At 61.2% G+C, this 56599-nt stretch carries 56 protein-coding genes (1 of these 56 cut by a window edge); 37 read left to right on the forward strand and 19 right to left on the reverse strand.

All coding sequences use genetic code 11. The features are described from left to right. Positions 1–404: 404 nt before the first annotated feature. From AC5RV1_RS08840 to AC5RV1_RS08850, 3 genes are read left to right on the forward strand one after another with little or no spacing between them, the layout of a single operon-like run. Complete coding sequence (locus tag AC5RV1_RS08840; protein ID WP_493994231.1) at positions 405–671, forward strand: glutaredoxin family protein; 267 nt, start codon at positions 405–407, stop codon at positions 669–671. Between the two features lie 5 nt (positions 672–676). Continuing rightward, positions 677–1606, forward strand: a complete 930-nt coding sequence (locus AC5RV1_RS08845; protein ID WP_493994232.1) for a single-stranded DNA-binding protein — start codon at positions 677–679, stop codon at positions 1604–1606. Continuing rightward, the gene (locus AC5RV1_RS08850; protein ID WP_174181080.1) at positions 1606–1872 is read left to right on the forward strand and encodes a ParB family protein; all 267 of its coding nucleotides are present in this window, start codon (positions 1606–1608) and stop codon (positions 1870–1872) included. The genes AC5RV1_RS08845 and AC5RV1_RS08850 overlap by 1 nt, the downstream gene beginning before the upstream one ends. 99 nt (positions 1873–1971) lie before the next feature. Here AC5RV1_RS08850 and AC5RV1_RS08855 read toward each other — a convergent pair whose 3' ends face one another. Continuing rightward, a complete protein-coding gene (locus tag AC5RV1_RS08855) occupies positions 1972–2772 on the reverse strand; it encodes a peptidase M56 family protein (protein ID WP_493994233.1) in 801 nt (266 codons plus the stop codon). Further along, positions 2769–3383: an RNA polymerase sigma factor gene (locus tag AC5RV1_RS08860; RefSeq protein WP_493994234.1), complete on the reverse strand. Its 615-nt coding sequence runs from the start codon at positions 3381–3383 to the stop codon at positions 2769–2771. Before AC5RV1_RS08860 ends, AC5RV1_RS08855 begins: the two co-directional genes overlap by 4 nt. Positions 3384–3621: 238 nt before the next feature. On the opposite strand from AC5RV1_RS08860, the gene AC5RV1_RS08865 reads away from it, so the two are divergent. From AC5RV1_RS08865 to AC5RV1_RS08880, 4 genes are all read left to right on the forward strand, one after another. After that, positions 3622–4281: a hypothetical protein gene (locus tag AC5RV1_RS08865; RefSeq protein ID WP_493994235.1), complete on the forward strand. Its 660-nt coding sequence runs from the start codon at positions 3622–3624 to the stop codon at positions 4279–4281. 2 nt (positions 4282–4283) lie between these two features. Then, entirely contained in the window at positions 4284–5321 is a 1038-nt protein-coding gene (locus tag AC5RV1_RS08870) for a hypothetical protein (protein ID WP_493994236.1), read from the forward strand. 62 nt (positions 5322–5383) lie between these two features. After that, positions 5384–5980 carry an ATP-binding cassette domain-containing protein gene (locus tag AC5RV1_RS08875; protein ID WP_493994237.1) on the forward strand — a complete coding sequence of 199 codons (597 nt, stop codon included), beginning with the start codon at positions 5384–5386 and terminating at the stop codon, positions 5978–5980. Further along, the gene (locus AC5RV1_RS08880; protein ID WP_493994238.1) at positions 5977–7050 is read left to right on the forward strand and encodes a hypothetical protein; all 1074 of its coding nucleotides are present in this window, start codon (positions 5977–5979) and stop codon (positions 7048–7050) included. The genes AC5RV1_RS08875 and AC5RV1_RS08880 overlap by 4 nt, the downstream gene beginning before the upstream one ends. 20 nt (positions 7051–7070) lie before the next feature. Here AC5RV1_RS08880 and AC5RV1_RS08885 read toward each other — a convergent pair whose 3' ends face one another. From AC5RV1_RS08885 to AC5RV1_RS08900, 4 genes are all read right to left on the reverse strand, one after another. Continuing rightward, entirely contained in the window at positions 7071–7214 is a 144-nt protein-coding gene (locus AC5RV1_RS08885; protein ID WP_493994239.1) for a hypothetical protein, read from the reverse strand. Between the two features lie 1010 nt (positions 7215–8224). Next, positions 8225–9610, reverse strand: coding sequence for a site-specific integrase (locus AC5RV1_RS08890; protein WP_493994240.1), 1386 nt, complete (start codon positions 9608–9610; stop codon positions 8225–8227). A 407-nt stretch (positions 9611–10017) separates the two neighbouring features. Next, positions 10018–10338 carry a helix-turn-helix domain-containing protein gene (locus AC5RV1_RS08895; protein WP_174181064.1) on the reverse strand — a complete coding sequence of 107 codons (321 nt, stop codon included), beginning with the start codon at positions 10336–10338 and terminating at the stop codon, positions 10018–10020. Between the two features lie 4 nt (positions 10339–10342). Beyond that, positions 10343–11425 (reverse strand): tyrosine-type recombinase/integrase, encoded by a 1083-nt coding sequence (locus tag AC5RV1_RS08900; protein WP_493994241.1) that lies wholly within the window; start codon positions 11423–11425, stop codon positions 10343–10345. Between the two features lie 434 nt (positions 11426–11859). On the opposite strand from AC5RV1_RS08900, the gene AC5RV1_RS08905 reads away from it, so the two are divergent. The 4 genes from AC5RV1_RS08905 to AC5RV1_RS08920 all read left to right on the forward strand — a co-directional run bounded on the left by AC5RV1_RS08905 (position 11860) and on the right by AC5RV1_RS08920 (position 13104). After that, entirely contained in the window at positions 11860–12051 is a 192-nt protein-coding gene (locus tag AC5RV1_RS08905) for a hypothetical protein (RefSeq protein WP_350005471.1), read from the forward strand. A gap of 223 nt (positions 12052–12274) precedes the next feature. Beyond that, entirely contained in the window at positions 12275–12529 is a 255-nt protein-coding gene (locus AC5RV1_RS08910; RefSeq protein ID WP_493994242.1) for a hypothetical protein, read from the forward strand. A 15-nt stretch (positions 12530–12544) separates the two neighbouring features. Next, the gene (locus AC5RV1_RS08915; RefSeq protein WP_493994243.1) at positions 12545–12814 is read left to right on the forward strand and encodes a ParB family protein; all 270 of its coding nucleotides are present in this window, start codon (positions 12545–12547) and stop codon (positions 12812–12814) included. A gap of 2 nt (positions 12815–12816) precedes the next feature. Continuing rightward, complete coding sequence (locus tag AC5RV1_RS08920; protein ID WP_493994244.1) at positions 12817–13104, forward strand: helix-turn-helix domain-containing protein; 288 nt, start codon at positions 12817–12819, stop codon at positions 13102–13104. A 524-nt stretch (positions 13105–13628) separates the two neighbouring features. On the opposite strand, the gene AC5RV1_RS08925 is transcribed toward AC5RV1_RS08920, so the two are convergent. After that, a complete protein-coding gene (locus AC5RV1_RS08925; RefSeq protein ID WP_493994245.1) occupies positions 13629–13937 on the reverse strand; it encodes a hypothetical protein in 309 nt (102 codons plus the stop codon). A gap of 268 nt (positions 13938–14205) precedes the next feature. Here AC5RV1_RS08925 and mobC point away from each other — a divergent pair, with 268 nt between their 5' ends. Genes mobC through AC5RV1_RS08940 form a run of 3 tightly spaced genes read left to right on the forward strand, consistent with a single transcriptional unit; the run spans position 14206 to position 17503 of the window. Beyond that, positions 14206–14598 carry a plasmid mobilization relaxosome protein MobC gene (mobC, locus tag AC5RV1_RS08930; protein ID WP_493994246.1) on the forward strand — a complete coding sequence of 131 codons (393 nt, stop codon included), beginning with the start codon at positions 14206–14208 and terminating at the stop codon, positions 14596–14598. A 4-nt stretch (positions 14599–14602) separates the two neighbouring features. Beyond that, positions 14603–16240 (forward strand): relaxase/mobilization nuclease domain-containing protein, encoded by a 1638-nt coding sequence (locus AC5RV1_RS08935; protein WP_493994247.1) that lies wholly within the window; start codon positions 14603–14605, stop codon positions 16238–16240. Between the two features lie 30 nt (positions 16241–16270). Beyond that, positions 16271–17503, forward strand: a complete 1233-nt coding sequence (locus AC5RV1_RS08940) for a hypothetical protein (protein ID WP_493994248.1) — start codon at positions 16271–16273, stop codon at positions 17501–17503. A 54-nt stretch (positions 17504–17557) separates the two neighbouring features. On the opposite strand, the gene AC5RV1_RS08945 is transcribed toward AC5RV1_RS08940, so the two are convergent. Further along, positions 17558–18190, reverse strand: coding sequence for a helicase associated domain-containing protein (locus tag AC5RV1_RS08945; protein WP_493994313.1), 633 nt, complete (start codon positions 18188–18190; stop codon positions 17558–17560). 337 nt (positions 18191–18527) lie between these two features. Between AC5RV1_RS08945 and AC5RV1_RS08950 the strand changes: the two genes are divergently transcribed. Further along, the gene (locus AC5RV1_RS08950) at positions 18528–19322 is read left to right on the forward strand and encodes a PDDEXK nuclease domain-containing protein (RefSeq protein WP_493994249.1); all 795 of its coding nucleotides are present in this window, start codon (positions 18528–18530) and stop codon (positions 19320–19322) included. Position 19323: 1 nt separating this feature from the next. Here the strand turns inward: AC5RV1_RS08950 and AC5RV1_RS08955 are convergent, their stop codons facing one another. Together AC5RV1_RS08955 and AC5RV1_RS08960 are read right to left on the reverse strand one after the other, a co-directional pair. Next, positions 19324–21618 (reverse strand): tyrosine-type recombinase/integrase, encoded by a 2295-nt coding sequence (locus tag AC5RV1_RS08955; RefSeq protein ID WP_493994250.1) that lies wholly within the window; start codon positions 21616–21618, stop codon positions 19324–19326. After that, entirely contained in the window at positions 21615–22769 is a 1155-nt protein-coding gene (locus AC5RV1_RS08960) for a tyrosine-type recombinase/integrase (protein WP_493994251.1), read from the reverse strand. Before AC5RV1_RS08960 ends, AC5RV1_RS08955 begins: the two co-directional genes overlap by 4 nt. Positions 22770–23027: 258 nt before the next feature. On the opposite strand from AC5RV1_RS08960, the gene AC5RV1_RS08965 reads away from it, so the two are divergent. After that, positions 23028–24077, forward strand: a complete 1050-nt coding sequence (locus tag AC5RV1_RS08965) for a PDDEXK nuclease domain-containing protein (protein ID WP_493994252.1) — start codon at positions 23028–23030, stop codon at positions 24075–24077. Positions 24078–24093: 16 nt separating this feature from the next. Here the strand turns inward: AC5RV1_RS08965 and AC5RV1_RS08970 are convergent, their stop codons facing one another. Continuing rightward, on the reverse strand, positions 24094–25227 hold the full coding sequence (locus AC5RV1_RS08970) for a tyrosine-type recombinase/integrase (RefSeq protein ID WP_493994253.1): 1134 nt from the start codon (positions 25225–25227) through the stop codon (positions 24094–24096). Between the two features lie 285 nt (positions 25228–25512). Between AC5RV1_RS08970 and AC5RV1_RS08975 the strand changes: the two genes are divergently transcribed. Both AC5RV1_RS08975 and AC5RV1_RS08980 read left to right on the forward strand, forming a co-directional pair. After that, positions 25513–25848, forward strand: coding sequence for a PDDEXK nuclease domain-containing protein (locus tag AC5RV1_RS08975; RefSeq protein ID WP_493994254.1), 336 nt, complete (start codon positions 25513–25515; stop codon positions 25846–25848). Between the two features lie 4 nt (positions 25849–25852). After that, positions 25853–26671: a hypothetical protein gene (locus tag AC5RV1_RS08980; protein WP_493994255.1), complete on the forward strand. Its 819-nt coding sequence runs from the start codon at positions 25853–25855 to the stop codon at positions 26669–26671. 623 nt (positions 26672–27294) lie between these two features. Here AC5RV1_RS08980 and AC5RV1_RS08985 read toward each other — a convergent pair. From AC5RV1_RS08985 to AC5RV1_RS09010, 6 genes are all read right to left on the reverse strand, one after another. Further along, on the reverse strand, positions 27295–28818 hold the full coding sequence (locus AC5RV1_RS08985) for a SulP family inorganic anion transporter (RefSeq protein WP_493994256.1): 1524 nt from the start codon (positions 28816–28818) through the stop codon (positions 27295–27297). Positions 28819–29018: 200 nt separating this feature from the next. Next, the gene (locus AC5RV1_RS08990) at positions 29019–29444 is read right to left on the reverse strand and encodes a universal stress protein (RefSeq protein WP_493994257.1); all 426 of its coding nucleotides are present in this window, start codon (positions 29442–29444) and stop codon (positions 29019–29021) included. Positions 29445–29622: 178 nt separating this feature from the next. Next, a complete protein-coding gene (locus tag AC5RV1_RS08995; protein ID WP_493994258.1) occupies positions 29623–30426 on the reverse strand; it encodes a sugar phosphate isomerase/epimerase family protein in 804 nt (267 codons plus the stop codon). Positions 30427–30489: 63 nt separating this feature from the next. After that, positions 30490–31416, reverse strand: a complete 927-nt coding sequence (locus AC5RV1_RS09000) for a carbohydrate ABC transporter permease (protein WP_493994259.1) — start codon at positions 31414–31416, stop codon at positions 30490–30492. Next, complete coding sequence (locus AC5RV1_RS09005) at positions 31406–32401, reverse strand: carbohydrate ABC transporter permease (RefSeq protein WP_493994260.1); 996 nt, start codon at positions 32399–32401, stop codon at positions 31406–31408. The genes AC5RV1_RS09000 and AC5RV1_RS09005 overlap by 11 nt, the downstream gene beginning before the upstream one ends. Continuing rightward, a complete protein-coding gene (locus AC5RV1_RS09010; RefSeq protein ID WP_493994261.1) occupies positions 32398–33711 on the reverse strand; it encodes an ABC transporter substrate-binding protein in 1314 nt (437 codons plus the stop codon). The genes AC5RV1_RS09005 and AC5RV1_RS09010 overlap by 4 nt, the downstream gene beginning before the upstream one ends. Before the next feature lie 179 nt (positions 33712–33890). Here AC5RV1_RS09010 and AC5RV1_RS09015 point away from each other — a divergent pair, with 179 nt between their 5' ends. From AC5RV1_RS09015 to AC5RV1_RS09025, 3 genes are all read left to right on the forward strand, one after another. After that, on the forward strand, positions 33891–34817 hold the full coding sequence (locus AC5RV1_RS09015; protein WP_493994262.1) for a LysR substrate-binding domain-containing protein: 927 nt from the start codon (positions 33891–33893) through the stop codon (positions 34815–34817). A gap of 564 nt (positions 34818–35381) precedes the next feature. Next, positions 35382–36590, forward strand: a complete 1209-nt coding sequence (locus AC5RV1_RS09020) for an aspartate transaminase (protein ID WP_493994263.1) — start codon at positions 35382–35384, stop codon at positions 36588–36590. A 23-nt stretch (positions 36591–36613) separates the two neighbouring features. Then, positions 36614–37294, forward strand: a complete 681-nt coding sequence (locus AC5RV1_RS09025; protein WP_493994264.1) for a 4-carboxy-4-hydroxy-2-oxoadipate aldolase/oxaloacetate decarboxylase — start codon at positions 36614–36616, stop codon at positions 37292–37294. Positions 37295–37908: 614 nt separating this feature from the next. Here AC5RV1_RS09025 and nac read toward each other — a convergent pair. Continuing rightward, positions 37909–38826, reverse strand: a complete 918-nt coding sequence (nac, locus tag AC5RV1_RS09030; RefSeq protein ID WP_493994265.1) for a nitrogen assimilation transcriptional regulator NAC — start codon at positions 38824–38826, stop codon at positions 37909–37911. Between the two features lie 319 nt (positions 38827–39145). Here nac and AC5RV1_RS09035 point away from each other — a divergent pair, with 319 nt between their 5' ends. The 16 genes from AC5RV1_RS09035 to AC5RV1_RS09110 all read left to right on the forward strand — a co-directional run bounded on the left by AC5RV1_RS09035 (position 39146) and on the right by AC5RV1_RS09110 (position 55276). Next, complete coding sequence (locus AC5RV1_RS09035; RefSeq protein ID WP_493994266.1) at positions 39146–40225, forward strand: ABC transporter substrate-binding protein; 1080 nt, start codon at positions 39146–39148, stop codon at positions 40223–40225. A gap of 46 nt (positions 40226–40271) precedes the next feature. After that, positions 40272–41396 (forward strand): ABC transporter ATP-binding protein, encoded by a 1125-nt coding sequence (locus AC5RV1_RS09040; RefSeq protein WP_493994267.1) that lies wholly within the window; start codon positions 40272–40274, stop codon positions 41394–41396. Further along, positions 41393–42313 carry an ABC transporter permease gene (locus AC5RV1_RS09045; RefSeq protein ID WP_493994268.1) on the forward strand — a complete coding sequence of 307 codons (921 nt, stop codon included), beginning with the start codon at positions 41393–41395 and terminating at the stop codon, positions 42311–42313. The genes AC5RV1_RS09040 and AC5RV1_RS09045 overlap by 4 nt, the downstream gene beginning before the upstream one ends. A 2-nt stretch (positions 42314–42315) precedes the next feature. Further along, positions 42316–43131, forward strand: a complete 816-nt coding sequence (locus tag AC5RV1_RS09050) for an ABC transporter permease (protein WP_493994269.1) — start codon at positions 42316–42318, stop codon at positions 43129–43131. A gap of 225 nt (positions 43132–43356) precedes the next feature. Then, positions 43357–44145, forward strand: coding sequence for a LamB/YcsF family protein (locus AC5RV1_RS09055; protein ID WP_493994270.1), 789 nt, complete (start codon positions 43357–43359; stop codon positions 44143–44145). Position 44146: 1 nt separating this feature from the next. Beyond that, entirely contained in the window at positions 44147–44869 is a 723-nt protein-coding gene (locus AC5RV1_RS09060) for a 5-oxoprolinase subunit B family protein (protein ID WP_493994271.1), read from the forward strand. Further along, positions 44866–45879 (forward strand): 5-oxoprolinase subunit C family protein, encoded by a 1014-nt coding sequence (locus tag AC5RV1_RS09065; protein ID WP_493994272.1) that lies wholly within the window; start codon positions 44866–44868, stop codon positions 45877–45879. Before AC5RV1_RS09060 ends, AC5RV1_RS09065 begins: the two co-directional genes overlap by 4 nt. Positions 45880–45923: 44 nt before the next feature. After that, positions 45924–47264 (forward strand): MFS transporter, encoded by a 1341-nt coding sequence (locus AC5RV1_RS09070; protein ID WP_493994273.1) that lies wholly within the window; start codon positions 45924–45926, stop codon positions 47262–47264. 81 nt (positions 47265–47345) lie between these two features. Continuing rightward, complete coding sequence (locus AC5RV1_RS09075; protein ID WP_493994274.1) at positions 47346–48107, forward strand: SDR family oxidoreductase; 762 nt, start codon at positions 47346–47348, stop codon at positions 48105–48107. Positions 48108–48155: 48 nt separating this feature from the next. Next, complete coding sequence (locus AC5RV1_RS09080) at positions 48156–49097, forward strand: 2-hydroxyacid dehydrogenase (protein ID WP_493994275.1); 942 nt, start codon at positions 48156–48158, stop codon at positions 49095–49097. Further along, positions 49094–49864, forward strand: coding sequence for an SDR family oxidoreductase (locus tag AC5RV1_RS09085; protein ID WP_493994276.1), 771 nt, complete (start codon positions 49094–49096; stop codon positions 49862–49864). The genes AC5RV1_RS09080 and AC5RV1_RS09085 overlap by 4 nt, the downstream gene beginning before the upstream one ends. Further along, positions 49864–50931, forward strand: coding sequence for an L-idonate 5-dehydrogenase (locus AC5RV1_RS09090; RefSeq protein WP_493994277.1), 1068 nt, complete (start codon positions 49864–49866; stop codon positions 50929–50931). The genes AC5RV1_RS09085 and AC5RV1_RS09090 overlap by 1 nt, the downstream gene beginning before the upstream one ends. 313 nt (positions 50932–51244) lie before the next feature. Then, positions 51245–51766, forward strand: a complete 522-nt coding sequence (locus AC5RV1_RS09095) for a gluconokinase (protein ID WP_493994278.1) — start codon at positions 51245–51247, stop codon at positions 51764–51766. A gap of 826 nt (positions 51767–52592) precedes the next feature. Further along, entirely contained in the window at positions 52593–52979 is a 387-nt protein-coding gene (locus AC5RV1_RS09100; RefSeq protein WP_493994279.1) for a hypothetical protein, read from the forward strand. Positions 52980–53444: 465 nt separating this feature from the next. Continuing rightward, positions 53445–54248 (forward strand): sugar phosphate isomerase/epimerase family protein, encoded by an 804-nt coding sequence (locus AC5RV1_RS09105; RefSeq protein ID WP_493994280.1) that lies wholly within the window; start codon positions 53445–53447, stop codon positions 54246–54248. Positions 54249–54895: 647 nt separating this feature from the next. After that, entirely contained in the window at positions 54896–55276 is a 381-nt protein-coding gene (locus AC5RV1_RS09110) for a hypothetical protein (protein ID WP_493994281.1), read from the forward strand. 465 nt (positions 55277–55741) lie between these two features. Here AC5RV1_RS09110 and AC5RV1_RS09115 read toward each other — a convergent pair whose 3' ends face one another. Continuing rightward, on the reverse strand, positions 55742–56599 hold the 3' end of the coding sequence (locus AC5RV1_RS09115) for an amylo-alpha-1,6-glucosidase (protein ID WP_493994282.1). Its footprint extends 1323 nt past the window's final position; 858 of the gene's 2181 nt are visible here — the last part of the coding sequence; the start codon falls outside the window, past its right edge; its stop codon occupies positions 55742–55744.

Genomic DNA, 56599 nt, shown 5'->3' on the forward strand with positions numbered 1-56599 from the left:
GGCAAAACGACACCAGGGCCACGTTCGTCCGAAGTCACAGCACCAGCCTGACAGCCAGTCTCGGACCGGCTGTCAATAACACTCCCAGACGACACCTATTCAGCACTCCCACTCCAGCCGGGTGCGCACATCACCCCACCTCCTGGGGACTTTCTCAGGCACAGGGGGGCTGGACATTGGGGAACCTGCGGGGATGACCACAGTCGCCGGCGGCGCCACCCCACCCTTCGTCTCCGTGGTTCAGGCCCGCACGAAATTGCATACTTCCCGAAACAAAAAGGCTCCTAAAAACTCCTGGAATAAGGGGTAAGAGCCCTATTCATTCAGTTGAATGATTGCTAAAATTGAAGTAGCAAGTCAGCCAGACGAACGAAACTCATTTGATACGAAACCAGGTGCTGAAAATGACTGCAACACCGACCGCTTACACGGTCTACACCAAACCCGAGTGCCCCAACTGCGAGAAGACGAAGGACTACTTCGACTCCAAGGGCATCACCTACACGGCCGTGGACATCACCGAAGTGCCGGCAGCGCTGGAGTACATCACCGCCGAACTCGGCTATTCCCAGGCGCCCGTCGTTGTGAACAACGCTGACGACGAGGACCACTGGTCGGGCCTGCGCCGCGACAAGCTTGTCCAGGCGGCCATGAGTCACAAGGCAGCGTGAGGACCGTGACCACCCCGCGCCCGGTCGTCGGGTACAAACTCAGCCCACGGATCCCGTTGGAGGTGGACCTGTTCCGGCAGGTCAACCCCAGCGGCAGGATTCCCACCGACGTTGTGGACCCCTACGTTGTGAAATCCGCCATTGTGGAACCCTACGTTGAGGACTTGTATGACGGCTTCGCCTTCCCAGACCAGGGATGGGATGACCGGTACCTTGAGGCGATCCACTGCGCCCCGCTCGGGGACGGCGGGCTCTGGGACGCGCACACTGCGAACCAGTACCAACCCAACGACCTCACCCACGAGGAACCGGGTGGGACCGAACCTCAGAACGAACCCACAACACACACCGAGAACATCACCAGCACACGAGGAAAAGGAACCATCATGGCCGGCGAAACCACGATTACTGTGATTGGAAACCTGACATCAGATCCAGAGCTGCGCTTCACTCCGAGTGGGTCGGCGGTCGCGAACTTCACCATCGCTTCAACGCCCAGGACCTTCGACCGTCAGTCCAGCGAGTGGAAGGACGGGGAGACATTGTTCCTCCGGGCCAGCGTCTGGCGGGAAGCGGCAGAGAACGTGGCCGAGTCCCTGACCAAGGGCATGCGCGTCATCGTCACCGGCCGGCTGAAGTCCCGCTCCTACGAAACCAAGGAAGGCGAGAAGCGCACCGTGATCGAACTCGAAGTCGATGAGATCGGCCCCTCGCTGCGGTACGCGAACGTCCCCCGTGGGTTCACTAAAAGTGAAGCGTCTTCCGGCGCGAACCCAAGTCCAAAAAGTGCGGTAAATGATGGTGCCCCGGTGGACGGGTTCACTATCAGCGACCGGGAGTTCGCCGACGACGACCCGTGGTTCGGCACGGAGGCGAACCCGGCCGGCAGGATCAACGTTCCCGGCCCGCCGGTGAGCCGGCATGGTGGTGAGTAGTGGGGGCTAAGAAGGTCGCAGCCTTCACGCCGTACTTCACGGAAGATGAGGCTGGCCAGGTCCGCGCGGCGTTCCTGGCCGGCGGCGCCCCGGAGGGGTACGCCTCCGTGTCGGACCTCATTGTGGCAGCAACCATGCGCGAAGTCAGGCGCCTGCAGCGCAAGCACAACGCCGGCAAGAAATGGCCTGGCCTCCCCGCTGGAGCGCTGCGTCGCGGCCGCCGGACCCGCGAAGAAATCCGCCAGCAGAACGCGGAGCGCACGTAGGGTAGGCCTCTTCCCAGGCTGCCTCTTATGCCGAACGCCTACTGGGACAGTCACGATCGTGAGCAAGCGTTGGCTCGTTTCGTTTGCCTGGGCGTCCTGTCATGGTCTTGGAGAAGGGGACGGATAGGAGGGTATGCCGCCTCCAGAGCCTGCCGCCAGGAAGACGCCGACCTTGGTTTCGCCGTCACTAAGGAACACGGGGATCTCGCGTGGAGGGCGTGGGGTGTTGAAGTTCTTGACGGCGTCTTCCGGGCTCGTGGGCCTCGGGCCTCCGTTAAGGTCGCGGGCGTAGGCGTATCCGGATTGCCCGTTGGTGGCCATGACCGCGATCAGGTCTGGGGTTCCGTTTTCTGGGCTTTCGACGCCGTAGGTTTCACCCTTGGCGTTGACACCCAGCGGTGTCCGCTCCTGTTTCACATATTCTGCGGTGAGCCGCCAGCGGGCCTCGGGGTCAGTTTTGATCGTGACACTGTCCTGGCCGGGGGCAAGGCTGATGGTGTAGCCGCTCCAACCCAGTCTGTCGCTTGCCGCATCCTCCTCCGAGCAGTTACTGGTTGCGCCGTCCGGAAACTCGAACCAGCCAGGGGTCAGGCACCAGAATTCCATTTGAATCCCCGTGGTCCCTTCAGGGGGATTACCCAGCTCAACCGTTGCTGTGCCCGTGTAGGTGGTGGTCACGGGTGAAGCCAAGGGAGTTACTTCCTGTCCACCGGGAATCTGAAACAACCCGGCTGCGGCCGCCCCGATACCGCCGAGCAGGCATGCGCCCGCTAGGGCACCGCCTCCAAGCCAGAAACGGGTGTGCTGCCGTGTCTGTGCCGGGGACGTTTGGTGGACTTGGGCGACTAGTTCTGCCCTGAGTGCGTTGCTGAACCGGTCATCGACATGGAGCTGGTTCATGACCGTTCTCCTTCCAAAACTGCAGTTGGGTTGCTGCGGGCAGGAGTGCCTGCGCCGGTGCTGCCAGTGAGGGCAGCTTTCATCCGTTGCTTCGCCCGGTGTATCCGCGTTTTAGCCGCGCCGGGAGTCATGTTTAAAACGGCTGCTGCGGCAGCGAGTGGATAGTCCTCGAAAACGACCAGACTCACCAGGTGCAGGTCCTCGGCGTTGAGCGTTCCGAGAGCTTGGGCGAAGTCCTTGTCCAGGCTCTCTTGGTGGCCGGCGAAAAGGTCAGCCTCTAGGGGCGAGGACTCTTCGGTGCGCGGTAGTGAGTCCAGCAGTTTCCGGTAGCGGACGGCAGCTCGCCCGTTGTTCCGGGCCATGTTCGTTGTCGTAACGAGTAGCCAGGGAAGTATTGACCCTTCTACTACCCGAACTTTGGCGCGCCGCCGCCAGAGTTCAAGGAAGGCTGCAGCCATGACGTCTTCGGCGTCGTGATGGTTACCCGCGAGCCGGTAAGCGTGACGGAACACCCGGTCACGATGCCTGTCGTACAGCACGCCAAATGCCTCGCCGTCACCGCTCAGGCTGCGGGACCAAAGGCTGTCCTCGTCACTTTCAAGGTTCCCCATGCCCTGTATTGTCCGGGACAGCAGAAAAGGTTACACAGAACCAAAGAAATCTTCGGAAAATCTTTTGGCGAACCCTAAACGCTCACGTTCAGGGTTCCTGGTTTGTAACGGACATCCATGCGCTTTTCTATGAGGGACATCGGTGGCGCTACGGTTGTGGGATGGGGGAATTAGCAACGCGGGGACAAAGACAAATACTGGTGCTGGACGCACTGTTCGGTATGGCTGAGGTTGGACGGTGAAATTGTCCACGAACTTCCGGTCTCTTGTATCCGCGTTTGTTATTGCCTCTGTGCTCCCAATGATCGCCGCTTGCTCGGGCAGCGATCAGGGGGACTCGGAGCGTCGAGTTATTGCCGAGAATTTCAGTGAGCTTGTCAGCACTGCGCTTGGTGACCCCAATCTTCAAGAATTCGACAGAGAGGTCCTTGAACGGGCTGAGCGTACGGGACGTATCGAGCAGGCTGACTACGACGAGGCCTACAGTCGTTTCGCTCAGTGCATGGAAACGTCGGGAGAGCCCGTAGCCCTGACCAAACTCAGTAATGGTCTGTACCGGGTGGAGAACGCTCCTCTTTCGGATGGCGAGACGATTGAATCTGCAATGTCGACCGTGACTGCGTGTTCGGAAGGGACAATTAGCCGGTTGGGTGAGCTGTACGGCATTCAGCAGGGAAACCCTGAGTTGCTCGCTAATCCTTATGAGATCGCGTACAAGTGCCTTGAGTCCAAAGGCCTTGTTGATTCTGACCTTCCTCTTGAGGAGTTTCAAAAGACGTTCCGCTCCCCAGGGGATGGGGAAAGTACCCTCGAGGAGCGAATGCCCTTTGACCCTTATGGCGATGAGGCGCAGGCCTGTTTCGCCGGGGCCAATATGAGCATCGGCAAGGCGCCCTGAGGATGGCCAAGACCTCCTGGTTGCCGTACACGCTCGTCGGGGCTTCCAGCGCGGCGGCAGCTGCACTGGCGGTGCTCGGGGCGACGGCGCTTGTTCCGCCCGCCACGCTGAGCCAAGCCGCTGAAGCGAGATCCGCGGCGGTCACCCTCACGCAATTCCGGGACGAGCGCATGGCCGCTGCAGAGATCGAGGCCGCGCAGCCCGTCGCGGCGACCCTGGGCATCTCCGGTACGGTCACCTCCTCGGAGTGTGTCCCGGGCGCCGAGATGGCATCGGGCAAAATCGTGGCTTCCGTTAGTGGCCGACCGGTTTTGGGGTTGCATTCTGATGTGCCGTTCTATCGGGACATCGGACCCGGGACAGAAGGACCGGACGTCAACGCGCTCCGCGCACAGCTCTCGGCAATGAAATACGAGGTGGCCGGGGAAGGTGCTTACGCCGCAGACCTCAGGGCTGCCATCCTCAAGCTGCAGAGCGACTTGGCGCTCGAGAACCGCGACGGCGTCCTCCATCAGGAAGACATACTCTGGCTTCCCGACAACAGCGTTCGTGTTCAATCATGCGATGCGCTCCTGGGGTCCCAGTACACTTCCGGAGCACCATTCATCACCACTGCCGGCAAGCTCCAAAGCTTGCGTGTGGTGTTCCCCGCCAACCAGGCGCCGGCCCCTGGCGAGCGGCAGGTCCTGTTTGGGAGCGTGTCCGCACCGATGACAGCGGATGGTCTCGTCACCGAAGCGAAGTTCCTGACGGAGGTCTCCCGCAGCCCGGACTTTGCAGCCGCCCAATCAAGCAGCAGTCCTAAACCGGTGAGCCTCAAGACGGCGCTGACCTCGCCCCTTGAAGTGGCCAAGGTCCCTGTCTCCGGGGTCTTCGGAGCTCGCGGGAATGCCGCCTGCGTCAAGTCTCCGGACGGTACTACACATCGCATCACCACGGCGGGGTCGAGCGCTGGATCCGTTCTGGCCACATTCGAGAACGAGGTACCCAAAGCGATCCTTCTCGGCACCGCTATCGGGTCCAACGAATGCCAAAACTAGAGACAGCCTCAGCCCCCGATTCAGTCCAGCCTGGATCCGCACGATCGCTTTGTCTAAGGGGCGTGGGGCACAGCTTCGTTGATGGTCATTTTCTGTTCCGCGGCCTGGACGCAGAGTTCAGAGCCGGTGCGGTATGGGGTCTCCGCGGGCCCTCGGGCTCCGGAAAATCCACCCTGTTGTCCATCCTCTCCGGCTGGGAATCCCCCACAGAAGGGTCCGTGGAACGGGCCGGTATCTCCACGGTCCGCTGGGTGTTTCAGAACCCCCTCGGCGTGGCCCAGCGAACCGCTCTTGATCACGTCGCATTGCCCTACCTGGCAACAGGGCTCTCCCGAGACCACAGCGAGGAACTGGCCCTTGAACGACTTGCCGACTTCGGGCTGGAGAACAGTGCCGACAAGCGCTTCTCGCTGCTGTCGGGCGGGGAAGCCCAGCGTCTGATGCTTGCCCGGGCAGTGGCCGGAAACCCGGATCTCATCCTGGTCGATGAGCCAACCGCCCAGCTCGACAGATCCACAGCGGCCACCGTCAATGCCGTGCTCAGCGGACTGGCCCGAAGCGGCGCCGTCGTCATCGTTGCCAGCCATGACCAGAACACACTGGAGGCCTGCACTGAAGTCCTTGACCTAACGAAGTACGGGCAAGGAAGTACGACGTGATGCGCACGCACGAGGTCCTTCGCGAGGCCTGGCGCAACATACACAGCGGGGCAGCAAAGGCGGGCTGGCTGTCGGCCGCGCTGATACTGCTGGTCACACTATTGTCGGTGGCGGAAATCTCCACGATCGCAGCACTTGACCAGCGGGCCCGGACCTATCACGACGCCGGCGGCTCAGTACGGGTCCTAAAAGTTGAAGCCGGCATTGATCCGCAACGATGCGATGCGCTTCCGACGACGACAGGGATCCTCGCGTCCGGGGCAGTGCGAACGGTTGCCCCAATCGGCATCACAAGCCTGGCGGGCATCGCAACCCCCACGTTCGAGACGACACTAGGCTTCCAGACCATCCTCGGACTAGAGCCAACCCTGGACTCCGGCGTCCTGATCTCCGAACCCCTCGCTAAACGCTGGCAAGTCCATGCCGGGGACACGCTGGAAACTGACAAAGGGCCCATGCCCGTTGCGGCCATATTCCGCTACCCAGAGGACGATGGACGCGACACCCGCCTCGCCAACGCCGTTCTGATCCCCACACTCGGACAAGGGACGTTTGACGAATGCTGGGCCGACGTCTGGCCCTCCACAGCTGCTTTCGACCCTCTCATCCGCGCCTCCCAAGCCACCAGCACAGGAGAGGCAGCCGCATCCATCGCCACGCTCAACCCCACCCTCGGCCAGGTATTCACCGGAGCTGACGAATACCAGGACCGCATCACACGGTTCACCCCCGCCGCTGCAGCCGCCATAGGACTTGCCATCGGATTCGTCGGAGGGGCACGTAGACGTCTCGAATACGCGTCCTCGCTCCACGCCGGAGTATCCGCCCGCCACCTCACCCTCATCACCCTCATAGAGGCAACTGTGTGGGCGGGAATCTCGGCCCTCGTCGCCACGGCAGGGGCAGCCTTCATCGCACGGTTTGGCACCCCCTGGGTCGCTGAGGCCCTGTACGGTCACCTGCTTGTCACGGGTGGAGCAGGGGCCATCGGCGCAATCACCGGAAGTCTGCTCGTAGCAGCCTCCAGCCGCGAGGCCCGGCTGTTTAAGTACTTCAAAGAACGCAGTTAAGCGTTGCCGTCCGTAACGCTTTACGGATCCTGCCTGACGAGTTCGAGGACATGGGCATAATTTTGTTCGAGTGTGGGATTCGGAGTAGCCAGGCGCTGCAGGGCGATGTGGACGACGTCGATGGCCACATTTCTGGTTACACGAACCAGAGGGTAGCCCTCCACAACCACTTCCTAGTGGGCGCCGGGAACAGTGTGGGTGAGGAGATCTCCGTAGAACATTCCGATAGGCCGGGCAAGCTCAGCCGCCAAGCCATCATTAATGGCTTGATCAAGAGTGGCTAGGCTTTCTGCCTTTCGAGGCAGTGTTTGGCCTCGCTCTTGGAAGTAGCTGCGGAGTTCGTCATATCCGCCAACGTTAGTTGGAGGGGGTGCTACGGCTTCCGAGGTGACTGGCTTATATTCCGCATAACTTCTCGGCATTCCTGCAGGCAGTTTCTGCAGGGGTTCGCCTGAATCATCCGGAGCGCTCATCTGGTTATCGTAGTGCTGCAAATTTGCAATTGGGGCCCAGCTTCCCTGAGTAGATTCCGCCCGCGCCCCGGCCTTCTGAAAGGCATGCTTCGCCGCCACGCGTCCTGTGGGGGGTGAATCCGCACTTCGTCCCGTAAGCCGGTCCTTCACCGGGGCGCCTAAGGCGGAATTGACCAACCCACCAGGATGTTCTCGTGGATCGGAGGGGCTGCACCAAGGAAGCAAATTTTCAGTGGCTCCTGTGCGATGCAATGTTCTCGACCGTTTTAAGGTCAAGAACATCTGTAGCCAGCGTTGCCCTGAAGGACCATGAGTCCGACACCTGACGTGCGGCAGAATCAAAGAGTTCTTGGGCTTTCAAAGACCGGCCCGATTTCGCTAACTTGTTGGCTCGCTGAAGCAAACTTATTACCGACTGGAGCGATAAGTCAGATGCGCCTGTAGGGCGCTCCTCCTTTGCGAGTTGCAATTCCTCGGTCAAAGAGGCCAGGAGGTTTTCGATCTGCACAGTCATTGCTCCACTCAAGTTAGATCCCAGTCATCAAATCAGCGTAACCGGGGACAACTGCCCCTGCCCGTAAGTCGGTCCTTCAAAGGAGAGACCCTCACCACCTGCGCTGTTGATTTCCCCTGATTGTCGAAGGATCCCGTAGGACCCGTCCGGTGCATCGTCCGCTGGGGTAACCCATGCGCGGCACGATTCAACTTGTCGAGAGGATCAGGACGTGGCCCCCTGTTGACGCTTTGTGCTGGTGATGGTGGCCCGAAGGTGTGGCGTTAACCGTTTGGAGGCCTGGGTGGGCCAGGACGGTGGAGTAGCGGTTCGCTCCGGCGATGCTCAGGCCGAACATGTCGCAGATACGGCGGAGGTCGCCGCCGCTGGCGTGCAGTTCGTACAGGATCCGGTCCTCGCGGGCTTGTTGGACGGTCATCCCCATGGAGGTGGTGATCCATTGGACGCCGACAGGGGCGCTGTCCAGGGCGGTGCGCCTGCTGATGAAGACGTGCGGGTTCCTCGTCGATGGCCAGTTCTGTTCCCGGTAGGCCAGCCAGACGGAAAGCCGGTCCCGGACCGGTTGGGCCAGCGGGATGGTGCGCTGGTCCAGATGGAGGCGCCCGTCGTGGATATCGGTCAGTTGCAGCTTGCGCAGTTGTCCGGATCTCAGTCCGTGAAAGGCCACGATCGCTGTGAGTGCTGCCCCTGCCGGGTTTGTGGAGTTGATCGCGTCGCGCAGCTGGGCGGAGGCCAGAGGCATCGGGTGGCGGGTTTCATGGGTGCCGGTTCGTATCGGGCCGATTGGGTTGAAAAATATGACGCGGTGGCCCTTGAGGACACGGAACAGACAACGTAGTCCTTGCCCCATAGCAGCCCGCGGGTTACCGGACGGGGGAAGGACGTCCTTGACATGTTCCGGCGTGATTTCCCGAAGGGAGGTTTGTCCGGAAGCGGCCCAGGAGTGCAGGGCGGGCAGTGACCAGCGCAGGTAGAGGCGGGTTGTTGTTTCCGAGCGGGGTTTGCTGCGGGGTGGGGTGCTGCTGCCGTTGAGCATGATGGTGTACCAGCTGTCGAGTTCGTTCCTCATCTGCTCCGGCAGCTCAGCTGTCGCGGTCTTGAACCATTTGTCGACGGCGGGTTCCCGGTCGTCTTCGAGCAGGCCTGCGGCCGCGCAGACTTCCAGGAGCCGAAGAGTTGTGATTCCTATGCCCTGCAGACCGAGGATGTCCGTCGCGCGCAGTGGTGCCCCGGGAGTGTCCTGCAGGCCGAGCGCGATGGCCAGTCCGCGGCGTGTCCTTTTGGTGTGTGTCAGGCTCCACCCGTGTTTGCGGGCGTGCTCGGTCAGGAGTTGATCCAGGAAGGCAGCCATTCTCGGTTCGGCCGGCGGGGGGAAGCCGTGGGCGAGGCCGTTGGCAAGGTCGCGGGCCGCCGGGAACAGGGTGAGCTGGCGATGGGTGACGGGCGTGAACGCTGGCGCGTGGACCGCGTTGGGCGGTTCTTCGCGCTTCCGGCGCGTGCCGCGGTGTTGGCCCACGCTGGCATGTCGGAGGTTGGCCAGGAACAGTTGCTGCCCGAACCGGTTTGCCTTCAACAGATCAATGCCGCCTTTCCTGCCTCCGCTGGTGATGAACTGGCTCCAGCAGAGCCGACACGCCTGGTCGTCATTGATGGCGGTGTCCGCGGAGCAGGCTGTGCATTTCCCTCGTGGGTGCTTCTTCCGCCAGTGCCGGCACGCTTCGCAGAGCCATTGATGGGTACTTGTCACGCCCCAGGCGTGGCAGTCCCTGCAAGCACCCGCCTGTTGAGGTGCACTGCGGTGGCATCGGTCGCACAGGCCGGCGGAGTAGTAGCTGTCAGTGCGTCCGCAGCGCCGGCATGGCGGCGGGGTGTAGGGTCCTCCTGGCATACAGCCGTAGCAGAACTTTGTGCGCCGCGGGGCGCTCCACGCGACCGGCCGCTGACCGCAGATCGTGCATGTGGGAGGTGGATGGGATCCGCTCATGCCGGGGGCTTGGACCGGTTTCGCCCGAGCCGGGGAACCACGGATGGCACCGAACCGGCTGCTGCGGCGTGCGCTTTTGGTGGGCGTGCAGCGGCGACCTTCTCCGGTTCACGGATCAGCAGTTCAGTTGGCGAGCAGTTGAGCACGGAGCAGATGATGTCGAGGTCTTCAAGGCGGATCGTGGTAGGGGTACCGGTCCAGAGACCTGACATTTTGCCCGCACTGATTTCAAGGCCGGCATCGGCAAGCTGGCGGCGCAGCTCGGTCGACTTCCAGATTCCGCGCTCCGCGGCGACCATCCGTAGATTCCAACGCATCCTGTCACTCTCCTGTCAGCCGGGCGGCCACTCGTTCATTTGCGACGGCCCATGCATGGTTAATGTGGTTCTCATGGACATGGATATACCGGGTTGTGGTCGACAGCCATTCGTGTCCCAGCAGTTCCTGCACTGCCTTCAGGTCAAGGCCGCGAGCATAGAGGGAAGACGCGCAGTAGTGGCGCAGCCCGTGCGGACTCAGCCGCCCCTTCCAAGAAGGTAGCCAGCGTTCCACGGCCCCGGCCAGCCCGGCACGGAGAGCATCGTCACCGGCCCGGGCACAGCCACCCGTGTGACGGTCGCGCCGCTCGCTCGGAAGCAGCGGAGCATCAGGGTCCAGGTAGTCGTCGCCAAATTGGTGACGAACATCCGTGAACCACCAGTCCAGCAGCCCATCGACGGAATTGATCGCGGGAACAAGCCGGGGTTTCGGGCCGCGGCCGCGGCTGCCCTTCCCGAAACGGACGTGGAGCTTGCCGTGGTCTCCGAGGTCCGGGCGCCAGTCCTTGACGTCGAGCATCACAGTCTCGTTGATCCGCAGTCCGGCCCGGCGCCAGAGGGAGGCGGCCAGATAGTCACGGGCAGCGGGCAGGTACTTTCGTGCGGTGGGCAACGCATCACGCCACTGCGCGAAGAGAGCCTCAACTTCAGGGTCGCTGGGCGGGACCCGGGCGGACGGTGAGGAGGAACTCGAGGGACGGTTGAACTCGTCGATCGGCTGCGTGAGCACATAACCGGTCAGGGCATGGACATCGCCCTGATATCTCGCGATCAGGAAATCGAAGAACCGGGCAAGAGTTCCTGCCTTGCTTTCCCGCGTGCCCCGCGCCTGTCGCCGCTGGTGCCGCAGATACGCCAGGAACCGGTCGGCATCGGACGGCGAGGCCGTCCAGACAGGCTGCCCTAGAAATCGGGCGAACTCGAAGATCACCGAACGCTCTGTCCGGACGAACTGGTCAGTGAGACCCGCACCAACCTGGGCCAGCGCAAACTGATCCACAAGTTCCTGCTCGAAGTCCTCCTCGTCCTGTGAAGATTGAAGTGCCCGGCTGAACCCGATGGAGCGGACAGCGGCAAGCACCATCATGCACCCCTAGGTTCGGCAATACATCGCACCGATCATGAATATCACAGAAGCTTCAGGAATCATGAAAATATTTCAAACATCACACAGCGAGGCAAAATGAGTGGTTTCGGCGATTATCCGCGCGGATCAGGGGATCCCGCACTCCGACATAAACTCACGGGATTCGGGACAGCCAAGGTCAACCGCAGCCAGCGCAGCAACCAGGGCGGACAGGCTGGCGGTGGTTTCGGTGGTTCGGGGAACGGCAGTCAGGGGGGTCAGTCCCAGCCGCAGGATGACCCGTGGGGCCTGCCGACTGCTAACGCTAATGCCGGCGGTGGCTGGGGCAACGGCCCCGACTCGGAACCCCCGTTCTAACCGCTCCACCTGTCGGGGTCAGCAGATACGCTGACCCCGACAGGCTTCACTCTTACCCTTCAATGACAGGATCCCGAATGGCCGAGAACTTGCCCACCTTTGAAGAAATGCGGGCCCGCGCTTTCGCGCTCCTGGGGGACGCCGAGGACGAGCTTCGTTCAGACTGGCAGCCCGGGACTGGACCTACCGCGGAACAAGGCCGAGCTGCCACTGAAGCCAAGCAAGCCATCGCCCAGGCTAAAGCCGCCCTCGACCGTGCCGGCCGCTGACAAACTACGAGCAAAGGACACAGCTATGACTCATGCAGATGACCTACGCGCCTGGGCAAAGGGCATGTACGCAATCGAGGCAGCCACAGAGTTGCTGATACGCGGCTTTGGTGGGAAGTTTGCTGGCCCCGGTAACCCGTGGGTGCACACCAGCTCTGAGCCGCAAGGACCCGGTCAAGCTAGCGCATGGATCGACTTCGCAGTTATCCCGGAGGAGACGGGCGTGCTCTCCGGTGGGGAGCGTCGGTTCCTGTCGTTGGCTGCCTCGCTGGCGGAGGACGTTCCCGTCGCGCTTGGAGACGTGGTCTCGGGGCTCGACAGGGAGAACCTTAACCTTGTCCTGGCCGCTATCGCCCATGCCGGCGGCAGCCACCAGCACTCCGATGTCCGCTCTAATCAGAACGGGTCCATGTCACTGGGGAAGGGTTACCTGGACAGCCTGCACCCTTGGCCGCCGGTGCTGCGTGCAGTCCAGTAAGGCCAGGGTGTGGTGATGGCGAAGCCAAAGAAGATTGCGGCTTTCACGCCCTACTACACCGAGGAGCAGGCCGAGCAGGTCCGTGCCGCTTTCGTGAATGCTGGCCAGCCCGAAGAGGGTGACGCGAGCGTGTCGGACTTCATTGTCCGGGCCAGCATGCGTGAGGCGAAGCGCCTGCAGCGTAAGTACAACGGCGGCAAGCCGTGGCCGCCGGTGAAGGCCGGGGAGTTGCGCCGCGGGCAAAGAACTATGGATGAGATGCAGCGCCGGAACGAGGACGCGTAGCGATGGGAAAGTGGACCGAAGAAATGAACCAGGCGAAAGTCCCGGCGTCGGTGCCGTTCCCGAGGATGCTCACGCTGGATGAGGTTCAGGAGGTCCTGAACCTCGGCAAACCACTGGTCTATGCGCTGGTCAAAAGCGGCGAGCTGAGGGCCGCGCAATTCGGCGGCAGGGGCATCTGGCGGGTACGGGAAGACGACCTGGCGGCCTACATTCAAGCCGCCTATGAGAAGACCGCAGAACGCATCGCCTCGGGGCAGATCCCGGAAGGCGATGCACCCGGCGACGGCTAAGCCAACCAGCGCCCAATAAAGGATCAAGGCCGGCACCCACGGGGTGCCGGCCTTCGTCGTCTTGGTCGATGTTTGTGATGCCTGGGATGTGCAGTTGGTGCCATTGCTTGGATCACGCGGGCCTGCGGTACCTGGTGGTGACGAGCACCGCCCTGCAGCTTGTGGTTGCCACCGCCGGTGACCCGGAAGGTGGCCCCCTGAGCGCCTTAAGGGCCTCCCACTGACCAGAGTCCCCTCGCTACCAAAGTCGCCGCGCTGGGTGGACGGGTGTTGTCCCTGCCGGCCAACCCGACCCCCGGGTCGGGTTGGCCGGCGACGCTGGTCTTGGTCCATGGGGGAGGGCTCCGTTGGTGACTGCAGCGTTCCCAGGCTGTGCACATTCGCCGGTCCCGGTGGTGACATGCCTGCTGGTGGTGTCCTGGCGTTTGTGTGCAGCCGGTCAGGTGGGTCCGGTCGTCCACATGTGTGCGGGAAAAGCCCGAAGGTTTCAGCTTTTGCCGTGCCCATGTGGGCGAGGGGCAAGCCTACTCAGCCCCGGTAACCCCAGCATCGGAGGACGGGGAGCCCTCGTCGGAGGTGCGGGTGGTGGCCGGCTTCCGGCGGCGCGCTGCGGCGCCGGACTCGAGCCCGAGCTTCTTCAATTCCTCGGGGCTCCACCCGTCCTTGGTGGCGCGCACGTAGGCGCGCTTGTCTTCACGTTCAGCGTCGGCGAGTTGCTCGCGCAGGTCGGTGATCCGCTGCCTGGTCTTGACCAGGTTCGTGACGGACTCGATGCGCGAGTCCAGGAGGGCGCGGGCCTGGTTGCGGGTCCGTTCAATATCGATGGTTGGCATGCCCCCACCGTAACCACAGCGGAGGCCGGTTGTGGGGGAGCGACGCGCAGCGGCGGTCCAATTCGCAGCCACGATCCCCAGCCGGAGCCCTGAAACACGGGTGAGCCGCCTCGACGGAGCAAGCTATACATTTACGGGGTCGTAACTGGCGTGTCGCTCCCGGCCCTGTAGTTGTTCGCTTGGCACACTGGCTTGTGTGGTCCCCGGTTTCGGGGTCGCTGCGCTGGGCTTTTGAACTGCTGAGCCGTTTGAGGGATTGGGGGAATACGTGTCTGAAGCGAATGAGAAGTCGCGCTCCAGGCTCTCGAAGCGGCGGCGGGCGAATTCCCCGGCGGGGACGAAGAAGCGCCGCGGTGTCTGGGTGACCGCGGAGGAGGAAGCGGCCCTGATCGCGAAGGCTGCCCGGCAGAAAGTCACGGTCCCGAACCTGCTGCTGACCGCTGCTCTGTCGGAAGGCTCGGAGACGCCGACCGAGCGCAGGGCTGCGATGGCCGAACTGATGGCGATCCATACGTTGTTGGCCCGGGTGTCGAACAACGTGAACCAGATCGCCCGGCACGCGAACGCCGGAGATGAGTTCCCCCAGGACGCCAAGGCTGCGCTGGCGTATGTGTGCGAGGTTGCGATGCGGATCGACAAGACGATCGAGGGGCTGATGTAGGGCGATGATTCCGAACATCACCCGCGGCTCCCGGATGTCAGGGCTCATGCTGTACCTGGCCTCCACAGACACGGATAAGACGAAGAACGCGCACACCGACCCGCACCTGGTGGCCGGGGACGCGGCCATCATGGCCTGGTACGACGACGGTGTCCTGGACAAGGACGACGCGATTGCCATCGCGAAGCATTTGGACCAGCCCCGCAAGGCCTTCGGCGTCGAGGTGCTGCAGAAGGATTTCCGCTGGGACCCGGTTACGAAACAACGCGTACCGAACGGCCACAAGCAGGCCGATGTGTGGCACTGCTCCCTGAGCCTTCGCGCCGAAGAAGGGGCCCTGACGGATCAGCAGTGGGGCGACATGGCGAACGACTTCGTCGACGCCATGGGGTTCACCGAGGCCAGCGGAAAAGCCCAGTGCCGGTGGGTGGCTATCAACCACGGAACGTCTGAGAACGGCAACCACCACATCCACATCGCCGTGTCCCTCGTCCGCGAAGACGGCACCAAAGTCTCCACCCACGGCGACTACAAACGCGCCCAACAGACCTGCCGCGAACTGGAAACCAAGTACGGGCTCGAAGAGCTCTCCAGTGTGCACGCCACCCGCGGCTACGACCGGGCCGAGAAGGCTACCGCCGTCAGGGACGACCGCGAAATGCACCGTGCCTCCCTGGCCCGGAAGGTGCGCGCCAGCGCCAGCGCGTCAGCCACCGAAGCGGAGTTCGTCCGCCGCGCCCGGGACACCGGACTGTTGCTCCGTCCGCGCTATGCGAAGAACACCACCGACGTCATCGTTGGCTACTCCGTCGCCGAGCGCCCCAAGCCGGGGGAGCGTCCTATCTGGTTCGGCGGCGGCACGCTCGCGTCGGACCTGAAGCTCGGTGCATTGCGTGGGGAATGGATGGACTCACCGCACCTGGCTACCGAGGCGGCAGCGGAATGGAACGCGGCCGCGCGCAACAAGCGCAAGGTCTCCAGGACCGGGCCCGAGAACGCCACCCCTTCAGCTGATGTGTGGGTGGAATACACCCGCAACGTCACAGCACTGGCCGACCAGCTGCGCACCATTCCGCGGGACGATCACGCAACCTGGGCGAAGGCAGCGCGTGAGGTGTCCGGTGCCTTTGCAGCATGGTCATACCGGCTGGAGGCTACGCCAGGGCCGCTGGCCGCCACAGCTGCCGAACTGTCCCGCACAGCCCAACTTCGGGCACCCCGGCAGCACGGGAAGCCGGTCGCACTACCCTCCATTGCCGGCACGGCCATGTTGTTCATGGCAGCGTCGAGCAAGGACAAAACGGCCGCGCAAACAGCGCTCATGGTGCAGCTGATCAACACCGCCTTCGCGGTGTACGAAATGCACGCCCAGTCCGGCCGGGCCCGGGAAGCCCAACGCATCCGATCAGTGGTCGAAAACCAGCTGGCCCCGTTCACTGCGACGATGCCCAAGGCCGTTCCTGTGGGAGCGGGACAGCAGCCGGCCGAAGCGGCTGCGGTGCCGCCGAGGGCAGTTGATATTGCCCGCCGCGGCATGGCACCCATCCGCCCGGGTTCGGTGATTCCCACGACACCCATACCCGCAACACCAGCGAAGACCTATCAGCCCAGCCGCGATACCGGGCCGGGACTCGACCGATAAGAATCACACCACCAGTGCAAGGGGAACACCATGAGTGAATCAGACGGCATCGACGACGTTCTCGACAACGGAATGCGGCAATCCCTGATGATCGCCTCACGCATCGCAGAGACGATGGCCCGCGGCAGACAGGAAGCCCAGCGACAGCAGGAACACCAGGACTCCCAGGCGGCACAAGAAGCACAGGCGCGCCTTAGAGCTGAACGCAGCTCAGCCCTCGCCGTCCTCGCACCCGTACAGAAGGATGAGTGGTGGGACAAGGCCCAGCCGGCGGACATCGCCGCAGCACACGCCGTCGCTGAGGGTTGGAAAGACCATGACCCCACCGCCCTTGAAGCCTCTGCGAAAATCCGCGAGGAAGTCCTCGCCCGGTACGGTATCGACACGCACGATGTCGGCACGGACACCGCCTACCTTGAATCGGGGATTGCGACTATCGCAACCGAGAAGGCCCGGCTGGACGAGCTGGCGCGCAGCCAGGAAGAAGCACGGAAAGCCGCTGCCGAACACGAGAAAGCTATGCAGCTGATCGCGGCTGCGCAAGCAGAAGAACTTCGAGCCCAGGCGACGAAACTGGCACCTGAAATGGAGCGCCACCAAGTACCCGTGGAGTACCTGGCCAACCCCGAGCTGGCACAGGCCCTGCAGCGCGCCCACAACGCGAAAACGCCCAAAGCTGCTGCGGCTGCAAACGCGGACATCGAAGAGCGCCTGTTCCTCATCGGCAAGGACGGCATCAACGGCCCCGACATTGAGCAGCTGCGCAAAGAAACCACCGCGAACATCAGCGGCGCCGGCCAGTCCCACTTCAACGATCCCCAGTTCGTGAAAGCAGCCAAGGAGATGCACGAAGCCAAGCTCCTGGCCGAGGGCGGATTCACAGGCTCTCAAGTGGCATCAATCGAGCAGCGGTATGAACGGGCCGAAAAGGAACTCTTCGCCCGCCTTGAAGGCCTCGGCCGAGAGATCGAAAACAGCGTCACAGGCAACGACAGCAGCCAAGTTAAAGACCAGGCACTCAAAGCAGAAACCGCATCAGCTACCGGCTACGGCTCAGCCGAACACCACGCAAAATTCGCGGAATCCCTCGAGAACACCGGCGCCAACGAAGCCCAGATCCGGGGGCGGCTCACTGCGGCACGCAGCGAAGGCACCCACCCCAGCGCAGCCGTCACCATGGGCAAAGGCGCGGCCAAGGCCAGGAAGAGCCGTGCGGGGGCAGCCGTGGGAGCCGAAAGGTCTAAGGGCGGACCCAGCCGATAAACACGCGAAGGCAAACAAGGGGGAGGGGCCCGCAGCGCCTCCGTTTCGCATGGTCTACCTGTCGCCAGGGATTTGTGGTGTTCGTCGTGGTCGGCGGCCACGTGGCCGGCCCGCGCGCCATCCTGGCAGGACCTCATTCAGCAGAGACCCCTTCTCCGGGGCCAGCTTTCCTTGGTTGTAGTTGATCCGCTGGGCGTGGAGCCACACGCCCACGAGGCGTTCGTCCGCATCCGGGGTCTTCTGATGACGCGGCCACTCACCGCCGGCATCCCGGATGTCCTTCACCTGCTGCAAGCGCTGCTGCCACCGGGCCTCGTCCTCGGCCTTCCGCTTGGACGCCAGGTGCCAACCGGGAATTACATCCAGCCCGTCCCGGACAGCGGGGGAGAGGGTGCCCGCCTGCGCTTCCCTGCGCCGGAGGTAAAGCCACCTGCCCAGCGTCGCCTCACTAGGTGACTTCACATGGGCCGATGGCAGCCGGCCGAAGGTGCTGTAGAAGTCGACAACGTCTTGCATCATCCGCAGAGCCGCCGCGGATGGTCCCACACGCTTCGGCAGCGCAGCCGCGTGCTCGGCTTCGAGCTCCGGTTCGAGCTTCTTCGCGACCTGCAGGTGATAGCGCACTGTGGTGGCGGGAGCTGCGTCCAGCACCGCGATCCTCGAGGGAGGGATACCCCTCCGGTACATGGCCACCCACTCAGGGTGCGGAGCAGCGCGTCGACTGTCCCTCATGCCTCGTGAAACTCAGCCACGGTCATCCCCTAACGTTCTCCTTCAAACAACCTATAAGGGGATCCCGCGCGTGGCCTTCCAACAATGCTGGAAAGGCAACAAACACGCCCATCTTGCGTCAGCCAGCGGACAGTCACTGGAGAACAACCGGCGCACACCACAGACCCGGGGCTAGGCTGCGCGCGGCCCGAAGTGAGGGAGCAACGCGAGTACGGCAGCCCGGAATACGCGCCGGCAAGGGCAGAACGGGGAGCAACCCGGCATGTCCGTGGCCATCGATAGGATCGAAACCATGACTGATGCCCGTGACCTGGCCCTTCCCAACGGCTACACCGACCTCCTCGGCGAGCTCAAGAACCGTGTACGGGCCGCCCGCATACAGGCACTGCGCACCGTGAATACTCAGCTCATCGAGCTGTACTGGTCCATCGGGAAAACCATTTTGGAACGCCAAGAGATCGAGGAGTGGGGGAGTAAGGTCATGAGCCGGCTGGCCGATGACCTTCGGGCGGAATTCCCTGATATGAAGGGCCTTTCCCGCTCCAACTTGTTCTACATGCGCGGATTCGCCACGGCTTGGCCGGAACCAATTGTCCAACAGGCCGTTGGACAATTGCCATGGGGTCACATCACGGTGCTGTTGGACAAGCTTGACTCGCCGGAGGCCCGCTCCTGGTACGCCTCGGCGGCGGTTGAATACGGCTGGTCTCGGAACGTCCTACTGAACATGATCATGAACAAAACTCTGGAGCGCACCGGGGCGGCGCCCTCCAACTTTGTCCAACGGCTTGTTGGACCAGACTCGGAACTGGCGCAACAGGTGGCAAAGGACCCCTACAACTTCGAATTCCTCGGCCTCTCCGGCGAAGTAGCCGAACGCGACCTCGAAAACGCCCTCACCAGCAGAATCACGGAAACTCTCCGCGAACTGGGCCCGGGATTCTCCTTCGTCGGCCGCCAAGTTCACTTCGACGTCGACGGGGACGACTTCTACGTCGATCTCCTGTTCTTCCACATCGAACAATCCCGATTTAACTGCACTAAGGGTTTGTGTGGGCTGGGGCAGGAGTTTGTTTTAGCTGCCTGACCTAGTGTGCGTTGTAGAGTTCGGCGCCATCGCTGACCCGTTCGTTGATTTGGGTTGCCTGGACTTGCTTCTCCCGGATGTGGCGCAGTGATTCCTCGAGCGCGGCGACTTCGCCGAGCCACGTCTTTCGCTTGGCCTCCTCGAGACGGGCGACCGCGTTCGTCTCCAGCTCGTGCAGCCGTGGTAGCTGAGCCGGGTCGACTTGAAGCATGGGGCAGCGCACACAAGCATGTTCATGGATGCAGGGAGTGCCGTAGGGGCGGTGGCATGTTCCGAGGGCAACCCTCCTGAGGGTGAAGTGGTTTTCGAATTCCGCCCATTCTTCCGAGGTCGGATCCCGGTACTCCTGAGAGGGCCGGAAGACTCGTCGGTTGTCGATGAAGGTGCGGTAATTTTTGATGACCTGCTCGGGGTAGACGGCGATGTAGCCCTGCGTCGTATTGAGGTTGAGGTGGCCGAGTAGGTGCTGGGCAATGTGGACGGGAAGACCACTGTTGACGGTTTCCGTTGCGAAGATGCGGCGCAGGTCGTGTGGGGTGAAGCTCAGCGGTGTTCCGTCGACGTCCCTGCAGTCCGTTTTGGCCGCCAAGGCCCGGAGGAGGCTCCGAGCACCTGCTGTGGAAAGTACCCGGGGGACTCCGCCAAGCCTGAGCTGGAAGAGATGAGGAAGCTTGGCTCCCCAACTGCGTTCCAGCGGGTCGAAGCGGCTCACGAGGGGAAGCGTGTCATCCGGTCCCTTCACCCTGCGAATAATGGTGGCCAGGACTGAGGCTAGTTCGGGGGAGGCCGGGATGAGCCGTTCCCTGTCGGTTTTCGATGGAGCGACGTGCAGCAGGACTGTAGCTTCTCCAGCAGTCGGATCGTAACGCCGGATGGAGGTATGGGTCAGTTCAACGAGTTCCTCAACACGCAGTCCTGTCAGGCGGAGGACCTCGAGAATCGCCCAGCTCCAAAACGCCGTTTCTTCCGCGCGGTGCAACCGTATGACCGCGCCAGTCTCCAGGTTCTCAACCGATGGCCACCCATTGTCCCGGTAGTGGCCGCGGACCACGCGGCGGTACGTCGTCCCCTGAATGGTCAGGAGTTCACCTTCCGCTGCCAGGGATGCTGCTTGGAGAAGAGCGGCCGTTTCGGTGCGCTCCTTCGCGGCCGCGGAGACGAGGGAATTTAGCCAAGGTGCAAGGGTTCGGGTGCGCTGATGCATATGCGACTGCCGTTGGTGCTTTTGCTTGGCCAGGCTGCTGGTTTCGCCCGCACTGACTGGCGACGGACAGGCCCACAGCGCCCACCGCTCGGGCTCTGCGATCGCCCACTGGGCAAGGTCGGTGTAGAACGCCCGCACCGCGGTCAGGTGCGCAAAGTAGTCTCGGCGTTCCCGGCCTCCAGGCAGGTACCGAAGGCGCTGCTTCCAAGCTGTCGCGGTGTCGTGCGGGAGCCTGATGGTGTCCTGCCCTGGATGATGGCGTTCAACGTCAGCCCAGAAGTTCCGGACCAGCATGCGGGTCAGTCCGACCAGCGACGAGTAATCGAGAGCGGCAGCTCTCTCCGTAAGGTAGTCGATGAGCAACGAACGGATCCTTGAGTTACTCACCCCGTACGCGTCGACGAGCTGTGGAACCGTGCGTTGTCCCTTCAGCAGCAGCGCACGGTAGTCGACGGGCTCCCCTAAAAGCGCCCCGCAGGCCTGGAGTGCTTGCCAGACCACGCCGACCGACCGGGTTCTGCCCAAGGCTTTCCATTCAGCTTCGGCACTAAGGAACTGTGATGCCGTGACACTCAGCAACGGGACGCCTGTGCGGATCCGCAGGAGGGTCATTGCGTTCAGGGCTGTCATTTTGGAGGTTTTCGACAGGCGAAAAGTACCGAGCTTTGCATCCAACAGGGCAAACGCTTCGGAGTCGACAACCCTTCTGTACGTGATGAACAAGTGCGGCGGGGTGGCGGTCCGCAGCCAAAACATGGACGGCCGGACGACGCCAAGAACGACAAGCGCGATCACGGCACTGCCTTGCAGCGACTTCCTATACGGAATGAGCTCCTGTTGCCCCCAGGACGTGCCGGCCTGGTCGCAACCTGCCGCAATCCAACGCTGCTGCCAGTTCTCGCCGGGGAAAGAGCCGAGCCATTCCAGGAGTTGGGCCAAACCTTTTGCTCGTTCCACCTGCCTTTTCCTGGTGCTTGGGAGCAGTTCGGCGGAGCGGGCAGTAATTTCGTTCAGGCTCCATTGGGCGCCGTCAGGGGTGGAGCGTGACACCCTAGGGGTCGAGATTTCCGGGCCGGTCACGGTGGCCGTCATGGCAAGGTACCGAAGAGTTCGGCCATGTCGGACGGGTCGTATCCCCAAGCGTGTGTTGGTGTTGAGGCAGGGGGCGCCCCGTGGTGCTGCAGGATGCGTTGAACCATGTCCTGGGTGTTGGTGTGGATGTATTTGGATGTCGTGGTGAGGTGCTTGTGCCTTAGGACGGCCTGTACGTCGGTAAGAGGGATGGACGGGTCATTGGCCAGCCGGGAGGCGCAGGTATGGCGGAAATCGTGCAGCGTTATGCCGGTTCCCAGGGCCTTGTTGACTCGTACCAGCATTGCCCGCAAAGCAGAGTATTGGAGTGGGCGGTAGGGCCGTCGAAGGGTACGCCACAGGGCGTCCTCAGGCGAGTTCAAGGGCATCTCGCCAAGGTAGAGCCTCAGCCAGGTCAATGAGTCCGGGGACGTGGGCACCCATTGGTAAGCGCGAGTCCCTTTGGATACGACCGCGATTGTCTGGCTGCCCCAGTCGACGTCCCGGGTCTTCATTCCGAGCAGTTCGCTTGCGCGGGCGCCTGTGGCGAGGTACATCGCCACCAGCGCTTTGTCGCGTGTTGAGGTCAGGGTCGTGAAGACCCGGTTTACGAGGTCTTGTGAAAGCGCCCGGGGTGCCCCGGTGACGACGCGCTGCCGGTATGGCGCCCGCTTCCGCGGCTGGTAAGGGGCCAGCGGATTGTGATGTTCGTATCGGCGCATCCCCATGGCAGCACTAGGTACCGGATTCGCGACCGGCCCCTGCCCCAGGCGGGCGTGATGTTCATAGAACACAAAAAGTACCGAGAGCATGTGGTTGATGGAGGTGGGGCTGTACGCCCGACTGCCTGCCTGATGTGGCTGCCTCATCCAGAGGACCAGGTCGCGCACGTCCTCGCGTGTCGCGGCGTCCCAGCGGATCCCGACGGCGGCCAGGAACCTCCACCAGCGAAGTAAGTCGAATGCGTAGGAACGAAGGGTCTGCGGACTGCAGTCATTAGTGCCCAGCGTGAGCAGGAAGTCATCGATGTCCTTGGCATCGGCGGTCAGGCCAATGACGCGCCATGGCAATGCCCTGTCCGCGGTCTTCGTGACGCGGCCGACCTTGGGCAAGTCCGCGCCCGGTAGAACACGCGAAGAATGGGACTCCTGACGGGAATCGGTCCAGTCCATAGCTGAGCCTTGCAGAACGGCAGGCCGTCGGCTGTACGACACTCCGCCGTGCGCGGAACCTAGGGTGGGCCGCCCCTTGTGCGCCAAAGCCGGCTGATCCTCTGCCTCCCGCCCAATAGTCCAGAGTTCTTTGGACTATTTGATGCAGGGATGGGGAGCGGCGCAGGAGCGGGTTCTGAATTGTCCAAAGTTCTTTGGACTATTCAGGTGCCGACCGTGACGAGGGGCCCTGTCGGCTCCAACGACTAAGGTGGGGGCGTGCCCCCGATAGAACCTGAACTGCCCAACGGCTATGCCGGCATCCTCGTTTCCCTCAAGGAACTCGTCAGCTCGGCACAATTGCGCGCTCAGCAGGCCGCAAGCAATGCCATGGTCCAGATGTACTGGGAAATCGGATCCACAATCCTGGAACGACAGGCAGCCCAGCCCTGGGGCACCAAGATACTGCAGCGACTGGCAACAGACCTGAAATCAGCGTTTCCGCACATGCGTGGCTTCTCCCGTTCAAACCTCTTCTATATGCGGGCATTCGCAGCAGCCTGGGACTTGTCCGACCCCGAGGACAAGGCCCGGGTTGGCGGCCTGCCCTGGGGCCACATCATCGAACTGCTCAAACTGAAAGACCCCGAGATCCGCAATTGGTATGCGGAACGAGCAGGCGAGCAAAACTGGAGGCTTGAAGTCCTCGAGCACCAGATCACAACAGGACTTCATCGCAGGGCTGGCTCTGCACCGAACAACCTTGAAGAACGTCTGTCCGAGGATGGGGCGGCCTTGGCACGCAGCGTGGCCAAGGATCCCCTGGTCTTCGACTTTCTGGGCTTGACCAAGGAAGTCGAAGAACTAGCCATGGAGGAGGCCATGACCCAGCGGATGTCTCAGACGTTGGCCGAGTTCGGCCGAGGCTTCGCGTTCTATGGCCGGCAGTTCCACCTCGATGTAGAAGGTGAGGACTTCTACATTGACCTTCTCCTGGTACACGTGCCAACCAACCGCTTTGTTGTCGTGGAGCTCAAGTCCGGCAAGTTCAGACCCGAGCACCTGGGACAGTTGAACTTCTACGTGGCAGCCGTCAACGACCTGGTGAAGTTCCCAGGGATGGCCCCCACAGTGGGCATACTCGTGTGCGGCTCAAAGCATGAGCCGACAGTAAGGTACGCCCTGGACGGGTCCTCCCAGCCCGTCGCCGTCACCTCCTACACCTACGACTCCCTTCCTCCGGAGGAACGGGCGGCGCTGCCGTCTCCAGAGGCAATTACGGCCGCTCTTGAGCAGGGAACAGTGGCAGACTCCAGTGACGATGACTGAAAACGGGATACACAAGCTATGAAATGAAGCCTCTAATGGACCGTTCCGTGGCGTCGGCGCCGTCCTGGAGCGCTTGAGGCATCAGGTGCCCGTACACCTGCTCAGTAGTTCGAACGGAGGCATGGCCCAAGCGGCGGGATATCGCGAAGAGGGACATCACGCCGTCCTGAATGAGCCAGGAGGCGTGGGTGTGGCGCAGGTCGTGGATTCTTGGGGTCTTCGAAAGACCGCGGGCGCGGGCGGCATCTACGGCCGGTACCCAATGGTGCTGCCAGAAAGGTTTGTGCGCGATCCGGTTTCCACGGGGAGTTGTAAACAGCAGCTCGCTGCCCGGCCGGCCTGCAACTAGGGGGAGGAGCAGGTTCACCAGGGCGGGGTTGAGCCCGATTGTGCGCTTTCCCGCCCCAGTTTTGGTTGGACCGATGTAGTAGCGGGATTGCCCGTCGCGTTTCCACGCTTTGTTGATTCGTGCGGTCGGCGGTGTGGAGAGCAGATCGATATCGGCGACCTTTAGTGCCGTTGCTTCGCCAAATCTGGCTCCTGTCATGACCAGGAATTGCACGAAAGTCTTGTACGGCTCGTGAATGCCTTTAATGAGCATGCTGAACTCGGCGTGGGTGAGGAACATGGCTTCGTCTTCTGCTCTGTCAACCGAGGGGAGGGGGACGCCCCGGCAGGGATTGCGGGAGACGTAGCCAAGCAGCTCAGCGGTCTTCATCGCTGCCGACAGCAGCCCGTGCATGTTGTGGATACTCTTTGGCGCGACACCCTCGACGGTAAGGCCCTTGATCCAGCGCATGACCTCCCGATAGCCGAATTCATCGACCGGAATGTGCCCAATCGACTTCCGAATGTGCAGGTCGAGAATCCGCTGATAGGTTCCGATAGTCCCGGAAGAGGGGCGAACCAGCAGGTCAATGTGTTCCTGGACTAAGTCCGCAACGGAAGGAACACTTCCCTGCCCCGGTTCTGGAGGAAGCTGAGCGAGAGCCGGCATCGTGCCGTGGTCGCTAATGTACCGGGCGACGCCGCGGGCTTCCTCCTCGGAGCGCAGAGTCAGTCGGTGCTGATGACCGCTCCCATAGTCCCGCCACCGCACCGAGAAAGCCACAATCCCGTTCGAGCGGGGGCGAGTAATAATGCTGGCCACAGGCCAAGGGTACGCCAGGTGAAACTCGTCGTCAGCGGCGGAACCGACCTACCATGGGGCATGGCCATGAAGAGTCCCGAACCTGCACACGAGGGTCCGGATCAGTCCCTGCAGCGTCCCGGCCAAGACCATGACAGCGGCAGTGCACCGAGACCGGGAGGTCCCAAATCCCGGCGCCAGATTATCGATGAAGGGCTCAATTACGTTCTGAGGCACGACGCTGAGCTGCTGCTCCGTCTCGCCGACGCCTGAGTTCCTGCATCGGTCGGCGTCCTTACCCCGTTAGTGCGGTTAACGGGCTACGTCGTCATTGAACTCAAGACGGGTAAGTTCCAGCCCGAATACGCTGGGAAACTCAACTTCTACGTCGCCCTCGTCGATGACATGCTCCGCCGTGAACACCACAACGAAACCATCGGCATCCTCATCTGCGGCACCAAGAACGACCGCAGCGTCAGGTACAGCCTCGGCCGCTCAGCCTCGCCTATGGCTGTTGCTGCCTACACCTACGACAAGCTGCCCCTCGTTGAGCAGCAAGCTTTGCCAGATGAGGGACATATAGTCGCAGCCCTGGAATGGGCCGAGCCGGATTTGACCGATGCCAAGCAAGGGGAGGTCTGAGCCATTGATCATCATCGACGAACTTTCGCACCTCGTACTGACATACATAGCAGCGGTTGAGAGCCGCGGAGGCAAGCTATCAGTGGAGGCGTTGAACGCATATGGTAACCAACCTGAGCGAATCATTTTCAATGAAATGTATGCTGCCCAGGCTGGTCGCGGCGTTCTCACATCCGCCCAGGTCAGCAGCGAGAACGATGAGCCGTGGATTCATGACGAAGGGTTTGACCACTTCTTCTCGCGCCTGCATTGGATTGAGGTCAGCGACGGTGCGGTCCACTTGACCCAGCTAGGGAAGGCCGTACTTGAAGCCGCCAATAGCGCGAATCTAGAAAGCGATTCAACCATTGAGGTCCTGATCGACCCCAGCAATCAGTTTGCCTACGCTCAAGTTATGAACAAGATTGCTCAGGTCGGCCAATCTCTCGTCGTTGATCCCTATCTCAATGCTGAGACGGCCATCGATTTGGCGCAAATACACACAGTAAAGAGGGTCCTGACTGGCAATCGCAATATCCATAAGCTTGAGGGTAGATTCAGCATCGTTATGCGTTCCAGGTCTGATTTCGAGATCCGCTACTTGGAGCAAAAGTCACTCCATGACAGGTATGTAATCTCAGAGGCAGGCTCCGTAACCGTGTTGGGAAGCAGTTTGAACTCAATCGCCCACCGTCAAGGGGTCATCACTCCTCTCGACACAATGGGGTCCAAGTTCATCTCCGATGCGTACGAAAAGCTGTGGCGGCAGGCTTCTTCGCTCAAGGAGATATCTGGATCCAAGGAGACAGATGTTCTCGCAACCTCGGAACAACGAACCACATAGGTATGCCGCGGGCATTCTGTCAGATTGGACTGTAAGAGTGCTCGTCAGAAATGTACGGAAAAAGCGATTTGCGCCCTATCTTGACTGTATTTGGGTCGCGGCCTGACGTCAGGTTGGGGTGTGCCCTAATCGAACCAACTCCCTACTGCGTGGCGCCGGGTTTCCGAACTTTCCGAGTATGGGTCGGTTACATCCGAGGCCATGTCGCCGGGGCTCTAGGCAGGCGTGGTCCAGCAGCGTTGTTCATGAGGCACGAGTAGTTCAGAATCGGATACGCGCGTGCGTACCAGTAATCGACACAGTGCTGCCTTCAGACCAAAAGGACCTCCCGTGTTGCGATGATGGGAGGCCCTTTCTGGTTTCAGGAGCGTGGCATCGCTTGAGCTATCCTCTGAGGAAATTCGACCGGCCTTGCCCATTAGGTAAGGAACTGGACGAGAGCACCTAAGTCATTGAGGTTGTGGGCGAACGGCCAGCTGTCCACAACCAGGGTGTTCCTGTCGCGGGCGAGCCACGGCAGTTCGGCCGAGCTGTGGTCTGTCGCTGCCCCCCGGAGGCATTGTCCGAGAAGACCCGATCCAGGACCTGGCCCAAGCTGGCTTCAACAGCAGGGAAAATGAACATTAGTGGCCGACGCCCAGCTTGCCGCCGAGCCGCTCGCGCATGGTGGTGCTCGCGTCGTTGAGGCCGATGATTTTCACGTTCTTGCCGTGGTGGCGGTACTTCTCGGCGATCGCGTCCAGGGCGGCGATGGTGGAGGCGTCCCAGAGGTGGGAGGCGTGCATGTCGATGACCACGTTTTCCGGATCCAGCGCGTACTGGAACTGGGTGTAGAGGTCGTTGGAGGAGGCGAAGAACAGCTCGCCGTTCACCACGTAGGTGGCGGTCTCGTGGCCCTCGGTGGTGGTGACGGTCCGCTCCACGGTCACGAAGTGCGCGACGCGGCGGGCGAACAGCACCATGGCCACCAGCACGCCGACGCCTACGCCGATGGCGAGGTTGTGCGTGGCGACGGTGACGATGACGGTGGCGGCCATGACGATGGTTTCGCTCTTGGGCATCATTTTCAGGGTGCGGGGGTGGATGCTGTGCCAGTCGAACGTGGCCCAGGAGACGAAGATCATCACTGCAACCAGGGCGGCCATCGGGATCACCGACACAACGCCGCCCAGGGCCACCACGAGGATGAGCAGGAAGACGCCGGCAAGGAAGGTGGAGATGCGGGTGCGGACACCGGAGGCTTTGACGTTGATCATGGTCTGGCCGATCATCGCGCAGCCGCCCATGCCGCCGGTAAAGCCGGTGACGATATTCGCGACGCCCTGGCCCCAGGCCTCACGGCTCTTGTGGGAGCGGGTGTCCGTGATGTCATCAACGAGCTTGGCCGTCATGAGGGACTCGAGGAGCCCGACGAACGCCACGGCAAGGGCGAAGGGGAAGATGACCTGCAGGGTCTCAAGAGAGAGCGGAACGTTCGGGATGAACAGCGACGGCAGTGAGTCCGGCAGCTCGCCCTTGTCGCCTACCGTGGGGACGGCGATGGAGGCCAGGACGGTGATGAGGGTGAGGACCACGATTGCCACGAGCGGGGCTGGGACGGCCGTGGTGAGCCTGGGCAGGCCGAACACGATCAGCAGGGCCAGCGCCGCGAGCGGGTACACGAGCCACGGGACGCCGAGCAGTTCAGGGACCTGGGACATAAAGATCAGGATGGCCAGGGCGTTGACGAAGCCCACCATCACCGACCGGGGAATGAAGCGCATCAGCTTCGCCACCCCGGACAGGCCCAGGACGATCTGGAAAATCCCGCCGAGGATGACGGCGGCGATGAAGTAGTCCACGCCGTGGGACTTCACGAGTGGGGCAATGACCAGGGCAATCGCTCCGGTGGCGGCGGAAATCATGGCCGGCCTGCCGCCCACAAAGGCGATGGTGACGGCCATGGTGAAGGACGCGAACAGGCCAAGCCGCGGGTCGACGCCGGCGATGATCGAGAAGGCGATTGCTTCCGGGATCAGGGCCAGGCCGACGACGAGCCCGGCGAGGACTTCAGTCTTAAGCCTTCTGGGGGATTTAAGCGTTTCCCGGACCGATTGGAGTTGTCCGGGTGTATAGGCGGGGACTTCCCCGGCGGTTTTGGCGGCCATTGCGGGCTCCGTTCAGATCAGGAAGACGCGCATCAGCGCCCTCACCACCGACGTTGATCATGGCAGCTCGTGGAGTCGTGGATCTGGCAATCAACGAGTGTGTCAAAACCGCCGCGGAACCTGTCGCAGGTGGACATGCCTACCAACAGGCACGCAGCTACGCAGAGCGACTGCGCATGGATCGTTCACACAATAGCCGTCTACTCTTCGTAGGTATTGGCGATGTAAACGTCACACGGTGCGTTGTGCGCCACACTGTTGGCTACGCTGCCCAGCAGTCGGCCAATGCCCCGCATTCTTCGGTTGCCGACCACGATCATCCTTGCATCCAGGCGCATGGCCTCCTTGATTAGTGCCTCCGCCGGTTTACCCTTAGCAGCAAAGTGCGTCACGTGCACTCCGTCCTCCCCGGTTTTGGTCAGCATCTTGGCGACTTTTCCGGCGCTATCTGCCTCGGAGATAAGGAGCCGGTCTGAGCCTCGGCCAAGGGCTTCAACGCGTTCGTTGTCAAAGACTGTCACGACGTGAAGAGAGGCGCCCAAAGCTTTGGCAAGCCCCCGCGCGTACTCTGCCGCCTTCATGGCCGTTTCGCTGCTGTCGACTCCGACAACTATTACTCCACTCAATTTTCTTCCTTAGCTTGTGATACATGGCAGCCCCGCGGCTAACCGGATAACGGGTTGAAGCTGCCAGCTACAGCCACTGGCAGCTTCAACCAAGGGAAACGTGTCGGACCGTTCTAAGCCTGGGCGACTCAGCTGTGAGGTTGTCTCTGGTCCGTCGTGCTCGGCTTGCTGGTTGCTTCTAGAGGACTGATTTCAGGTAGCGGACAGACTTAATGAAGTCCTCATCCAAGTGGGGCTCGCACTTTGCTTCCATGGTGAGCTTGCCTGTGTAACCGTCGGCTTTCAGGGCAGAGACCTGACCGGCGATGTCCGTTACGCCGGTGCCGAAGTGCTGCCACGTCATGACACCGTCCATGAACTGCCCGTCTTTGAGGTGGACATTCCTGATGTAGGGCTTGAGGATTTCATAGCTCTCGCGGAAGTGTTTCTGTTCCGCCTCGTAGAGGTTGCCGGTATCCCACACGTAGCCGAAGTTATCCCTCCCTACGCCCTTGAGCAGAGCCAGGCAGTTCTCTCCGGTGTCCGCCCATGAGCCCGGGATATTCTCGAGCTGGACAGTAAACCCGCGCTTTCCGGCCCGGTCAGCCGTGTCACCGAGGATATCGATGACCCGCTGCAAATCTGCTTCAGTGTCTCCCGGGTTGCGCTCAACGCCGAAGACGATGAGCGTATTGATACCCATGCGTTCGGCCAGGTCCAGGCTCATGTCCAGGATGCCGTTGGAGTGCAGGGACAGAAGGTCGCTGTTGAGCGGCGCCTTGTAAAGCCCGGGGGAAACGGCGGAGAGAGTGATCTCATAGTCTTTTGCATATGTCTTGAGGCGATCCCACGCGGCCGCTTCCACTACCGGGAACCGCTTTGCTTCGACCATGCGGATCTCAATGTCGCTGATCCCCTCGGCTTTCGTGGCTTCAAAGATGCGGGGGAATGCCGCGGGGGAGCGGTCCGGAGTAACCTCATCCGTGACGGTCGACAAAATCATATTCAGCGTTCTTCTTTCTGGTTGTTATGGAAGGAAAACTCTTGGCTCAGTGGCACAGGATTGTTAGCCCTTGACGGCGCCCGTGGTCATGCCCCGGACCAGGGATTTTTGCAGGAGCAGATAGACCAGGAGGGACGGTATAAGAGCCAGGAAAGCTCCGGCGAGCAGTACGCCGGTGCCGACTTGCACGTCTGCCCGCAGGCTGGCCAATGCCACCGTGATGGTGTAGTCAGAGGTGCTGTTGGCTGCGATCAGCGGGAGCAGATACTGGTCCCAGACACCAATGAAGCCGAAGATCGTAATGACGCCCAGTGCCGGCTTACACAGAGGAAGAATGACTTGGAACAGCATGCGAATCTCGCCGGCGCCATCGATCTTTGCTGCTTCCTCGATTTCATCCGGGATGTCCTTCATGAATGCGGTCATCACCAGGATGGAGAAGGCTGAAGCAGCGACAGGCAGCGCCACGGCCCATATAGTGCCTCGCATGTTGATGCCCGTCAGCGGTACATCCCCTAGGACCACAGCCAGAGGCACAGCGACTACTTCCTCAGGCAGCATCATGGTGGCAAGGAACAGGCCAAGCACCACTGCCTGGCCGCGGAAGCGATGCCGTGCAAGGGCATAGGCGCTAGTGACAGCGATGATCGTCTGAAGAAGCAGACCGAAGCCTGCTATCAGCACCGAATTCATAAAGAATCCCCAAACACCCCGGTCTGTCGCCACCTCGAAGTTACGAAGGCTGGGGTTCTGCGGGATGAGGCTGAGCCTGGTTGGGTCCGAATTAAGGTCGAATGCACTGGCGATGATTGCGAGGATGGGTCCGGCAAAGATGACCACCACTAGTACGGCAAGCGCGATTCGAAGCAGGACCGAAGATGTACGGGAGTTCTGCCAGCCAAGAGCCGTCTCGAACCTGGTTTCGTCATGCTTCGGTTTACGAGTGAACTTGAAAGTGCCCCTTCGCAGAGCGTGGCTATCAACGGACATGGTTGGTGCGTTCCTTCCGTTGGCGCATGACGAGCACGGATCCTAAGGTCAGTGCCAGGGTTGCGAGAAGTAGCAGGACCGAAGCGGCAGATGCCACGCCGATGTCGTTTCGTTCGAAGCCCAAGGAGTAGACCCTGGTCATCCAGACGTCTGTGGCACCGGAGGGGCCGCCTCCGGTCAGAACCCAGACGTCTGTGAAGACTCTGAGGCTGCGGATGGCTGCGAGAACGATGACGATGGTCATTGCAGGACGGAGCGCCGGGAGGACTATGTACCTGAGCCGTTGCCAGGTACTGACCCCGTCGATAGCCCCGGCTTCGTACAGGGATCGGTCGACGGCTGCCAGTCCGGCGAGGATAATCACCATGTTGTAGGGCGCACCCTGCCAGATTCCGACTGCCATCACCGAGGCCAGCGCAGTGTCAGCGTCTTCGAGGAACCGGACCGGCCCGATTCCGACCAAACCCAACACCGAATTGATCAGACCGTCAGGAGCCGGGTAGTAGATAATTCGCCAGATCTCCCCGATCACAGCGGTTGCCGTAACGACCGGCAGGAATGCCAGAGTCCGCACGAAGGCAAGGCTTCGACTGGCTCCTTCAAGAATCATCGCCAGAGCCAGTCCGCCTATGACAGACCCGGTTGACTGACCCAGGCCGAGCACCAGGGTGTGCCAGACGGCACTCCCAAACTTGGGATCCTGGAACACCGTTATGTAGTTGTCCAGGCCAACCCAGACATCACCGAGAAACGGGCGCACCTCGTGAAAGCTCATCGATATGCCCGCGAACATGGGAATGAACTTGAAGTACAGGAACAACAGCAGGGCGGGGAAAAGCAGGAACCAAATCATCCAAGGGAACGACTTCCGCCGCCGGCGCTCAATGTGCGGTGCTGATTCTCCCGGAAACTCCTGTTTTGGCTGCGCCGGCGCGACAGGGACCTCGGCTACAGCTGCGGAGGGACGGACGACGTGCTTTGTCACTTCAGCGCGTTCCTGCTCGACAGGTCTTCGGTCATACGGTCTGCCAGAGCTGACAGTTCGCCAGGCACATCAGAGGCGCACTGCCCGAACATGGAGTTCAGCGTTTCGGCAACATCTTGGCGGATAACCGTGAAGTCGATATCAGAGGGCAACAGCTCCGAGTCTGCGAGCTGCTCCTGCACCACGTTCCAGCGCGGATCGCCATAAGCTTCCGCCGCGTCAACAGAGTCGTTGACTGGGAGGCGTACCACCGGTTGCCCCGGCGCCGTCATGCCCAGCTTCTGAGCCTCGGGGGAGATGAGGAATTCAGCGAGGGCTTCCTGCTTATCGGGCTTGTTAGTTGAAGCACCGAAGTAGATGCTGGTGCGCTCTGTCAGCGTCTTGCTGCCGCCTGGGCCCTCAGGTGCGGTTATGACCTCGTACTTGTCCTTTCCGGGAGCCTTGTCGAAATTGGCAAAGGCATACGGCCCGGTCTGGTAGATTCCCGACTTGCCTTCGGCGAAGAACGGCGTGGCGCTGGCATTAGTCAGAGCGCCCGGCTGGACCATGTTCGGAGTGCAGAACAGCTGCTTCAACCAGGAAACTGCCTCGACGGTCTTCGGGTTATCCACTTCCACGCCGTACTTGCCGTCATTGCCGCTGACAATGGCACCCCCGCGCTGCCACAGATAGGACGAAGCCCACCACGTGAAGAATCCGCGGTCAGTAGTCCCTGGGACGGTCATCCCGTAGGTGTCACCGTTGACTCCGTTGCCGTCCGGGTCGCCCGTTGCGAAGGCTGTAGCCAAGGCCAAAAGTTCGTCGTGGTTCTTGGGTACTTCCTTACCGAGGCGTTCCCTCCAATCCTTTCTGATGAAGGTCACTTGGGCGTGCTGGCTGAAGGGCACACCGAAGTAGTTCCCGCCGGCCGTCTGCACAGAATCCCAGGAAGCGTCGCTGAGCTGATCCGCTCCTTCGATGGTGTCCCGGTCAACTGGACGAAGCATGCCCTTGTCCGCGTAGCTCGCCATGCTCGACTGGTCATAGATCATCACGTCGGGAAGGTCCTTTGCTGCGGCGCGCGACTGCAGCTGCGTCTCGAACTCCACAGTGGCCAGGTAGTCGACCTTGATGCCGGTCTTTTCCGTGAAGGCGTCAAGCACCGCCTGGTAAGTCTTTGCGGCCTCCGGGCCGCTTCGCGACCAGACTTCCAAGGGCTGGCCGTCATCGGTGGTGCTCGCCGGTTGGGATGACGAGCATCCTGCTGAGCAAATCAAAGCGACCGAACATCCCGCTGCCATAAGCGAGCGGAAAAGAGTCAATTTAGTCATGGGTTGATCCTCGGCTCTTCCTCCAGCATGGAGGCCCTCAATCTGAGGCTGGAACCGACTGTACCCAGCAAAGGGGCCTTTGTGAGCGGCATCACCATACGCACTCAAGATGCCCATATCGTGCTTTCCGATGGATACCTTTGCTCTGGGATACTGGTGATCCGCACCAAAGGGAGTACATGGACACCTGGAAGCTTGAAGCCTTTGTGAAGACGGTCGACCTGGGCAGCATTTCACGCGCCGCCATCGCCCTTCACCTAGCCCAATCTGCCCTGAGCCAGCACCTGTCGAATCTCGAAACCAGGCTGGGTGTGAAGCTGCTGGTCAGAACCAAGCATGGCGTGGAACCCACCGCAGCGGGGCGAGTGCTGTATAGGCATGCTCAACTGATCGTCCGGGGAGTAGATAACGCCGTGCAGGAGGTCAAAGCGGTATCAGATGGCCCCAGCGGACGGGTTTCTGTTGGTTTGGCCCCGTACAGCCTTGCCACCGAGCTGGCGGTCCCGCTCATTGAAGCCGTGCGGGAGGCAGCGCCAAAAATCGTCCTTCATGTCAGGGAAAATTTCGGCTCAATTTTGAGTGAAGCAATTGCAACTGGGCAGATGGATTTGGGCATCCTGTACACCCCGGTTCCTCTGCGCGCCGTGCACGTCGAGCCACTTCACCGGGAACGCCTCTACCTGGCGACGAATGTACGGTCCGATCTCCCGGATACTGTCTCCTTCACAGCCCTCACTGACGTGGGTGTCTTTTTGCCCTCGCGCCAGCACTCCATCCGACTTGCCGTAGACGCCGCCTTCCAGCAGCACAATCTCTTCCCGCGGCTGCTAGGTGAGGTCGAATCGATGCCCACCCTGCTTGAAGCGATTGGCAGGGACCTGGGGGCAACCATCCTGCCGTTGTCAGCATTTCCGTCGCTGGAGAAGTATCCCGACGTCCAGCTCCACGAACTGGAGGACCCGATTACCGAGATAGGCCTTGCCCTGTGCACTGGCAGTCACCAGCCTTTGTCTGAGCAGGCCCGCGTCGTCGAACTCATCCTTAAGGAACTGCTGGCCAAGCGGGCCGGCATCACAGCGGCGCACCAGCCGGCTACGGATGCTTGAGGCTAAGTCTGCGTAGCCTGATCCGCATTGGCGCAGCGCAGCTGGAGTTCCCGAAGGTCCTTTTCCACTAGGCTCAGTGCTCCTGATCGGGTAAGGGGCGAACTTTTGCGCCTGCTACCCCTCATCGGCCGGCGGCTGGCAGTGGGCCGTTGCGGGCGTTCGGCTTCCGCCGGTTCCGTTCCTTCAAAGGGGTTCAGAAAGAGTGGACTCCCAAAAGACTCCGGCATCTTCGTTTGCCCCTCTCCGGGTTTGAATGTCTATCAGGGCCCTCCTTGCCTCGCCCGTACCGGGTCGAGCACCTACAGGACGGAAGCCTTAAAAGACGTTAGCCTGCTGCAACTGATCATCAGAAATACCTGTTTCAGGTGGGGGCATAAGCGCTGTCACGGGTATAAGCCCTTCCGCCCAGTCCCCAGATCATCCTCCGTGAGGGCCGCGTGCAGGAAGTTCGGTGTCATAAGCAATGCTTATCCGTCCACGCACTTTAGGTCTTATCCATAACTGCATTTCACTCCCTAGGCTCAAAAGGAGATTAAGTCCTGACTCCAAACCTTGGAAGAGAACATGTCTGAATTCATACCCGCTTCACGCGTCTCCCGTATCAAGTCATCGGCGAGCGTGGCCGCCGCCGCACGTGTCCGGGAACTTAAGGCAGAGGGTCGCCTCGTCCTGGACCTCACCGTGGGTGAACCTGATTTTGACACCCCGGACAGCATAAAGGCGGCAGCAGCGGCGGCCATCGACGCCGGTGACACGAAGTACACGTCCGTCATCGGAACTCCTGCGCTGCAGAAGGCAATCCTGCAGACGCTGGAGCTGCGTACAGGGCTGCACTACTCGACCAACGAGATCACCATCGGTGGTGGTGCAAAGCAGGTCATCTTCACAGCATTCATGGCCTCACTCGACGCCGGAGACGAGGTCATCGTTCCCGCGCCGTACTGGGTCTCATACCCCGACATGGTCCTCGCTAATGATGGCACACCCGTCATCGTCCAGTGTCCCGAGGAAGACGGCTTCAAGCTGACTCCAGGTGCCCTCGAAGCAGCCGTTACCGACCAAACCAAATGGTTAATCCTTAACACCCCATCGAACCCGACCGGAGCTGTCTACACCCGCGATGAACTGCGCGCGCTGGCAGACGTTCTGGTGCGCTTCCCGCAGGTCTACGTCCTGACGGATGAAATCTACGACCAGATCTACTTCGGGGAGGGCCGGCTCTGCAGCCTGGTGGAAGTAGCATCAGAACTCAAAAACCGGGTCCTTGTAGTCAACGGCGTATCCAAGGCGTACGCCATGACGGGCTGGAGGCTTGGTTACGCCGCTGGCCCCGCCGGAGTTATCGGCGCCATCAACAAACTTCAGTCCCAGATCTCTTCCTGCCCTTCTTCGATCAGCCAAGCCGCTGCCGCTGCAGCAATGACCGGCGATCAGTCCTTCATTCGAACCAACACAGAGATCTACCGGAGCCGCAGGGACCTTGCAGTAAACGGTCTCAACAGCATTGACGGGCTCGCCTGCTCAACCCCCGAGGGCGCCTTCTACGCCTACGTCAACTGCACAGGCGTCATGGGCAAGAAGACCCCCGACGGAACCGTGATCAATAACGATCAGGACTTTGTTCTTTACCTCCTGAACAACGCATCCGTTGCCGCAATTCCGGGATCAGCCTATGGACTGGGGCCTTACTTCCGCATCTCATATGCCACAAGCCACTCGGTAATTGAAGAGGCCATCGCCGCCATCGACAAAGCCGTTCAAGCACTCATCTGACACCAGTACCAAAGGAAACTCTTATGATTCATGTCAAAACCAACATCGAACGCCCCTCTGAAGATGTGGTCAGCAGGCTCAGCAAGTTCTCGTCCGCTACCATTCACGAAGCCCAGGGCCGAAAGGGAGCCTTGAGCTCCAAAATCAAGCCCATCGACCGTTCCATGTCCTTTTGTGGTCCGGCCCTTACGGTACGTTGTGCGCCCCGGGACAATTTGATGCTTCAGGTGGCTATCCATTACGCACAGGCTGGAGATGTCGTCCTGGTGTCTGCCGGCGAATTTGAAGAAGCAGGCACCTTCGGGGACGTGTTGGGTAATGCCATGAAAGCCAAGGGTCTGGCCGCAATGGTGACGGACTCCGGCGTCCGTGACACGCAGGACCTCATCGAACTCGGGCTGCCCGTTTTCTCTGGCAGCATCAGCATTAAAGGCACGGTGAAGGAAACCATCGGGCCCATCAACCACCCCATCGTCTTCGGAGACGAAATCATCTACCCCGGAGACATACTCAGAGGCGATGCAGATGGTGTTGTAGTCGTTCGCAGGGAAGAAGCCGAGGAAGTAGTCCGCCTTTCACAGGAGCGGGACGACGCCGAACGGGACCTCATCAGGCGGTACCACGAGGGGAGCACCACCATTGAGCTGTGCAACCTCACCGACGTGCTTAAAGCCAAAGGCTTACTCGTTGAGGACGCCGTCTAGCAGGTTCTGAGCGACAACAGCAGGGGACAACAGCAGGGAGGGTCCGCGTCTGATTGACGCGGACCCTCCCTTTGCTTTCATTCAATTTTTGACTGTTGTGATCCGTATCAAGCTCCGGCCGCCCTGCATCCGGCAGGCAAGTGCAGTGGCTGGGGACACGATCGGGAGGACCTTTCTCAGCGGAAAGACCCTCCTGAATTTTTTAGGTTCGTCATCGCGAGACTAAAGTGGCGCTAGGCCGCCCGCCCGGCAGCGGGTAGGCGGGCGGCCCGACAAAATCGTCCTGAAGATGCCATACGACAGCGCCTGATTCGCCCATCGGCATCACGCTGCCTTGAAAAACGAAAACCGGCTGCCCATTGGTTCCCTCCGGCAACCAGAATCCGTTGCTTGGGCAATGGGTCCCCGTTCTGGCTACTAGTCGTGGGCTGGCCCCCAACGATTTCCGGTGACCGCTGCGGATCTTCTTCACGATAGGCTCCAAATCATATTTTGTGGAAATTCACCTGCCAAGGCCGTTTGCCTTTGTGTTTTCCACATTAGATTCCGAACCGGCGAATTGCTAAGACGAAATTCAGATGCCCTTATAAGGCAAAGCGATGACAGATGCCGGACTACTTCCCATATTTAGCGCTGAGCATCTCCTGGAGCATCTCCTGGAGGACCAAAAGGACAGCCGAGGCGGCCTCCGACAGGGGTTCGTGATCCGGCGTGCACAGAGCGATCTTGCACTGCAATTCAGGGTCGGTGATACGCAGAACATGGAAGTTTTCTTCGTGGAAAAGGGCGTCAGCGGCAGACTTAGGCAGGATGGTCGCGCCCAAATCTGCACGTAAGAGCTTCGTCAGGGACGGCACTGACTCCACTTCTCCGACCAGCTGCAGGGTCAGCCCCTTCCTCTCAAGTCCCTTCTCGACAATCTGGCGCAGCGTGTGAATCTGCTCGGGAAGGAAGAGACCGTATCGCGCAGCATCTTCAAGCGAAATCTCCCCGGACTCAGGGGCGGCCCTGTTGGTCCCGTCCACCACCAGGTGCAGGTCCTCTACGATCATTGTGGTGAATTGAACGCCCCGGATGGGGCCCGGCTCGTAGATCAGGGCCATGTCCAACCGGCCATTCTTAATAGCTTCACTCAGCACACCGCCGTAAATCTCCGTAAGGTGCACCACGATGTCCGGGTATCGCCGGCCAACTTCGCTGATGATCCGGGGTGTCAGGCTGGAAGCCATACTGTACGGCGCGATGGCGATCGACACCCTCCCGGAGGGTGCTGCCCCGGAAGAAGCCACGTCCTCGCGCGCCTGTTCGACTTGCCGGAGGATCGTTTGCGCGTGGCGGTAGAGGGTGCGTCCCGCCGCGGTTGGGACGACTCCTTGTTTGCTGCGGATGAGGAGCCGTTGCTTCAGCTCGCTTTCGAGTGCCGAGACCTGCTGGCTCAAGGCGGGCTGGGCGACGTGCAGTGCTGCCGCCGCCCTGGTGATGCTTCCGGAGTCTACGATCTTGACGAAATACGCGAGTTTCCTGGTGTCCAAACCGGGCGACCTCTCCCTCTACTGGTTCTGAAGCGGCGCCGGGTCATACGGGAAACATATGGCGGGATATGCATTTGGTCTTTGTGTGACACATATCTCGACCACTAGGTTGAGATCCAGAGCACTTCTATGTGGCACCTAGATTATACCCGTGGAGACATAGGGATTTCCGATGACACCATAGGCCTTATGCATAAATACATGGTTCCAGACTTTTAGCTGCTCTTTTTTACATAAGCGAAATAAATGCTTTGTACCTTCATGGAAGTTATCTGATGACGATGTCAGAATGCTTCCCACTCATGGAAAGAGCCGAGTAATGAATTTCTTCACCAAGGGCAAAATGGCGCTGGCTGTGGCCGCCACGGCGACGCTTGTATTAACCGGGTGTGGTGGCGGTTCCACCACCAGCAACACCGGCAGTGCAACGTCAGGCGAAGTTAACCTGATTGCCTACTCCGGTGTGTGGCAGGACCAGTACACCGCCGCGGTGATCGAGCCCTTCAAGGCGAAATACCCGGACATCAAGATTAACTACGCGTCCAAGCGGTCCTCGGCTGAGATGCTTAGCGCGCTGCAGGGCCAGAAGAACAACCCGGCCACCGACGTCGCCATCATGGACAATTCCGTCTCCGCCACGGGCAACAAGCAGGGTCTTTTCGAGAAGGTGGACGAGGCAGCGGTCCCTAACCTCGCGAATGTCCCTGAGAAGTTCCGGGACAAGGAAGGGTACGGCCCGGTCGCCATGCTCGACGCCGTCGGCCTCCTCTACGACACAGCCACCTTCCCCCAGGCCCCGGAAAGCTGGAAAGTGCTCTGGGATCCGGCGTACGCGGGCAAGATCAACGTCAACGCCCCGCCGTCCCTCCTGGGGCTGTCCCTGACGGCCATCACCTCGAAGATGGAGGGCGAGGACTACACGAAGGGCATTGACGCCGCCGTGGCCCGCCTTAAGGAGATGGCGCCGGGCGTGCAGACCTTCGCACCCAACCCGGACGAGTACCAGAACGTCATTACGGGCCAGACCGTGCTTGGGCTGGGCCAAAATGCGCGCGGCCAGTTCTACAGCGACCAGAGCAACAAGAAGATGGGCGTCACCTTCCCCGAGGAAGGAACGGTCTACCAGATCAACACCATCAACCTGGTCAAGGACGCACCCCAATCCGCTGCCGCCAAGACGTTTATTGACTACGCGCTGTCCGCTGAGGCGCAAACGGCATTTGCCAAAGCCCTCTTCTACGCACCTTCCGTCACCAACGCTGAGCTGCCCGCAGATGTGAAGGACCGTGTGGTCCCCACCGACGGCTCCCTGAACATCGTTCCCTTGGATGTTGAATTCCTTTCCTCGGCCCGCGACAAGTGGACCGACACCTGGAAGCGCGAAATCATCACCAAATAGCCCCCCCGGCACCCCTCCCCACCCTCCCTTCAGGAGAACTGAACCCGTGAATGAATCAAAACTGTCGATCGAAGATCTGACCAAAAGGTATGCAGCCGGTCTGGACCCCGCCGTCGACCGCCTGAACATGAAAGTGGAGGAGGGGCACCTGGTGGCGCTCCTCGGCCCTTCCGGCTGCGGCAAGACCACCACCTTGCGGATGGTGGCAGGCCTCATGGACCCCACCGCCGGCTCCATCGTGGTGGACGGCAAGGAAATCACCCACACGCCCGTCAACAAGCGCGGCATGGGCATGGTGTTCCAGTCCTACGCCCTGTTCCCGCACATGAACGTTGAACAAAACGTCGCCTTCGGCCTGGAAATGCGCCAGACCCCGAAAGCCGAGCAGAAGGCCCGTGTTGCCGCGGCCCTGGACATGGTCCAGCTCGGCCACCTCGGCAAACGCCAGACCAAAGAACTCTCCGGCGGTCAACAGCAGCGCATCGCGCTGGCACGTGCACTGGTGGTGGAGCCGACCCTCCTCCTCTTGGACGAACCACTCTCGAACCTGGATGCAAAACTCCGCGAGACCATGCGCACCGAAATCAGGTCCATCCAGCAGCGCACCAAGGCAACCACCCTGTTCGTCACCCACGACCAGGACGAAGCCCTGGACATGGCCGACCGGATCGCCGTCATGAACGGCGGCCTCATTGAGCAGTTCGGTTCCCCCACCGAGGTGTACCAGCGCCCACGCACCCACTTTGTGGCCAACTTCATCGGACAGGCAAACTTTCTTCCCGCCCGGGTGACGGCGGAAGCCGGACCGGCGGACACCGCCGGGGAAAGCTTCTACAAGGTGGATGTCGAAGGCCTGGGCCAGTTCGGCGCTGTCGGGACTGCAGGCATGGCCGGCGGAACCCACGAACTGGTCATTCGTCCGCACCGGCTCAACGTCTCCCTTCACGCCGGGGCAACGCAGGGAGCCATGGCGGGCACTATTGAGCGGGTCAGCTATACCGGGGACGCTTTGTCCGTTGCTGTCCGCGTGGGTGACCAGCAGCTGCAGGCGCAGATGCTGACCGGCAGCGGCGAGCTGCCCTGTATCGGGGACGCCGCGTACCTCTCGTGGTCAGCGGAGGACGCCTACCTGCTCCCTGAGCCTGCGGCGCAGCAAAGGCTGGCGGCATGACACTCCTGCGGCCCCCTTCCGCCCCGGCCAAGAGCCAGGCGCAGGATGAGGGGCAGCTGGAACGGGCCACCGAGCGGAGGAACCGCCGCACCTACCTGGCCTTGCTCCTGCCTGGGCTCCTCGGCCTGCTGGTCAGCTTCGTTTTCCCGCTGGCCTACATGGTCCGGATGTCCTTCAACCAGGGCTCCCCGGACGGGGTCATTGTTGAGACGTTCACCCTGGACACCTACATCCAGCCCCTGACCGACCCGTACTACTGGAAGGTCACGCTGGACACGTTCCAGATGGGTGTCACCGTGGGCATCCTCTGCGTCATTGTGTCCTACCCGGTGGCCCTCTTCCTTGCCCGCAGCACCAGCAAGTACCGGGGACTGCTCATCGCCATCGCCATCGCTCCGCTGCTCACCTCGGCAGTGGTCCGCACCTACGGGTGGATGGTGCTCCTCGGAACCAACGGGCTGGTCAACTCCTCGCTGGATGGACTGGGCTTGATCGACGCCCCGTTGAAGCTCACCAACAACATGACCGGCGTGACCATTGGCCTGGTGGAAATCTTTATGCCCTACGCCATCCTGGCCATGATCTCCGGCTTCGGCCGGCTCAGCCCCCAATTGGAGGAAGCGGCCGGCTCCCTGGGCGCCAGCAAGTTCAAGGTGTTCACCAGGGTCACGCTCCCGCTGTGCCTCCCCGGACTGCTGACCGCGTTCCTGCTCGTGTTCGTACTCTCCATCAGCACCTTCATCACTCCGCGGCTCCTGGGCGGTGGCAGCGTACAGGTACTGGCCACCGAGATCTACGACCAGACCACCGGCCTGCTCAACTGGCCATTCGCAGCCGCCCTGTCCGTCATCCTGCTGGTGCTCTTCGGGCTCATCATCGCCATCTACCAGCGACTCACCAAAAAGATCGGAGGCTGACCATGAGCGACGTCAAGGTATTCAAACCGCGCTTCAACCCCGCCAAACCCGCCTTCGGGCTGCTGGTGTTCGTGCTCTACCTGTTCCTGCTGGCACCCCTGCTGATCGTCTTCGTAGTGTCCTTCGCCTCCAACCAGTACCTGTCCTTCCCGCCCGAAGGATTCACCCTGAAGTGGTACGAGATGCTGCCACAGGAAAGCACCTTCATGGAAGGCATGAAAGTCAGCCTGATCGTGGCCGTCATCGTCACGCTCATCGTCCTCGCGCTGGGCGTACCGGCAGCGCTGGCGCTGGACCGGTTCGAGTTCAAGGCCAAGGCAGCCGTCCAGTCGTTCTTCCTCTCGCCGCTGCTGATCCCCAGCATCGTCCTGGCCCTGGGCATGGTACTGCTCTTCGGGCCGCTGGAGCTGAACAACACCTATGCCGGCATCATCATCGGCCACGTGGCCATCACCATCCCGTTCGTCATCCGGACCACACTGATGAGCCTTGCCACCACGGACACGTCCTGTGAAGCGGCGGCCCGCATCCTCGGTGCCGGCTCCTGGACCGTGTTCCGGCGCGTGACCCTGCCCATCATCCAGCCGGGTGTGATCGCCGGCGGCGTTATCGCCTTCATCGTCTCCTTCGACGAAGCCGTGATCTCGCTCTTCGTGGCCGAATCGGGCCTGCCCACCCTGCCCGTACAGGTACTTCGGTATGTGGAAAACTCCGCGGATGCCGCCGTCGCCGCCCTGTCCGTGATCCTCATCCTGATCTCCCTGGCGGTAGTGGTCATCGTCGAACGGGTCATGGGGCTCCGGAAGGCCCTGCGCTAACAACAGTCGGAGGGTGGCCTCAACTGGGCTGATGTCATAACAGGGACCTATAGGGTGACACCGATTACGTCTTTGTGTGTGACAAATCTCAGTGAAAGACTTTCTATGGGCCACTGAGGCTACTCTCCGTCTCCCACCTCCAGCCGCAGCCCTTCCCGGCATCTTCCGTTTCTAGGGTTCTGCTGCAGCCTGTCCCTGGTACGCACACGACAAGAAAGGCTAATCATGAGTCCCACGGTTGATCTCGTTGCAGATCTGGGCGAAGGCTTCGGTGCCTACACGCTAGGCGACGACAACGCTCTGCTGGATGTAGTCTCGAGCGCTAACATCGCCTGCGGATTTCACGCCGGAGACCCGGACATCATGGACCGGACTGTCACCGAGTGTGTTCGACGGGGAGTCAGTATCGGAGCCCACCCAAGCTTCCCGGATCTCCGCGGCTTCGGCCGGCGCACCATGGACCTCACCGCAGATGAAGTCCGCAACGACGTCCTGTACCAGTTCGGCGCCCTGAGCGCCTTCGCCGCCTACCACGGCGCCAGCGTCGTCCACCTTGCACCGCACGGCCGCCTGGGCAACCTCGTCGCCACCCGGCCCGACTACGCAGAAGCCGTGGCAGACGCCGCCGCCCGCATCAATCCGGGCTTGATCGTCCTGGCCCAGGACGGCGAATTGGCCACGGCGGCCCGGTCGCGCCAGTTACCTGTAGGCATCGTGGGCATCGCTGACCGCGCCTACATGGAAGACGGCACCTTGGTACCGCGCAACCAGCCAGGAGCTGTCATCCACGAGCCCTTGATCATCGTGGACCGCACTATCCGTATGGTGTGCGAGGGCGTCATCGAGTCCGTAGCCGGTACGGACATCCCCATTGTGGCGGACACTGTTCTGCTTCACGGCGACAACCCCGGAGCCGTGCAGCTCGCCCGGCTGATCCGCCAGGAACTCACCGCCGCCGGGGTCACTATTGCACCGCTGGCCACCGTCCTTGCTGACAAGGAAACGGCGGCCTGACATGACTGAATCAAATCGGACACCAGTCGAGATCCACGAATCCGGGGACGCGGCACTTCGTGTTGTCGCTGTTTCACCCGACAGGGAACAAAACTGGAATACCGTCCACGCACTCGCCAGCTGGCTAGAAACCGCGGGCGTCGACGGCGTACATGGCGCTGTACCAACCTATGATTCGGTCCTGTTGGAGTTCGACCCCTACCTCACTTCGGCCCGGCAAATCCGGGCGTTCGTCCTCTTGGGCATGCGCCAACTGGACTACATGGGCTCTCCGCTAAGGGAACCGCGGGATTTCAGTGTTCCGGTAGTCTACGGCGGGGAATACGGCCCGGACCTCGAGAAGGTTGCTGAGCATGAGGGCCTGTCTGTAGCCGAAGTGATCAAGCTTCACACCACTAAGACCTACATCATCCGCTGTTTGGGAGCACCTGCAGGATCACCGATGATGGACGGCCCGGACTTCCCCCTGCCGGTACCCCGTCTGAAGGACCCACGACTATCCGTCCCTGCAGGTGCGGTGTCAGTTGCCGGCAGGCAGGCGGTCATCGCCCCTGCAGTAGCGCCAGGGGGCTGGTGCGTCATCGGGCAAACCCCGCTGAGCGTGCTCAACGTGGATAGCCAACCGCTGGTCCCATACCTGCCCGGAGATATCATCCGGTTCCATCAAATTCCGGCCAGCGACTTCACCCGCTACGCCGGTCAAGAGCTGAAGGCATCCCGATGAACGGTTCGTTGAGGGTCGAACTCGCCGGCCACTCCGTCGTCACCGACCTGGGCCGTTTCGCCGGCCCACGCTATGGGCTGCCGGTGAACGGGGCGCTGGATCAGTTTTCGGCACGGGCCGCAAATATCTTGGCCGGCAACGCCGACAACGACCCCCTGATTGAGGTGACGGCGCTCGATTTCCGCATGCGCGCAAGCACAGATCTCCTGATCGCCGTCACGGGGGCACCCCTCACCCTCGTCGTGGGCGGCCGCGAATGCCCGCAATGGCAACCTGTTTCGGTAAAAGCCGGCGAAACTGTCGCCCTGCACAGCATTCACACCGGACTACGTGCCTACATCGCTGTACACGGCTCCGTCGAAGCCCCAGTCCTGCTTGGAAGCTGCGCACCCGATACCGTCGTAGGTTTCGGACTCAGGCTTTCGGAAGGATTGGTTCTCAAGACTCTCAAGAGCGTCAAGCCAATACGCCAGCCGTACTTCGACTTGCCGCTGTTCCGCTTGGGACTGACCAAACCATCTCTGAGCAGTGCTCCGATCGTTGAAGTGACAGACGGCCCCGATGTTGAAGAATTTGGGGAAACCGGGGAATTGCTCTTTACGGGCACCTACACGGTCAGCGGTCGCAGCAACCACATTGGTTTGCGCCTTGGCGGCGAGCTTCCCGAGCGGCAGTCAACCGGGGAAGTCCTGTCCCGTGGTGTGCCGGTCGGCGCGGTAGAAGTGCCCTCGAGGGAAGAGCTCCTGGTGCTGCACCGCGGCCGGGGAGTGACAGCAGGTTACCCCGTCCTCGCCGTCGTCACCAGCACGTCCTTGGATGTGTTGGCCCAAGCCAGGCCAGGTGACAGAGTCCAGTTTCGGAAAACCACCGTAGCCGAGGCCACTGCACAGCACCGGGCAGCGATCCGCCAACTCGAGAGCCTTCGCGCGACAGTATGCACAGTCTTTGCCCTGTTAGGCGTCGGGGCTCCCGCCACATGGCAGGACCTTGTACCCGCCTCGGGCACCTAAGAACGCAACAAACAGCTTTTGTACAAAGAAGTAAGGAAACAAAGATGTCAACACAAACGCGAGCGACTGGCGCGCAACACGATCCCTTGGATTCCAAGCAAACCCGGAAGGTTGTCACCGCCGGGTGCGTGGGAATCTTCGTGGAACTCTACGACAACGGCATTTTCGCCTTCATGGCGGGAACGCTGGCCCTCGTGTTCCTGGCACCGGGAAACCCGGATAACGCACTGCTGTTTGTCTTCGCCGGCTATGCCGTGTCCTTCTTCGTGCGGCCCCTCGGCGCCGTGGTCTGCGGATACCTGGGTGACATCATCGGGCGGCAAAAGCTGCTCGTCTTTGTCATCCTGCTGATCAGCGTGGCGACCGCGGGCATCGGGCTGCTGCCCGGTTACGCAGCGATCGGCATCGCGGCACCCATCCTGCTGGTGCTGCTCCGCATGCTGCAGGGCTTCTCCGTGGGCGGTGAAGCCGCCGGTGCCATGACCTTCCTCGCCGAGCACGCACCCGAGGGCAAGCGCGGCATCATCACCTCCTACGCCCAGATCGCCTCCTTCGCAGCACTGCTCACCGGCACCCTCGTTGCCTACTCCATGTCACCGTGGCTCACCCAGGCAGCCATCGACGGCGGCGGGTTCGGCGCGTTCGCCTGGCGCATTCCGTTCCTGGTGGCCATCCCGATGGGCATCATCGGCTGGTACATCCGCAAAGCCATCAGCGACACCCCGAACTTTGAAAAGCTCAAGGAAGAAGGCGGGCTGTCCAAGAACCCGCTCAAGGAAGCCTTCGCCTCCGCCGAACACCGCCGCGCCATGCTGCTGGCCCTGTTCATCCCGCTGATGAACGGCTCCGGCTACTACGTCCTGTTCTCCTACATGCCCACGTTCCTGAAGGGCAAGCAGCTGAACTTCACCATCGGCGAAGCGCTGCTGGTCACCGCCTGCAGCCTGGTGGTCATCTGCATCGCCATCCCGTTCATGGGCGCGCTCTCTGACCGTATCGGCCGCAAGAAGGTCATTGCCGGCTCGGCCATCGCCATGGCTGTCCTGGGCATTCCGTCCTACGCGCTCATCGCCACCGGCGAGATGGCATTCGCCATTCTGGGCGCCAGCATCATGGCAGTGGTCTTCGCCGGCCACACGGCAGTGATCCATATCCTGATCGTCGAACTCTTCCCCACCCGTGTGCGCTACTCCGCTTATGGCCTGGGCTACAACGTCTCCTCAGCGCTCTTCGGCGGCACCGCGCCGCTGCTGATGACCTGGCTGATCTCCTCCACCGGCAACATCTACATGCCGGCCTTCTACGCAGTGATCACCGCGCTGGGCACGCTTGCCGCCGTCAGCACCGTCAAGGACCGGGCGCACCAGCCCCTCCGCGACGCCTAAAACACACGCCGGCTACCGCCGGCGTGAAGCACTACCACTCAACTCTCAACTTCGAATTCAACCCAGCTATTGGAGACTTCCATGTCCTTTTCAGAATATTCAACCGCCTTGGTGACCGGTGCCTCCACAGGAATGGGCGCCGCGATTGTGGAGCTGCTGACCAAGAGGGGCCTGACGGTCCACGCGGTTGCCCGCAATGAAGAGCGGCTGAAGGAGCTCGCGGACAGGACCGGAGCCATCCCGCTCGCCATTGACCTGACCGACACCGCCGCACTGACAGAAGCAGTTTCCGGCCTTAAAGTGGATGTTTTGGTCAACTGTGCAGGCGTCTCACGCCCCGGCAACATCCTGGATTCCAGCGAAAGCGACATTGACGAACTGGTAGACGTCAACCTCCGCGCTCTGCTGCAGCTGACACGCCTGGTGCTTCCGGGCATGGTGGAACGGGACAACGGCCACATAGTGAACATCAGCTCTATTGCTGGCGTTTACAACTTCTACGGCCATACGGTGTACCACGCGACCAAGGCTGCGGTGCACCAGATTTCCCGTCAGCTCCGCAACGATACCGTGGGCAAGCGCATCCGCGTCACTGAGATTTGCCCCGGACGCGTCGAGACCGAAATTTTTGGCCGGAACATGGGCGGCACCCCGGAAGCCATGGAGGAGGCGTGGAAGACCTACTACGAGGGCTACGAATCGCTTACCACTGATGACATCGTCAACGCCTTGGACTACGCCGTCGAAACACCACGCCACGTGAACGTTGGCATGCTCGAACTGATGCCCACGTTCCAGGTCCCGGGCGGTCTGACCTTTGACCGCCGCGTAGAGACCGTCTGATTCCGTCGCCGCCAGTTCCCCTCTAATTAACAACCGATAGGCCTTCCCATGCAGTTAGTGCAAACCGTCAGTTTCCCCGATGCCCAGCTCCTGGCAGACCTGTCCCCGCTTCCTTCTGGGCTCCGGGGAGTGGTGTGGGACATGAAGGACAAGCCGGACTCGGCACTGGGCAAGATCGATGGCGTGATCCTGCCGTACATTGACGCGTCGGCGGTGCTGGGCTCCCTCGCGCACGTCCCGAACCTCAAATTCGTGCAGACGCAGTCAACGGGCTACGACGGGGTTCCGGAGGCAGCCGGTCCGGCGGCGGCAGTTGCTACTGCCTCGGGCGTCCACGCTGCTGCCACTGCTGAGCTGGCGGTGGGACTCATCCTGGCCAAGTTGCGGGGGATTGACCAGGCCGTTCGCGACCAGCAGATCGAGAGCTGGAAGCCCCAGCGCCGCCAGTCCCTTGCCGACCGGCGGATCCTGCTGCTGGGCATTGGCGGCATCGGTAAAGAGCTGGCCCGCCGTCTGGAGCCGTTCGAAGTGACGGTTACCCGGGTAGGAAGCTCCGCCCGGACCGACGCCGACGGCCAGGTCCACTCCTCTGAGGATCTTCTTGCCTTGGCCGCGGACCACGACATCCTGGTGTCCGTTCTGCCGCTGAACGACAAGACCCATCACCTGGTGGATGAGAAGGTCCTTGCCGCGTTGCCGGACGGTGCCCTGGTGGTCAACGTCGGCCGTGGAGCTGTGATCAGCACCGATGCCCTCACCCGGGAAGTGGTGTCCGGCCGCCTGAACTGCGCCGTGGATGTCATCGATCCCGAACCGCTGCCGGCAGGCCACGCACTGTGGTCGGCGGAGAACGCGCTTATCACCCCGCACGTGGGCGGCAACGCTTCAGCCTTTGAACCGCGGATCCTCAAACTCCTCCGCCGCCAGCTCGAAGCCCTTGCTGCAGGGGAAACCCCGGCGAACCTCGTCCGGCAGGGGGCGTTCTCATGAACGGACTGTTCGACCTTACCGGTCGCGTTGCCCTTGTCACCGGCTCCAGCCGCGGCATCGGTTCTGCCTTGGCAAGGGCACTGGCGGACGCCGGAGCCACCGTGGTGCTCAACGGCGTCAACACTGAGCGGCTGAAGGCAGCCGAAACGGCACTGGCCGCGGATTTCCCACCCGGCCGGATCGCCAGCTGTAGCTTCGACGTCACCGACGCCGAAGCCGCCGCGCGGGGCGTCACCTGGATCGAAGAAAACGTGGGTCCGCTGGACATCCTGGTCAACAACGCCGGGATCCAGCACCGGGTGCCCATGCTGGACCTGGACGTTGCCGACTGGGATCGGGTCATCAGCACCGACCTCACCAGCGCGTTCCTGGTGGGCCGGGAAGCAGCCCGGCACATGATTCCCCGCGGACGCGGCAAGATCATCAACATCTGCTCGGTCCAGACCGACCTGGCCCGGCCCACCATCGCCCCGTATATTGCGGCCAAGGGCGGGCTGAGGAACCTGACCCGGGCGATGACTGCTGAGTGGGCTTCGTCCGGACTGCAGATCAACGGGATCGCACCCGGCTACATCCACACCGAGATGACGCAGAACCTGGTAGACGATGAGGCCTTCAACTCCTGGATCCTGGGCCGGACCCCGGCGAACCGGTGGGGCACCGTGCAGGACCTGGCGGGACCCGCCGTATGGCTTGCATCCAGCGGATCGGACTTCGTCAACGGCCAGACCATTTTTATCGACGGCGGAATGACGGTGGTTGTGTAATGCTGACATCGCGAGAACTTCCGCAGTCCGGGCCTGCCGTTGTCGCCCACGCCGCCGGTGACCTGAGAATCGATACGGTTCCCTTGGAGACCCCAGAGCAGGACGAAGCCGTCATCGAAGTTGCGTTCGGCGGCATCTGCGGTTCAGATTTGCATTACTGGATGCACGGGGCCGCGGGCGAGTCGATCCTGAAAGCACCCCTTGTTCTAGGGCACGAAATATCGGGGGTTGTTGTCCGGGCAGCAGCGGACGGCACCGGCCCAGCTGCTGGAACCCCGGTCACGGTTCATCCCGCCACCCCGGCTCCAGGGAAGGAACGCTATCCACTTGACCGGCCCAATCTTTCACCAGGGTGCACCTATCTTGGCAGTGCCGCACGGTTTCCACACAAGGACGGTGCCTTCAGCCGCTATGTCAAACTGCCGACCCGGATGCTGCGCGTCCTTCCGGAGAATGTTGATCTTCGGACCGCTGCCCTGATCGAGCCTGCCAGCGTTGCCTGGCACGCCATTTCCCGCGCGGGAGACGTAGAAGGTAAGACGGCGCTGGTCATCGGCTGCGGTCCAATCGGTGCCATGGTCGTAGCTGTCCTTAAACGCGCCGGCGCAACCAGAATTGTCGCTGTCGATATGCATTCCAAGCCATTGGAGATTGCCAGCGCCCTTGGAGCCGATGAAGTTCTCGCCGCCGCCGATGTCGACGCTATCGAGGCGGTGGAGGCCGACGTCGTCGTCGAATCCTCCGGAAACCACCATGGACTGGCTTCGGCTATCCGGGGTGCAGCCCGGGGCGGAACAGTGGTCATGGTCGGTCTTCTGCCCACCGGGGCGCAGCCAGTTCTCATTTCCTTGGCGATCACCAGGGAGCTGCAGCTTGTAGGATCTTTCCGCTTCAACGACGAGATCGATGAAGTAATTGCTGCCCTGGCCGACGGCACACTGGAACTTGACCCGGTAATCACCCACCAGTACCCCCTGGAGAAGGCACTTGAAGCCTTCGAAGTAGCCCGTAACTCGGCTGAATCCGGAAAGGTCCTCCTGGATTTCTCAGACAGCACCGACAACTAGAGTTTCGACGCAAGATCATGACATGAACTGGGCACTCAGCACCTACGACCGGAAGATATGGAACGTTGCTGACTACAGCAAACGGGACAGAACTTGGCGGCGGGACAGGCGAGGACACCTGGTCTGCCCAGCCTGCCAGGGTCCTGCCCATTTCAGGGCTCGGTCCGGTAACCGAAAACCAGTCTTCGCAGTCAGCCATAAAAGGCACTGCCCCGTGGTCACAGTGACAACCAGCGCCTTCCGCTATCTCCAATAAGAAGACCCACTGCTTATTGACTGATCAAGCCAGCATTGACCATAGAACAGGAAAGACATGGACAGGCAAATACCACCTCTCGTAGTCATGGGCGTCTCGGGATGTGGCAAATCGACGATCGGTACACTCCTCGGAGCACGACTCGGCATCCCCTTCGCGGACGGCGACGATTACCACTCACCAGCGAACAAAATGAAAATGGGCAGGGGAGTACCGCTTACTGACGAGGATCGGTGGCCGTGGCTCGCAGAGATCGGGCACGCTCTGGCAAACACCGCAGATAACAGGACCGGCGTTATCGCCTGTTCCGCCCTGAAGCGCAGATACCGTGACTTTCTGCGGACCCATGCTCCGGACGTCGTCTTCATCCACCTGGCGGGCGAAACGGAAACCATCACCGAACGAATCAACGGGCGGGCTCACGAATACATGCCCAGTACTCTACTGGAGTCCCAACTGGCAACACTCGAAGCCCCGGACACCGACGAAGCCCATATCACCGTGGATATCAACAACAGCCCGGACGCCATTGTGAACCAGATCCTTGCTCAACTCGAGGGCAAGCAACTAGTCCGCTAGCGGGATGGTTTCCATGACTGGCAGTGGTGGACGCAGAGGTGACGGAGGAATTCGCAGAATATCTCTGCCACCGGCCCAGGAGGATCTCATCACAGAGGTCACCCATGGCTTTATTGGTGGACTGGCATCGCTGGGTGTTGAAGATTTCAGCGTCGGACCAGCCGCCTTTGAAAGCGCTTTTTCCCGCTCATGGGCTCACTGGCCCCCGGCTGCGCGCACCCCGCTGTCCTCTTTCATGGCAGGTCGCTACGGCTCCAAGGTAATCCTGTACCGCTTAGCACGGAAGCTTTCGAGGACTTGTTTTCCTCCAGAGGAGTGGACTTGGAGCACCTTTTCGACATTTGGGCCCCTCACGCAGCGCCTGAAGAATGGCGTGACCTCGCCCGCGCGTACCTAGGGTACATGGGGCCACCGACTTCTGCCACGGGCCTCCACCCAGTGTGGGAACCGCAACATGATGAGGGAGAGCGGAGACGGACCGGTGTTGAAGTAGCCCTGATTGGCAGGAACGGCATCAGGGTGCCGGGCGGGCTGGTGCGCCGCCGCACCTCTCCGCTCATGTGGAGCCGAAGGTCACAAGGGCCCAGCCCCAAACATGCAACCGCTTTTTCCGATGACAAGGTGTAAGGCAGCAATGGCTAGACATAAAACAAAGGATTCGGAACCGTCGGCTCGCCCCGCAACAATTTCATCGGGCTACCGGTACCGAGGAGCACGGAAAATAGAGTCGCCAGCGCAGAAGGCTGAGAAAGTCCGCGAACGTCTGAGAGAAAATCGCCAGTTGCTTTCATTCAAGTCCAGCAACCTTCGTAACATCTCATCCCGAATGAACGAGCATATTGCCCAAGCGTACGTGGACGGCGTCAAAATTACTGCGCTGGCACAGGCTGCACAGCTGACACGAGTAGACGTCCGCAGGATAGCCCTGTCGTTTGAGGACCTCTACCCCTCGGGAACACGATCAAAGGATCATCTGGCAAGAATCGCAGATCTAAGAGACGAGCTGAGTGCTCTCGAAGCCGACAGGCTGGCAGTTGAAGAGGAGCGGCTCAAGGTCATAGCCCAGGTTCGGCGGAAGGGCCTGATGGACGATTACGAACTGGCGTCCCTGAGTGGCCTTAATCCGGCTTACGTAGGGAAAATGACATGGGGAGTCAGCCCCCAGGAAGCCACACGACCCTTCGCTCGGGGGCTAGGCAAAGCATCTGCATAGGGCAAATCGTCCGGCCCTGCAGAAGTGTGGCCCAAAGTGCAGAGCATTCCAACGTGGAGCTTCGAAAGAGCACAATCCCTTGGCGTGGGCAGCATTACCCGCATAGGCCTGATGGCCCAGCGGAATTCTCTCTATGCTCTTCAAGCTTCCGAACAATCGCCTCCTTTTGCCTCTCCCAGCGGAAAGCACAGGCACGGGGCCTGCGGAGAAGGGTGCATCGGAAAGCGAGATAAGGGCATCTTAATGCCGTATGGTGACGCCGCTCACGAGGGCAACATTGGCAGGTAGATTCGATACCGAGCTCAGATGAACATCATTGAGGAGTCAGAATTCGTGGAAGTCAGCTCACGCACATTTCTTTTGACTCTCGCCACCACCTGGGCTGATCAAGTCCTTTAAGCGGCGACTCCAGAGACAAGCGCGCTCAAAAGCCTTCACCAACCAATTGAAAGAAGAAGCCTCACAATGATTTTGTCGACAGTGACCAATGAAGTACTGCCGGACGTATCTCCTGCCGCATTTCCCCGCATCTTCGAAGCTATCAGCGTCGAAGGGATCAAAGACATCGAAATCCGGGTGGTGGAAGGGAAGCGTTTCCCCCTCGTCGACCCGGATGCATGGGAGCGCCTGAAGTCAGCGGCGCGCAACCACGGAGTCGCTTTTTCCGCTGTGTCGCCCGGCCTCTTCCGAGCACCCCTCAACAGTGAGCTGATGTCGCTGCATCTCAACGGGTTGTTAGACATGAGCCTTGACCTGGCGGAACGGCTGGAAATTGACAAGATCATCGTATTCGCTGCAACTAGGAGCCCGGAGGACACCGAGGCGGACCAGCAAAAAGTCATCGACATCCTTGGCGACACTTCCGACCGTGCGGACAAGCGCGGGTTCTCCGTCCAGCTTGAGAACATCCCCGGTTCTTGGGCGGACACCGGAGAGAACTGCCTCGCCCTGCTCAAAGGCGTGGGCCGGGACAACTTCGGCTACGTATGGGACACCGGCAACCTCTACGAAGCCGAGCAGAAGCACTTCCACGACAGCTACGAAATCCTCAAGCCCTACATCAGAAACGTCCACCTCAAAGACGGCCAGTTCATCGACGGGATCATGACCTGGCAACACTTCGGCACCGGCGTCACCGACATCGCCGGTCAGGTCTCCGCCCTCAAAGCCGACGGCTACCAAGGAAAACTCACGCTGGAAGCTGCGTGTCAGCCCCACATGGAAGAGGACTTTTACGCCTCCGTTCGGTATCTGAAATCTGTCCTCTAGCTGAGGGACACAAAACAGCAAGAACCTGACCGGGTCCAACCTCATGGCCCGGCCATCCCGGGTTTTTCCATACCAGGCGGGGTCCGCGGTGTCTTAATGTTCCGCTCCTGAAACCTGTTGGGGGAAGACATCCTGATCCTGCCTCTGACCTGACGATCCTGATCAGGAGCTTGAGTAAAGCAGCTGGCTGAAGGTCGGCACCTATCCGCAACAAGCTTCGTCGACGCCCTCTGAAGGCTAAATGTTTCCATCGCATGGTGACCTCAAGAACCCGGCCGACAATTTTGACCGGCGGCTGGTTGATGACTGGAAGCTGCTGGTGGCATGGACGTCGCCGTATAGGACAGCGGCAAGATAACTGACAGGGGTCCGTTGAAGTAGTCAGGCACGACCAGTCGATCCTCTGGCTGAAACGTAACGGTGCGGTGAAACAAGATTGTCCGGCGGTGATCACTGAACGATGACCACTGCCGGTCAATCCGGGGCTTGCTCGCGTTGCTGTCGCTTCTCTGCCGTTGACGGTTGCAGCGGAAACCTTAGAAGGCGACCCCGCCGCTGTATCCGGCCAGTTCTCCCTCTGTTATAAGCGGCTTCTCAGATCTACACTTGCTTGAACTCAGCGATCGCAGGGGATGAAGGAGAAAGCCATGGCGGTCATCGAACTAGTCCGAGAAGGAATGCACGTCGTAGCTGCGGATGGGAAAAAGGTCGGCAAGGTCGAGGCCCTGAAGATGGGTGATCCGGAGGCAATAACTGTCGAAGGTCAAACGAGCCCCGAAACAGGGGCACTCGTTAACACCGGAATTGCGGCTTTTGCTGCTACGTCAAAGTTGCCTCACCACATCGTCGAGAAGTTGCTGCGGGTCGGCTATGTGAAAGTTGACCGGTCCGGGTTTCTGGCCGGTCACGCGTACTTTGCATCGGATGAGCTGGACCGGGTCGAGGGCGATACAGTTTGGCTCAAAGAAGGTCAAAGCGTTGAGGGGCAATTCGAACTTAAGGCACCCCCGCCGATCGTGATGGAGTGAAGACCTAGGTTATGATTCCAGCCCTGCCAGCCGTTGCGAAGACCCATGACCCTCTAAAAAGCGCACAGAGCCCGCGCCGGGCCTGCGTAGCCGCCTCGACCATGAGCGCTGTCATCATCACCTTTGGTTAGCCCTGCTGGTGCGGGAGTTCTCGCAGCTACTTGCCCGAGAACGTGGCTACCTGGGCACCCCACAGTGCTGAGATCGGCGTCGAGGACGTGGAGCTGGCGCTGGAGGCAGTAGGTCGGGTGGCAGGGAGGAATCCGAATTGGCCGAGCTTTGGGACGACACCCCACGAACCCTGAAGGGGGCGACTCCTTGAGGACTTGTCGAAGCGGCTGCGGGCGGCTTTGCCCTAGGAGTCGACGGAACCTCGACGATCGCACTGTCATTGAACCGGCGCCGTCCGACAAGCACTTCAACGCCGTCCTGGTCCTGGGTGAAGCCGAGCTATGCTCCTTATCCTTACTGTCCCTTGGGTACCTCCTGGGACCGCGCTTCCGCCCGCCGCTGAGCGGCCTGCTCGACCAATTCAGACATCCATGGACGGTGTCCCCGGTGGAACATCATCCCTTCTGGCAGTCCTTGGACGGACGGAACGGAATCGGTGATGTCGATGGTGACGCGGCCACCTCCCAATGGAGCGTTGGTGATGTGCAGGCGGCCATACGACTCCGGGAGAACGGGATCCATCCACACGCCTCCTGCGGACACGACAGGATCGTAGCGCATCAGGCTCGTAACCAACTGGATCGGAGCCGTCGCTGCCCACGCTTGCGGTGAGCATGCCGTCGGATAGGGGACAGGAACGGCGAGCTGCTTCCGGCTGAACCCGCAGAACAGCTCCGGGAGGCGGCCGTCAGAGTATTCGGCCGCGTCCAGTATGCCCGTAGCTATTTGCTGGGCTTCAGCCACGAACCCGTAGCGGAGAAGTCCGGCTGCGACGATTGCGTTATCGTGGGGCCAGACCGATCCATTGTGATAACTGGCGGGGTTGTAGGCGCCCATGTCGCTGGCCAATGTGCGCACGCCCCAGCCGCTGAACATTTCCGGGGACATCAGGCGTTCGGCCACCTGGGGGGCCTTGTCCTCGTCAATGAGTCCCTGCAACAGGCAGTGGCCCATGTTTGAAGCGCACGCGTCGACCTGGCGCTTCTTGCCGTCCAAGGCGATGGCATAGTAGCCGCGCTCTGGCATCCAGAACTGCTCGTTGAACTGTTTTTTCAGTTTCGCAGCCCGGTCGGCGAGCTCATTTCCAAGGGCTGTGTCCCCGGTATCGTAGGCTAACCACGCACGCGACAGGTAGGCTACGTAGACGTAGGC

This window comes from Arthrobacter sp. Hb9-2, assembly GCF_059091165.1.

Bases quoted from the DNA above. Each gene is read 5' to 3' on its own strand.
- AC5RV1_RS08840 (WP_493994231.1), top strand. From the start codon at position 405: ATGACTGCAACACCGACCGCTTACACGGTCTACACCAAACCCGAGTGC.
- AC5RV1_RS08855 (WP_493994233.1), bottom strand. From the start codon at position 2,772: ATGAACCAGCTCCATGTCGATGACCGGTTCAGCAACGCACTCAGGGCA.
- AC5RV1_RS08860 (WP_493994234.1), bottom strand. From the start codon at position 3,383: ATGGGGAACCTTGAAAGTGACGAGGACAGCCTTTGGTCCCGCAGCCTG.
- AC5RV1_RS08870 (WP_493994236.1), top strand. From the start codon at position 4,284: ATGGCCAAGACCTCCTGGTTGCCGTACACGCTCGTCGGGGCTTCCAGC.
- AC5RV1_RS08895 (WP_174181064.1), bottom strand. From the start codon at position 10,338: ATGCGTTGGAATCTACGGATGGTCGCCGCGGAGCGCGGAATCTGGAAG.
- AC5RV1_RS08900 (WP_493994241.1), bottom strand. From the start codon at position 11,425: ATGATGGTGCTTGCCGCTGTCCGCTCCATCGGGTTCAGCCGGGCACTT.
- AC5RV1_RS08905 (WP_350005471.1), top strand. From the start codon at position 11,860: ATGGCCGAGAACTTGCCCACCTTTGAAGAAATGCGGGCCCGCGCTTTC.
- AC5RV1_RS08915 (WP_493994243.1), top strand. From the start codon at position 12,545: ATGGCGAAGCCAAAGAAGATTGCGGCTTTCACGCCCTACTACACCGAG.
- AC5RV1_RS08920 (WP_493994244.1), top strand. From the start codon at position 12,817: ATGGGAAAGTGGACCGAAGAAATGAACCAGGCGAAAGTCCCGGCGTCG.
- AC5RV1_RS08925 (WP_493994245.1), bottom strand. From the start codon at position 13,937: ATGCCAACCATCGATATTGAACGGACCCGCAACCAGGCCCGCGCCCTC.
- AC5RV1_RS08935 (WP_493994247.1), top strand. From the start codon at position 14,603: ATGATTCCGAACATCACCCGCGGCTCCCGGATGTCAGGGCTCATGCTG.
- AC5RV1_RS08940 (WP_493994248.1), top strand. From the start codon at position 16,271: ATGAGTGAATCAGACGGCATCGACGACGTTCTCGACAACGGAATGCGG.
- AC5RV1_RS08945 (WP_493994313.1), bottom strand. From the start codon at position 18,190: ATGTACCGGAGGGGTATCCCTCCCTCGAGGATCGCGGTGCTGGACGCA.
- AC5RV1_RS08950 (WP_493994249.1), top strand. From the start codon at position 18,528: ATGACTGATGCCCGTGACCTGGCCCTTCCCAACGGCTACACCGACCTC.
- AC5RV1_RS08955 (WP_493994250.1), bottom strand. From the start codon at position 21,618: ATGACGGCCACCGTGACCGGCCCGGAAATCTCGACCCCTAGGGTGTCA.
- AC5RV1_RS08960 (WP_493994251.1), bottom strand. From the start codon at position 22,769: ATGGACTGGACCGATTCCCGTCAGGAGTCCCATTCTTCGCGTGTTCTA.
- AC5RV1_RS08985 (WP_493994256.1), bottom strand. From the start codon at position 28,818: ATGGCCGCCAAAACCGCCGGGGAAGTCCCCGCCTATACACCCGGACAA.
- AC5RV1_RS08995 (WP_493994258.1), bottom strand. From the start codon at position 30,426: ATGATTTTGTCGACCGTCACGGATGAGGTTACTCCGGACCGCTCCCCC.
- AC5RV1_RS09000 (WP_493994259.1), bottom strand. From the start codon at position 31,416: ATGTCCGTTGATAGCCACGCTCTGCGAAGGGGCACTTTCAAGTTCACT.
- AC5RV1_RS09010 (WP_493994261.1), bottom strand. From the start codon at position 33,711: ATGACTAAATTGACTCTTTTCCGCTCGCTTATGGCAGCGGGATGTTCG.
- AC5RV1_RS09015 (WP_493994262.1), top strand. From the start codon at position 33,891: ATGGACACCTGGAAGCTTGAAGCCTTTGTGAAGACGGTCGACCTGGGC.
- AC5RV1_RS09020 (WP_493994263.1), top strand. From the start codon at position 35,382: ATGTCTGAATTCATACCCGCTTCACGCGTCTCCCGTATCAAGTCATCG.
- AC5RV1_RS09025 (WP_493994264.1), top strand. From the start codon at position 36,614: ATGATTCATGTCAAAACCAACATCGAACGCCCCTCTGAAGATGTGGTC.
- AC5RV1_RS09035 (WP_493994266.1), top strand. From the start codon at position 39,146: ATGAATTTCTTCACCAAGGGCAAAATGGCGCTGGCTGTGGCCGCCACG.
- AC5RV1_RS09045 (WP_493994268.1), top strand. From the start codon at position 41,393: ATGACACTCCTGCGGCCCCCTTCCGCCCCGGCCAAGAGCCAGGCGCAG.
- AC5RV1_RS09050 (WP_493994269.1), top strand. From the start codon at position 42,316: ATGAGCGACGTCAAGGTATTCAAACCGCGCTTCAACCCCGCCAAACCC.
- AC5RV1_RS09055 (WP_493994270.1), top strand. From the start codon at position 43,357: ATGAGTCCCACGGTTGATCTCGTTGCAGATCTGGGCGAAGGCTTCGGT.
- AC5RV1_RS09060 (WP_493994271.1), top strand. From the start codon at position 44,147: ATGACTGAATCAAATCGGACACCAGTCGAGATCCACGAATCCGGGGAC.
- AC5RV1_RS09065 (WP_493994272.1), top strand. From the start codon at position 44,866: ATGAACGGTTCGTTGAGGGTCGAACTCGCCGGCCACTCCGTCGTCACC.
- AC5RV1_RS09070 (WP_493994273.1), top strand. From the start codon at position 45,924: ATGTCAACACAAACGCGAGCGACTGGCGCGCAACACGATCCCTTGGAT.
- AC5RV1_RS09075 (WP_493994274.1), top strand. From the start codon at position 47,346: ATGTCCTTTTCAGAATATTCAACCGCCTTGGTGACCGGTGCCTCCACA.
- AC5RV1_RS09080 (WP_493994275.1), top strand. From the start codon at position 48,156: ATGCAGTTAGTGCAAACCGTCAGTTTCCCCGATGCCCAGCTCCTGGCA.
- AC5RV1_RS09085 (WP_493994276.1), top strand. From the start codon at position 49,094: ATGAACGGACTGTTCGACCTTACCGGTCGCGTTGCCCTTGTCACCGGC.
- AC5RV1_RS09090 (WP_493994277.1), top strand. From the start codon at position 49,864: ATGCTGACATCGCGAGAACTTCCGCAGTCCGGGCCTGCCGTTGTCGCC.
- AC5RV1_RS09095 (WP_493994278.1), top strand. From the start codon at position 51,245: ATGGACAGGCAAATACCACCTCTCGTAGTCATGGGCGTCTCGGGATGT.
- AC5RV1_RS09100 (WP_493994279.1), top strand. From the start codon at position 52,593: ATGAACGAGCATATTGCCCAAGCGTACGTGGACGGCGTCAAAATTACT.
- AC5RV1_RS09105 (WP_493994280.1), top strand. From the start codon at position 53,445: ATGATTTTGTCGACAGTGACCAATGAAGTACTGCCGGACGTATCTCCT.
- AC5RV1_RS09110 (WP_493994281.1), top strand. From the start codon at position 54,896: ATGGCGGTCATCGAACTAGTCCGAGAAGGAATGCACGTCGTAGCTGCG.